Origin of the sequence: Chryseobacterium sp. MYb7 (assembly GCF_002979455.1) — a bacterium.
Lineage (GTDB): Bacteria > Bacteroidota > Bacteroidia > Flavobacteriales > Weeksellaceae > Chryseobacterium.
Map to the genome: position 1 here is coordinate 57,672 of NZ_PCOU01000014.1, position 57,671 is coordinate 115,342.

Here is a 57,671-nt window from a genome sequence, read left to right on the forward strand (position 1 = left end):
GAGAATTCAAACTTTCATATAGAAGTTAGGAATTTGAAGTATTCAGTTTTGAGTTGTTAACAATATTTGTCAATGGTCAATTCGCTTCGCTAGTGAATTGTGAATGATTAGCCATCAATTAAAAAATTTCTTTATAATGATTATTCATAATCTCAAATCTCGCAACCCGAATTCCATAACAAATTGACAAGTGAAACGAATTCACCATTCATCATTCATATTTTAATCTCTAATTTTTTTCTTTAAATAATATATTTCCAAAAACTTTGTAACATTTAATTCACTTTTCATACTAATTATCAAACAATTTAAAATTTTATGAAAAAACGATTTATTTCTGCTGTTGCTATAGCTTTTTTCGGGCTAATCCTGAATGCACAGCAAATCAAATTCGAAGAGTATGACCTTCCCAACGGTCTTCACGTAATTCTTCATCAGGATAACTCAGCTCCTATTGTGACGACAGGCGTAATGTATCATGTTGGTGGTAAAGATTATGAAAAAGGAAGAAGTGGTTTTGCCCATTTCTTTGAACATCTTTTATTCGAAGGAACTCCTAATATCAAAAGAGGAGACTGGTTCAAAATCGTTTCTTCAAATGGAGGAGAGAACAATGCTAATACCACCCTTGACAGAACTTATTATTATGAAACCTTCCCTTCCAACAATGAACAACTTGGACTTTGGATGGAGGCTGAAAGAATGCGTCACCCTGTTATCAATCAGATCGGTATTGATACACAAAGAGAGGTTGTAAAAGAAGAGAAAAGATTGAGATATGATAATAAGCCTTATGGCAATTTTATACACAAAATTCAAGAAAATCTATTTATTAAACACCCTTATCATAATCCTAATATTGGACTAATGGAAGATCTGAGTTCTGCTAAATTAGAAGAATTCCAGGCCTTCTATAAAAAGTATTATGTTCCGAATAATGCAACTTTGGTAGTGGCAGGAGATATCAAACCTGAACAGACTAAAAAATGGATCGAAACGTATTATGGGGGAATTCCAAAAGGAACCCTTTATCCAAAAGATTTCCCGAAAGAAACTCCTATCACTCAGGAAAAAGAAGTGACTGCTATTGATTCGAACATTCAGACTCCCGCTTATATTTTCTCATACAGGACACCTTCTAATAAAGAAAAAGATGCTTATGTCCTGGATATGCTTTCTTCTTATTTAAGCAACGGTAAATCTTCAGTTTTATATAAAAAATTAGTTGACCAGGATAAAAAAGCCCTTCAAGTGGGAGCTTTCAATCAGGGTTTTGAAGACTATAGTATTTTCGCATTCTATGCGATTCCAATGGGACAGACCACAAAACAGACTTTACAGACTGACATTGATGCTGAAATCAAAAAACTTCAAACTACTTTAATCTCTGAAGAAGATTATCAAAAACTTCAGAACCAATACGAAAACCAGTTTGTAAATGCCAATTCAAGTATTGAGGGAATAGCTGGTTCATTGGCAACCAACCACGTATTGATGGGGGACACGAATTTGATCAACAAAGAAATCGACATTTACAGATCTATCACAAGACAGGATCTTCAAAATGCTGCTAAAAAGTATCTTAATTCTAACCAAAGAATAATCATTAATTACGTATCGGAGAAAAAGTAATCATTTTAACTTTTCGGGTTACCTATGGTTATAAAAAATTAAATTTTTACAAATGAAAAAGCAATTAACATATATAGCTGCAGCATTTTTCTTTACAGGAATGGTTTCGGCACAAAAAATAGATCTTAATGCAATGCCAAAACCAGGACCTACTCCTGCGATTAACATTGCTAAGCCAAAAACCTTCCAGCTAAGCAATGGTCTTACAGTAATGGTGGTTGAAAACAATAAACTGCCAAGAGTAAACGCAAGCCTTTCTATGGACAGACCTCCGTACAATGAAGGAGCAATCACCGGAGTAAGCGGAATAATGGCTGAACAGTTCGAAAATGGAACTACCAATATCAGCAAAGACGATTTCAACAAAAAAGTAGATTATCTGGGAGCTAATCTTAGTTTCTCTTCAGGAGGTGCTTTTGCTAATTCACTTTCAAAATATTTCCCTGAAGTTTTAGGTTTGATGGCTGATGCAATCATTAACCCTAAATTCTCTGCTGAAGAAATTCAAAACTCTAAAGAAAGAGCCATTGAAGGATTAAAATCTCAAGAAAAAAATGCTTCTGCTATCGCACAAAGAGTTTCCAATGCTTTGATATATGGAAAAAATACTTCAAGAGGTGAGTTTGAAACGATTGAATCTATCAATAAAATTCAGCTTGCTGACGTTCAGAATACTTACAAAAAATACTACGCTCCGGATAATGCTTACTTAGTAATTGTAGGAGATGTAAAATTTGATCAGGTAAAACCTTTGATCGAAAAAGCATTCAGTGGCTGGAAAAAGGCAAATACTCCTATCGCATCATTAGAGCCGGCTTCTAATGTTGCTAAAACAGAAATCAACGTAGTGGATGTTCCTTCTGCAGTACAGTCTGTTGTTTCATTAAGCAACCTGAACACGCTGAAAATGAAGGATACCAACTATTTCCCTGCAACCATTGCCAACTACATTCTTGGGGGCGGTGGTGAGGCAAGACTTTTCATGAACCTTCGTGAAAAAAACGGATTTACCTATGGTGCTTACTCAGAAATGGCTGCCAGTAAATATTCACCGGAGTTCTCTGCAAGTGCAAAAGTAAGAAATGAAGTTACTGACAAAGCCGTTAAAGAATTCATGAATGAACTTAACGCAATTTCTACAATAAAACCGGAAGAATTGGAAAATGCTAAAGCTAAATTGAAAGGATCTTTTATTATGTCTTTAGAACAGCCGGCGACAATAGCAATATTTGCATTAAATCAAAAAGTAGAGGATTTACCAGCTGATTTCTATACCAATTACTTAAAATCTATCGATAAAGTAACTGCTGCAGATGTTTCAAGTGCTGTAAAAGCTACCATTTTACCCAACCAAAGCAGAATTTTCATCGCAGGTAAAGCGTCTGATATTTCTGAAGGACTGGAAAAATTAGGCTATCCTGTAAAATATTTCGATAAAGAAGCTAACCCTGTTGCAAAACCAACTGTGCAAAAAGTGGACGCTAATGTAACGGTTGCTTCTGTAGTTGACAAATACATCAATGCTATCGGAGGAAAAGCTAACCTGGCTAAAATTACTTCTTACACTACGAATGCTTCTATGTCTATGCAAGGACAAAACATCGACTTTAAAATCATTAAAGCACAAGAAGGAAAGGAGCTTACCACTGTAACAGCAATGGGACAGGTAGTTCAAAAGCAGTTATTTGACGGAAAAACTGGTTATTCTGAACAAATGGGTCAAAAAGTTGATATCACACCTGAGGAAATTGCTGCAAAGCAAAAAAATACAGAGCTCTTCAAAGAATTAGGTTTTGCAAAATCTGCTGATTATAAATTAGGCGGAATTGAGAAAATCGGAGGTGAAGATTCTTACGCAATTAAAGGTGGAGATACAACGTATTACTACAGTGTTGCAACAGGATTAAAAACCGGAGAAACAAAAAAAATAAAAGCTAAAGGTCAGGAGATGACAATTCCAACAACATTCTCTAACTACAAAGATGTAGAAGGGGTAAAAATGCCTTACACAATCTCTGTAAGTCAAATGGGAATGGACATGACGATGACTGTAAAGTCTTATGAGATCAATAAGGCTACTGATGCTGATTTTAAATAATACATCCTATTTTTATAGAAAAAACGGCAACAATTGTTGCCGTTTTTATTTTTATCAACATTTGGCGACATCTTTTTTTGTCATTCAGTAAAAAAACATTAAATTTGCCCATTCAAAAAGATATCAGAATTAATGGATACTATATTTACACTATTGATGGTTCTTGTTATGGTTGCCAGTGTTTTATTGGTAATTATCGTTATGGCACAAAATCCTAAAGGAGGAGGCCTTTCAAGTACATTCGGAGGTGCATCATCTGCACAATTCGGAGTACAGAGAACCAATGATTTCATGGAAAAAGCAACATGGACTCTAGGCGGAACTATCATCGTTCTTATCCTTTTAAGCGTTGTTATTACAGGTAAGCCGTCTCAGGCACTTCCTGCACAACAGCAGCCTGCGAAGAAAGAAGCTCCTGCAAAACAGTCAGCTCCTGCTTCTAAAACTGCAGCTCCGGCACAAACTCCTGTAGCACCGGCTAAATAAGAAGAATACCATCTTATATAAAACAAAAGCAACTCAAATTGAGTTGCTTTTTTATTTTAGCTTGATCTTTTCAATCTGATGGCGAAGCTTCAATCCTGCCTTTAAAAATGAATATTGCACAGGCTTCGATTCTTTATAGTATTTATCAATGAAGATCTGCATGGCTCCATAAAACCTGTTGAGATAAACTTCGTTCTTTATGGTACTTTCTCCTTTGTGGTGAAGTATTGAAACTTTACCATAATAAAAATTTTTATATCCGTTTCTTAAAAACGTATAGCAGAGATCAATATCTTCTCCATACATGAAGTACGCTTCATCTAACCCTCCTATTTTTTCGTAAACATCTTTTTTGGCTAGTAAAAATGCACCTGTGAGAACTTCCACTTCTGCGACAGCATTTTCTTCTATATCGTTTCTGTAATAAGATTTCGAATTGTTCTTTTTAAAATTGGTAAACAGTTTTTCAAAAGAGTTAAACATATCCGGAACCGAACGTTTACTTTCAGGCAGAAAATGTCCTTCTGCGTCGTGCATTCTCACTCCCAGGCAACCGAAAGAAGGTTGAGCATCCGCAAAATCCAACAGTTCTTTCATATAAAACCCTTCGAATTCCGTATCAGGATTCAAAAGCAGCAGGTATTCACCTTTCGCAGATTGGATGGCCTGGTTATTGGCTTTCGAAAAACCACCATTCACTTCAGAAGATATAAAATGTACGTTTGGAAACTCAGGGATAAGATCACCCCATGAAGTGTCTGTAGAAGCATTATCAATTACAATCACCTCATATTCTACCTCTTGTATAAATTTCTGAAGGGACAGGAGACAGCTTCTAAGTAATTGGGTAACATTATAATTAACGATAATAACGGACAGCTTCATATTAATCCTTTTCGTTGTATGGCAGCCTGTTGATAATAGATCTCCCTAAAGAAATTTCATCAGCATATTCCAATTCATCCCCTACTGAAATTCCTCTTGCAATGCTTGAAAAATTCACATTGAAGCTTTTAAATTTCTTGTAAATATAATAAGCTGTGGTATCTCCTTCCATCGTCGCACTCAAGGCAAAAATAAATTCCTTTACTTTCCCCTCATTCAGCTTCTTTTCAATGCTTGGAATATTTAATTGACCTGGACCCACTCCTTCCATGGGAGAAATTTTACCTCCAAGAATTAAATATTTCCCAGTGTATTTCCCGGTATTTTCAATAGCAATAACATCCCTTACATCTTCCACGATACAGATCAATTCTCCATTTCTCTTTTCATTGCTGCATATTTCACAGATGTCAAAATCTGAAAAATTATGACATTCTTTACAGTATTTTATTTCGTTGACAAGATTAATCAGCGAGTTTCCAAGACTTACGGCTCTGGAATTGGGCTGCTTCAACAAATGTAATGCTAACCTTAAAGCCGTTTTTCTTCCAATCCCAGGCAGTCCTGAAATTTCATCTACTGCCTTTGCCAACACTTTACTTGGGTAATCCATAGGTACAAAAATAAGGATTAAAGTTGATAATTAATAGTGAATCATGAATGGTCAATTCACTTCGTTTGTGAATTTGTATAAAGTGATTATTGACTATTGACTTTACGCAGCAAAAATTGACAATTGACCATGAGATTAATGTCCCATTATGATATTTTACATTTCTCCTCTATCCGAGAACTCTAAAAAAACCTCTATATTTGCGGCTCTAATTAAATATGAAAAAAATTAACTAACATGGTACTTAACAATCTGAATTATCCTCTGGATTTCAAATTCAAAATCACTACTTTAGCAAGCGACTTTAATATTACTGACAGAAATGGAAATTATGTAGCATATGTTCGTCAGAAAATGTTCAAGTTGAAAGAAGATGTTGTCGTTTTCAATGATGAGAGCAAGGCTAAGGAACTTTTCAGAATCAGAGCTAATCAATGGATTGATTTCAATGCTTCTTATTCTTTGAATGATCTTATTGACAATAAAAACTTTGGTAGATTAGCCAGAAAAGGAATGCGTTCTCTCTGGAAAGCAAGTTATGATGTTCTGGATGCAAACGATCAGCCTAAGTTTAAAATTCAGGAAGACAGCGCATGGGTAAGGTTCTGGGACAGCTTTGTGGGAGAACTTCCTATCATCGGAATGTTCACAGGGTATTTCCTTAATCCATCATATACCGTAACAGGGATTGATGGAAAGGCTTATTTTAAACTGAAAAAAATGCCTTCATTCTTCGGAAGAAGATTCCAGCTGGACAGACTGATCGATATTGATGATGAGGAAGAAAGCTTGGTAATCCTTTCTTTATTAATGATGACACTTCTTGAAAGAGCAAGAGGATAAACAAATAATAAAACCACAAACACATGAAATATTTAATCATTGTATTTTCCGCATTTCTACTGATAGCCTGTAAAAAGGAAAAAGAAACGGTTTCAGGTTCCACTACTGCAGATTCTTCGCATGTTGCTAAGGATACGGTTTCAGCAGGTTCTTCTTCAGGAAATATTCTGGTCGGAACCATTCCTTTTCCTAAAGAAATCAAAGAATGTTCATGCTATTTTGCTGTAAGCAAAGCTGATTTTGAAAATGAGAGATACATCTATGCAGATGATGCCGGAAAAACAGCTTATATGATGCTGGATGGCAAAAGACTGGCTCTTAATCTTATTTCATCAAGCGATATGGAGGTAGATGAACTGCTTACTAAGGAAATAGAAAATGATGATTATAAAATTTCTGTAAAAGGTAAAAAAATAAAAGGCGAAGAAGCTTTATTGTTTGAAGGGACTCTGACGATTGAGAAACCGGATGGCACTACATTCACTACTCCGATCTATGGAGAATGCGGATGTTAATACAAGTAAAATCATACAAAAATGCTTCTGTGTCTCACGGAAGCATTTTTTATTTCGTAAATTTGAGAAAAATAAAATTCAATGGAATTATCTAATATAGAACCGCAGATTATCTGGAAAAATTTCTCCAAACTAAATGCTGTTCCAAGACCTTCAAAAAAGGAAGAAAAAGTAATAGCTTTTATCAAAGGATTTGGTGAAAATTTAGGACTGGAAACTACGGTAGATGAAGTAGGAAACGTTATTATTAAGAAACCTGCCACTGCAGGAATGGAAAACCGTAAATCTATCGTGCTTCAATCGCACCTTGATATGGTTTGCCAGAAAAATAATGATGTGAATTTCGATTTTGAAACGGAAGGAATTAAAATGGAAATTGATGGTGACTGGGTAAAGGCAAAAGGAACGACTTTAGGAGCGGATAATGGTTTAGGAGTAGCTACTATCATGTCTATCCTTGAAAGCTCAGATATTCCACACCCTGCATTGGAAGCTCTTTTTACGATTGATGAGGAGACAGGAATGACAGGTGCTTTAGGATTAAAACCAGGACAATTGACAGGACAAATTCTATTGAACCTTGATACTGAAGAGGATGATGAAATTGATATCGGCTGTGCAGGAGGTGTAGATGTAACCATCACGCAAACCTATGCAACAGAAACTTCAAAAGGACAAATTGTAAGACTTGAAGTAAAAGGTCTTCAGGGAGGACACTCTGGAATGGATATCCATAAAGGTTTCGGAAATGCCAATATTATTTTAGGAAGACTTCTTTACAGCGGACTAGAAAACCAGAATATTGAATTAATTTCTATCGACAGCGGAGGTTTAAGAAATGCTATTCCAAGAGAAGGTGCTGCTGTTATTTCTGTGAGAAACGCTCAGGAATTTATAGAAAAAGCAACAGTTCTTAAAAAAGATATCTTAGAAGAATTCGCGACTGTAGAACCGGGACTTCAGATCAATATTGAGAACTCTACATCTTCAGATAAAGTGATTTCAGAAGGTGATTCCAAAAAAGTGATCCTTACTTTAAAAGCGCTTCATAACGGCGTATACAGAATGAGTCCTGATGTGGCTGATCTTGTAGAAGCGTCCAACAATGTAGCAAGAGTAGAATTAAAAGGCGGAGAACTTAAAATCTTAAACCTTACAAGATCTTCTGTAGACTCTTCCAAATATTCAGTAGCAGAACAATTGAAATCTGTAGCAGAACTGGCTGGAATGAATGTTGAATTCAGCGGTTCATACCCGGGATGGAAACCAAAACCAGGTTCAGAAATTGTACAGCTGATGGAGAAGCTTTATACTGAGAAGTTCAGTGAAAAACCTCATGTAGTAGCTTGTCATGCAGGTCTTGAATGTGGAATCATCGGTGCCAACTATCCTGAAATGGAAATGGTAAGCTTTGGACCAACCATCAGAGGAGCACATTCACCTGATGAAAGAGCTAATATCCCTTCAGCACAGAAATTCTGGAGCTTCCTGAAAGATATTTTAGCGAATATTCCTCAGAAATAGAACATTAAAATTACTATATTAAATATCCAAAGTCTTGTGATTTTGGATATTTTTAGTTTTAATCTGAATATATTTAATTAATTGAAATCAAAATGCTTCGACAGGCTCAGCATGACACAGCTAAAAATTTATCTCTAAAAGAGCATTAATTAGAGATGCCATGCTGAGCCTGTCTAAGCATCCAAACCATAAAAAACCTTATACAATGAAAAGTATAACCGTATTCTGCGGCTCAAGTTTCGGCACAGATAAAATTTATGAAGAACAGGCATTTCTGCTTGGGCAAACCCTAGCAAAAAAAGACATACAATTGGTGTATGGCGGTTCAGAAACCGGCTTAATGGGGACAATAGCTAATGGAGCCTTAAGTGAAAAAGGTAAGGTAATCGGAGTGCTGCCTCAGTTTTTACAAACCAAAGAAATTGCTCATAAAAATCTGACAGAGCTCATCATTGTGGAAACGATGCATGAAAGAAAGACCAAAATGAACGAACTCTGTGACGGAGTTATTGTTCTGCCAGGCGGTTATGGAACACTGGAAGAACTTTTCGAGATGATCACATGGGCACAGCTCGGGCTTCACAAAAAACCGATCGGAATCTTGAATATTGACGGATTTTATGATGATCTGATTAAACTGGTTCAAAACATGGTGGACAAAGGATTTCTAAAGCAGATAAATAGTGATATGCTGCTGATGAGTGATACCATAGAAAATCTATTGGAAAAAATGAGAAATTATCAGGCTCCTACAGTTTGGAAAGTGATTTCTAAGGAGGAGATATAAAAAAAGAGAATCACAAAAATATTACAAAATGAATGACTACATTTATCACTATACTTCAATTGAAACCCTTGCTTTAATTTTAAAAAATAAAAAAATAAGATTTAATAGCTTAAAAAATGTTGATGATATAAATGAAACACAATTTTCTGATGAAAATGATGTAAATCTTTCTTCACATACTTTAATTTCTTGCTGGACAAATAATGAAGAAGAAAATCTTGCATTTTGGAATATGTATACACCTAATATGAAAGGGGTTAGAATTAAAATTTCTAAAAACTTGTTTCAAGAATATAGCTTTAATACAGAATATGTTATTGACATTCAAAATAGCTTAATCACAAATTCTTTGGTTCCAAAAACTGAATGCTTTAATTCTAATTACTGGATTATTCCATTTAGTGAAAACTTCTTAGAGGTAATTTATACTGATCAAGATGATTTATTAAAGCCACAAATAGTTAAAATAGAAAATGAAAATTTTACAATAAAAACTGGAGAAATTGGGAGATACAAATCTAAAATTTGGGAATTTCAAAAAGAAGTCAGATTTAAATTATTCATTTTACCAACAAAAGATTTATATGGCAATCAAATTCATCCATTAAATAATTTTCAAACAATAATTGATGATAAGATACCTTGTCCAATTGATAATTACTTTATTGATATAAGAGACGACGCATTTAAAAATATGGAAGTTACCTTAGGTCCTAAATGTACCTTCTCAGAAGAAATAATTGTTGAAGCCTTATTAGAAAAATATAACCCTAATGCAAAAATCTCTAAAAATAAATTTCAAGGATTAATAAGATAAGAATAATTAAAAAAAACAAACCCGTCCGAAAAATTCGAACGGGTTTTTTATTAAGATTAAAAAATATTTTCTAAGGATAAGGAGCAATTTCCACTTCGAGCCCTTCCATGGCATCGGCAATATGTAACTGGCATCCCAATCTGCTGTTGTCTTTCACGTGGAAGGCTTCAGCAAGCATAGCATCTTCTTCGTCTCCCATCGGTTCCAAACCGGGATCATTAATTACATATACCTGGCATGAAGCGCACATCGCCATACCTCCGCATACCCCAATAGTACCTTCTTCAGCCAATTCATAGGAACGGATAATTTCCATTAGATTCATGGACATATCCGTAGGAGCTACGACATCGTGGATTACCCCTTCTCTGTCGGTAATTTTAATATTAACATCTGACATAATTCTGCAAAATTAGTCAATTTTTTTCACAACTGCCTTCTCTGCTTCTTTACGGCTTCCGTCGAATCCGTCAACACCACTTACGGTTGTATATTTTAATACGAATTTTTTACCAGGATTGAGTCTGTTATAAACACTCTGACACATTAAAGTAGCCTCGTGGAAACCACAAAGGATCAGCTTCAGTTTTCCAGGATATGTATTGATATCGCCGATCGCATAAATACCATCAATGTTGGTCTGATAATCAAGTGCATTGTTTACAACAATAGCATTTTTCTCGATGTTCAATCCCCAGTTTCCGATCTCACCCAATTTTGGAGTCAATCCGAATAATGGAATAAAGTAATCTGTTTCAATATCGTAAGCTTCCTGCCCTTCAACCTGTACTGTGATAGCTTCAACTTTTCCGTCACCTTTAACACCAGTAACTTCCGCAGGAGTAATTAATTTAATTTTCCCCTGGTTTTTCAGATCCTGAACTTTCTCTACAGAATCCAAAGCTCCTCTGAACTCATTTCTTCTGTGAATCAAAGTCACTTCACTGGCAACATTAGAAAGGAAAACACTCCAGTCCAAAGCAGAATCTCCTCCTCCGGCGATCACTACTTTTTTGTTTCTGAAATGCTCAGGTTCTTTCACAAAATATTCAAGACCTTTTTCTTCATAATCAGCAAGATTGTCGAAAGTAGGTTTTCTAGGCTCAAATGTTCCTAATCCACCTGCAATAGCAATCGCTTTACATCTGTGAACAGTTCCTTTGTTCGTGATCACTTCAAACCACTCATCATCTACTTTTGTATAGGAAACGGCTGTTTCTCCCAAAGTAAATCCAGGTTGAAACTGCTTAATCTGCTCCATCAAATTATCCACCAATTCTCCAGCATTCACTGAAGGATAACCAGGGATATCGAAAATAGGTTTTTTAGGATAAAGTTCCGCCAATTGCCCTCCCGGCTGTGGAAGTGCGTCAATAATATGGCACTTCATTTTTAATAAACCAGCTTCAAAAACTGCAAAAAGTCCTGTAGGTCCCGCACCTATGATCAATATATCAGTGGTTATCATAATATTTAAGATAATTTAATTATACATGTAACTGCAAATTTACTAATTTTAATGCGAAGCATATTTAATTGATTCTAAATAAAAACCTGAGATTTGTCAAATATCTATTAATTAAGATTTTAAATTTGGCAATATTTTTGTAAATGTCTTATTATGAAGAAAATTTCAATCCTTTTTGCATTATTAATATTCTTTTTTGGCTCAGCCCAGATTGATAATATCGCGGACGGCGAATCCATCACTCTCAGAATCCACTACGGCTTCCTTAATGCAGGAACAGCAAACCTTACTACCAAACAAACCAATTACAAAGGGGTGCCTCACCTCTATGTAAAAGGTACAGGACAGACTACTGGTGCCGTAAAAGCATTCTTCAAAGTGGAGGATTTATATGAAAGCTTCATCAATACACAGACAGGATTACCAAGTTTCTATGTACGAAATGTGCGTGAAGGAAGCTATCGCCAACATTTTGAAACGGTTTTTAATCATGATAATAATACTTTAATTTTAACAGATAAAAAAACTCCGGCCAATGGTTCTAAGGTTTTAAAATCGATAAAAGGAGTTCAGGATATGCTTTCCTGTTTTTATTATTTAAGAAGTAAAAGCCCGGATGAACTGAAAGTAGGAACAGTTATTAATATGAATGTATGGATTGATGATGAAATGTTTCCTTTTCAGCTGAAAGTAGTCGGAACAGAGAATTTAAAAACAAAATTCGGTACTATTAACTGTTTAAAAATTATTCCTTCTGTAAAAAGCGGAAGAGTATTTAAAGAAAAAGAAGGCGTTACCATGTGGGTTTCCAATGATGCTAACCATGTTCCAATGCTATTGAAAGCAGAGCTTGCAGTAGGCTCACTGAAAGCCAGCATTGATGATTACAAGAATGTAAAATATCCTTTAAAGTTCAGTAAATAACAACATAAGTTTTTAAAGATAAAGCCTGTAAATTTTACAGGCTTTTTTTATGTTTAAATGTAATAGAATGTTAACATTGATTGTCTTTATAATAGAGGCAGGCAAAGAGCTGCAGCATGTCAATACTTCAATTCAACAGCGTTTGATCCAAGTATGGGCATAAGAAACAGACACGTGTAAATTTTTCAATAAGATCAGTTTTTAATTACGTTTTGTTTCTTAGGTCAGTAATTAAAAACAAAAAACCTCCGGAGCTCCGGAGGTTTGATTTTTTATAGTGTTTTGAACTGTTCCAGTGTTCTGATATCGTTTTCGAAGAACATTCTGATGTCACTCATCTGGTAAAGAAGCATCGTGATTCTTTCAATTCCCATTCCGAATGCATATCCTGAATATTTTTCAGAATCAATATTCACATTTTTCAGTACGGCAGGGTCTACCATTCCGCAACCCATGATTTCCAGCCATCCTGTTCCTTTCGTAATTCTATAATCTGTTTCAGAGTTTAATCCCCAATACACATCAATTTCAGCACTTGGCTCTGTGAACGGGAAGAAAGAAGGTCTCATTCTGATTTTAGATTTTCCGAAAAGTTCAGTGGTAAAAAACTGAATTGTCTGCTTCAAATCTGCAAAGCTTACATTCTCATCAATATATAATCCTTCAATCTGATGGAAGATACAGTGAGAACGTGAAGAAATTGCTTCATTTCTGAAAACTCTTCCCGGAGATAAAATTCTGATTGGCGGCTGGTTTTCCTCCATATAACGGGTCTGTACAGAAGAGGTATGCGTTCTTAAAAGAATATCAGGATTCTGCTCAATAAAGAAGGTGTCCTGCATATCTCTTGCCGGGTGATATTCCGGAAGATTAAGCGCCGTAAAGTTATGCCAGTCATCTTCAATCTCAGGACCGTCTGCTACTGCAAAGCCAATAGATTTGAAAATTTCAATAATTCTGTTTTTTACCAGATTGATAGGATGTCTGGAACCCAATTCCAATGGAAAAGCGGGTCTTGTAAGATCTTCTTTTTCAACCACAACAGAAGATTCTGAAGCATTTTTCAAATCCTCCAGTTTTACAGCAACTGCCTGTTTTAATGTGTTGATCTTTTGTCCGAATTCTTTCTTTTGGTCATTAGGAACTTCTTTAAATTTTTCAAAAAAATCATTCAGAACCCCTTTTTTACCGTTGTACTTGATTCGGAAGCTTTCGATATCTTCCTTAGAGGTAGCATTGAAGCCATTTACTTCGACCAGTAGTTCTTCTATCTTTTCTATCATTATTTTACCCTTTCAAAATGTTTTGCAAAAATACGATTTTAAGTTGAATAATAAGTCTGTCAAAAAAAAATCTGCCTCTTTTTCGGGAGGCAGACTTCAATCACTTATTTCACTTAAATAAAAAAATTATTTCTTTTCTAAAGCTTTAACGCTGATCTGAAGAGTCACCTCGTCTTTAATCACACCGTTTTCAGCAGGAGCCTGGAACTTTACTCCAAACTCTTCTCTTTTAATATCTTTCGGCTCAGTAGCTACACTCACCTCTCCTTCTTTCACAGAAACATTAGCTTTAAACTGAACGGGTTTTGTAATTCCTTTAATGGTTAAATTACCATCCAAAAGAGTATTGTAATCACCTTCCGTAGCCGGAGTAACTTTCGTAATTTCATAAGAAGCTGTTGGGAATTTTTCAACTTCAAAGAAATCACCGCTCTTCAGGTGGCCATTTAATTTTCCTAAATCTTCCGGGCTGTCTTTCAAGTCTACAGAAGTTAAAGAGTTCATATCAGCAACGAATTTTCCGCTTTCCAGTTTTCCGTCTTTCACCGTCACATCTCCACTTTCAAACTTGATTGTTCCAAAATGGCTCGTATTTTCAGATTTAAATACTTTATATCCCTTCCATTCAACCTTACTGTTTAGCGTATCCAAAGTGAACTGGCTACCTTCTTTGGTAGTCGCCACCTCATTACTCTCACTGGTAAGCGGTTTGTCTTTTTTACAAGAAACCATTACAGCAGCAATGAATAAAGCAGGAATAGCTAATGAAAACAGTTTTTTTCTCATTTTTGATTTATTTTTATTAGTTCCGCTAATATAATAAAAAAAATTATGTTTTCATAAAAACCTTACATTTGTAATATGCTATTAGAAATAAACAATTTATTTTTCTCTCACAACAAAGAAAATCCCCTGTTTCAGAACCTTAACCTAAGGTTTGAAGAAAACAGAATCATAGCTCTTGCCGGTGAAAGCGGATGCGGAAAATCCACTCTTCTGGGCCTGATTTATGGTCTTTTGGATTGGGAAAACGGGGAAATTATTTTTAACGGAACAAAGCTTTTGGGACCGAAAGGAAATCTTGTTCCCGGAGAACCAGAAATGAAATTTGTAGCACAGAATTTCGATCTTATGCCTTACGCTACGGTTGCCGAAAACGTAGGGAAATTTATTTCAAATATCAATTTAAAGCAAAAAAAAGAAACTGTAACGGAGCTTCTTGAGGTAGTAGGGCTTCAGGAATTTGCGAATGTACTTCCTAAATATTTAAGTGGCGGACAGCAGCAAAGAGTTGCTATTGCGAGAGCATTATCTGTACTTCCAAAACTTTTGATTTTAGATGAGCCATTCAGTAATCTGGATTTTCCGAGAAAAATCGAGCTTAGAGAAAGACTTTTCAGATACGTAAAACAACATGGAATCTCTTTAATTATTTCCACTCATGAACTTCAGGATATCATGCCATGGCTGGATCAGATTGTCATTTTACAGAATGGAAGGCTGATTCAAAATGACAGTCCGGAAGAAACGTACAGAAAACCTTACAACTCTTACGTAGCCAAATTATTCGGGGAAGTGAATATTTTCAGTGAAACTGAAGCGGATGATTTCAAGCTTCCGAAATTTTCTTTTTATCCGAAAGAAATTAAAATCACAGAAACCGGTCTTGAAGCCGAAGTTCTTGAAAGTAGATTTGCAGGAAATTACTATTGGAATAAACTAAAAGCAAACGGGAAAGAGCTGGTTGTATATACTGATGAAAAAATATCAGGAACTACATTTATTTCCTTTGTTTAGAGGCTCAATTGCACAAGAGTAAAATTGCAAAGCAAATTCACAGTTTTACTTTTTAGTTATTTCACGCATAACTTATACATCCACTTACACTTATCAATAAAAAAAATACAAACATAAGAATCAGTTGTCAAACTTTTTCTTACATTTGTATCTCCAAAGCTTAAGGAAATTTTTGGTTATTTCTCTTTCTGCCTTCCAGACGGACATTAGCAATCTTGCAATTAAGTCTTATGAAAGATTACACTGTCCAATTTTTTCCTTTTCTTATTTTTAAGCCTTAAGAAAAACAATGTTTTCTTACGCTTTCTTTACAAATTCTGACTTAAGAGCCATTGCCCCAAAACCATCAATTTTGCAGTCGATATTATGATCACTTCCTGGTCTTAAACGGATATTCTTCACTTTTGTTCCAGCTTTTACCGGTTTTGGAGCTCCTTTTACAGGAAGATCTTTTACTACCACTACAGAATCTCCATCCTGAAGTTCATTTCCGTTTGAATCCAATATTTTCCCTTCATTTGCGGCTTCAGAAGCTGCTTCTGCCGGATCCCATTCGTAGAAACACTGGGAACATACCATCATATTATCGCTTGGGTAGGTAAACTCAGAGCTGCATTTTGGACAAAGTACTGTATCACTCATATTTTTATTTTTTGCAAAGGTAGAGCTTTTTGGAGGTTGAAGTCAAGAGATAAAGTTCAGTATAGTAGATAATAAGCATACGTTAATTTTACACAATATTGTGAATTAATACAAATTAAATAAACTTGCTGCAAAGAAAATAAAGTATAGTAATGAACAGTGTATCTTTTGTTAGTAAATATTTTTCATTAAGCAAAAACACAGGTTTATTCGTTTTAAAGTGAAAGACTATTACAACAAATAAAAAATATAAATATTCGGAAAATCTTTACAAATTCAGCATTAAAATTTATTTCTACCATTTAAAAAATCAGTAAACAGATTGACCCTGCTTCAATAATATAAGCTCACATTACTCGCTTACTCTAAACTCCTCCAATTCCCAAACTCTCCAACTCAATCTTCAACTCTCAATTAAAAGTCGTATTTTTGCAGATTCAAACAGCGAAGCAAACTTATGGAACTTATTCACAGAAACTTGGCGATCGGAATTCACGATGCCCTACAGGAGACATTTTTTGAGAAAAACAAATATGCAGATAAAGTTATTGAAAGACTTTTGAAAGCAAACAGAAAATGGGGAAGCCAGGACAGAGCCGTTGTTTCTGAAATTTTTTACAATATTATCCGTTGGAAAAAACGCCTTGAATACTATATGGGTGAAGGTGTAAAACCCAACAATATCTATAAACTGATCATTGCGTATTTACTTTGGAGTAAAACCAATTATAAAAAATTCGAAGAATTTGACGGAATCAAAATTGCCGATATTCTTACCAAACTTAAAAAGAATACAGTTCCTACAAAGGCAATAGAACACTCTATTCCCGACTGGCTGGCTGAAACTCTTGAAAAGGAGATAGGTGCCAACTGGGAAAGAGAAATGGCAGCTTTGAATGAGCAGGCTCCTACGGTTTTAAGAGCAAACTCTTTAAGAACAACCCCCAAAGAGCTGATCTCTGACCTTGCTGATGAAGGAGTTGTTTCCTACCCTATTAAAAACTATCCTGATGCTGTTCAGCTGGAAGAAAAGAAAAATGTTTTCCTTACTACCGCTTTCAAAGAAGGATTATTTGAAGTTCAGGATGCTTCTTCCCAGAAGATCGGATATTTCCTTGATGTACAAGAAGGCCAGAGAGTAGTGGATGCATGTGCTGGTGCCGGAGGAAAAACCCTTCACTTGGCAGCCATCATGAAAAACAAAGGTCAGATCATCGCATTAGACATCTTTGAGTGGAAACTAGCCGAATTGAAGCGTCGTGCCAAAAGAGCAGGTGCCCACAATATTGAAACGCGTATGATTTCTGACAATAAAGTGATCAAACGTCTTCACGAAAAAGTAGACAGGCTTCTGATAGATGCACCATGTTCAGGTCTTGGAGTTTTAAAAAGAAACCCGGACAGTAAATGGAAAATTGACCAGGACTTTATTGACAGAATTAAAAAAGAACAGCAGCAAATCCTTCAGGACTATTCTAAAATGCTTAAAAAAGGAGGAAAAATGGTATATGCTACCTGTTCTATTCTTCCCTCAGAGAACAATCTGCAGGTAGATGAGTTCATCAAAAACAATCCTGGATTCAAGATGATTAAAGATGAAAAAGTAATGCCTAGCCAAGGCTATGACGGATTCTATATGGCTTTGATTGAGAGAGTTTCTTAATCTAAATCCAATAAAAAACACATTAAACTACTCTACTTTCTGGAGTAGTTTTTTTTTATTTAAAAACCTTTCTAAAAAAACTGTAACAAATTTTGTAACATTTCAACTCTATTGTCTACTAACTGTATAGATTAAAACTGGTTTGATGCTGTGGAAAGTTTAGAATAACTTTGCAGCAAACTCATTTATTTATGCATACAAGAATTGTTTTCAATTTTCTGGCTGTTTTCTTATACTGTCTGTTTTCTGCACAGACGTACGAAATTCAGTTCGTAAGTTCTTATAACGGAAAACCAGCAACAGATCAACCCTCTACTATCATTTGGGTCAATGAGAAAGAAAATTTCATTCTCAACAGCACGATCAAAGAGCAGAAAAGCAGCTATCCTTATGAGATTACTAAAGTAGAAAAGCCCTCCAACACTATTGTTTCTTATGCTTTTTTAAAACCGGAATCCATTATTTCAGCATCAGATGCAGAGTCTGTGGGAAAACAGGATTTTGAACTCACCAATGAAACTAAAAAAATCTTAGGATATAATTGTAAAAAGGCCGTTACAAAGGTCAATTCAAACACCATTGAAGTTTGGTATACGAATGATCTTAAATTTAAAGGCGGACCTTCTGTTTTGGGACAGAATTTAGGACTGGTTCTGGAAGTAGAAAGAAATAAAAATTCTTTAATTACGGCCAGTTCAATCAAAAAAATTAAGAATACAGGCATTGAAAACGTACTAAAAGGAAACATTCAGACAACAGATCAGCTGGGATACAAAGATTTACTTTGGAAAAGCAGATTTACTACTTTGAATGTTTTCGACAATGAAACCATCAATTTTTCTGATGCCTCAAAATCTGACGACCAGGTTAAGAGATATGCCAACGGAACCATCATTCTTAAAAAGGTGAAATTCCCAACGATTACAGAAGGTGAGAATATTTTTGCAGAATTGAAACAACAGTCCAATGGAGATGCTTATGACAGAACCGGAACCGTATTTTTCATTCCACAGGATAAAGAAAAGTCTTTTTTTGATGGATTAGAGAAAGGCGCAAAAACACTTCCTGTCTACGAAAACGGGAACGGGAAACAGTATTACGGAGTAACCGCTACCGACAGTTACAATCCCGCTATGGAAATGATGAGATTCTTTACTGCTTTTGGTATTCAGAAATTCAATCATATTCAGCTTAAAGGAAAAAGCTGGCAGACGATCAGTCCTTACCGACAGGATATTACAGAATTAAAACCTGCTCTATCAGGAAAGGAACTTTGGATAGGGACATTTATTGGCAACTATGATAAAGGAGGTCATAAAGTGAGCCTTGATATTACCATTCATAAAAGCGATCAAAATATTTATAAAAATAATATCGCTATTCCTTTGTTTAATACTTTAAATATTATGGAAATGGCAGGACAGGACTACTCTACTATGTTCAATCAGGACAAAGGACTTCTTGTCAATTTCACTTTAAACAAAGCTGTGAAAAACGCACAGCTAAGATATACCACAACAGGACATGGCGGATGGGAAAACGGAGACGAATTCGTTCCGAAGGCCAATTCTATTTCGGTTGACGGAAATCCTGTATTTTCCTTTATACCATGGAGAACAGATTGTGGCTCTTACCGTTTATACAATCCGGCTTCAGGAAATTTTCAGGACGGACTTTCATCATCAGACCTCAGCAGATCAAACTGGTGTCCGGGAACGGTTACCAATCCGAACTTTATTCCTTTGGGAGATTTGAAAGCAGGAAAACATACGATTCAGGTAAAAATTCCGCAAGGTCCTACAGAAGGAACCAGTTTCAGTTCTTGGAATGTCTCAGGAACATTACTGGGAGTACAATAAAAACAAAACCTTCTTGCATGAGAATTGCAAGAAGGTAAAAACACAAATGATGAAAAAAAATTATTTCGAGCCACAAAGTAAGGGGTAAAATTTATATAATTAATTACCATAGATTAATAAATATGTCATTTTTATTTCGTATAGAAGTTTTTCTATTTTCAGCTCAACGAAAAAAATTAATCAAACACCTGCTAATTTCAACAAATAGTTAAAACTTTTAACTTTAAAATATTAATTGATTAAAATTTTTCGCATTTAAATATTTTTTATTGTCATTTATAAACATCACCCATACATTTGTTCCATAAATAATAAGAAATCATGTGTGGAATTGTATGTTTATTTGACGCCAAACAAAAAACTGAAGTATTAAGACCTCAGGTATTGGAAATGTCAAAAAAAATCCGTCATAGAGGACCGGACTGGAGTGGAGTTTTTCAGGACGAGAAAGTAATTTTTTCTCATGAAAGACTTGCCATTGTAGATCCTACCTCCGGAAAACAACCTTTATTTACAAAAGACGGAAAAGTAGTATTAGCTGTAAACGGTGAAATCTATAACCATAGAGAACTCAAAGAAGAATTTCCGGATTATGAGTTTCAGACTCAGTCGGACTGTGAAGTGATCCTTGCACTTTACAGAAAATACGGAAAAGATTTCGTAGAGAAATTAAACGGAATTTTCGCATTCGCATTATATGATACTGAAAATGACATTTACCTTATCGCCCGTGATCACATGGGAATCTGTCCACTTTATCAGGGCTGGGATAAAAACGGAAACTACTATGTTGCTTCAGAATTAAAAGCTCTTGAAGGCATCTGTAAAAAAATAGATACCTTCTTGCCAGGACATCTGATGTACAGCCCGGACGGAACTGAACTTCAGCAATGGTATACAAGAGACTGGGATAGCTTTGATCATGTAAAAGAAAATACAACAGACATCTCAAAACTCAGAAAAGGTCTTGAAGACGCTGTTCACAGACAGCTGATGAGTGATGTTCCTTATGGAGTACTTCTTTCCGGAGGTTTAGACTCATCTGTTATTTCAGCAATTACTGCAAAATTTGCCCGCCAGAGAGTTGAAAGTGGTGATACACAGGAAGCATGGTATCCAAGGCTTCACAGCTTTGCAGTAGGATTGGTTGGTTCTCCCGATCTGGCCGCCGCTCAAAAAGCTGCAGAACACATCGGATCTGTTCACCATGAAGTTAATTTTACCGTTCAGGAAGGACTGGATGCAATACGTGATGTCATTTATCACCTTGAAACTTATGATGTAACGACTATCAGAGCATCTACCCCAATGTATCTTTTAGCAAGAGTCATCAAATCTATGGGGATTAAAATGGTTCTTTCAGGAGAAGGTTCTGATGAATTGTTCGGAGGATATTTATATTTCCACAAAGCTCCTAACGCAAAAGAATTCCATGATGAAACCGTAAGAAAACTGGGTAAACTTCACTTGTATGACTGCTTAAGAGCCAACAAAGCACTGATGAGCTGGGGTATTGAAGGCAGAGTACCTTTCCTTGACAAAGAATTTATGGATATCGCGATGACTATTAATCCTCAAGATAAAATGATCAATACTGCTGAAGGAAAAATTGAAAAATGGGTATTGAGAAAAGCTTTTGAAGATATGCTTCCAGACTCTATTGTCTGGAGACAGAAAGAACAGTTTTCAGATGGTGTAGGTTATTCATGGATTGACACTTTAAAAGCAGTTGCTGAAAAAGAAGTCACAGATGAAATGATGACAAACGCAAGATTCAGATTCCCACTAAACACCCCTCAAAACAAAGAGGAATATCGTTATAGAACTATTTTCGAAGAGCACTTCCCAAGTGAAACCGCAGCTGCTACTGTTCCTTCGGTTCCATCTGTAGCTTGCTCCACTCCTATCGCTTTAGAATGGGATGAAGCGTTCAAAAAAATGAATGATCCAAGTGGAAGAGCTGTGAAGGTGCATGAAACTTCGTATTAGAGAGGTATTTTGATGAATAGTCAATCGTCAATCCGCTATGCTCGTGAAATTGTTACGTAATTCGGGTTCTCGAGATTATGAGTTTAATATTTACTTGCAAAGCAAAATTCGTTATTGAAATGTATATTTTTCTCATTCAAACATTTAACTCCCTCAGTTATAATTTATCAATCCTGTAGCAATACAGGATTTTTTTTTGAATTAACATCAACAATATGGCATAATTTAACTGACAATCCAAAATAATATCTAATAAATAATTATATTTGGAAAACGAAAATATCAATTATAAAAAAATGAGAAGAAACCTTACTGTTTTATTTGTCTTATTATCCATAAGTTTTGCTTTTGGACAGGGGAAATACGGCAAATATCTGAATTCAAAAAAGCTTGCTTTAGCTTATAAGAGTGTGAAAGATGCAGATAAAGATGACTACTATCAACAATTCTATTGGCTTGTAAAAGCAGAGCAGCTGAAAACGTATCCTCACCTTAAGGATATAAAACCAATCGTTTTATATGAATTTGTAAAATATGTAAATCCTCAGAATCCAACGAAAAAACTGGATGCAAGAGGTAAAGAATTGAGAGCAACTGCAGAATTATCTTTGAATCAATATTTTAAAAATAAGAATTTTGAAAACAATTCTGTTTTGATGTATAATCTTGAAACGTATGTAGACCCTTCTAAAGGACAATTCTACACGAAGGTGGATCCTGAAAAGATTAAAGAGCTGGTTCCGAAAGAACTGTTTGCTTTTAACTCATTCAACAGAAATATAGGAGAAGAGAAGACTTATTATCTTTGGGTAGATAAGAAAAAAGATGATCTGAACATTGTGGATATCATTCCTAGCGAAAAAGAAGATAAAGCTTTCTATACAAGACTGAAACAATATCTTCCAAGCTACAAGTTCTCAAAATATGTTCCTTCTGTAAAAAAAGGAAACAAATCTGACAAAACGGATATCGAGTACTATTACATCATGCCGTTTGAACAGAATACCGATAACATCGAATACAAAACAAAGGATTTCAAGACTTTCACTTTAAGCCAGTACAGAAAAGCCGGTGACGAATGGAAAGGAGTAGAAAAACCTAGAAAATAAATCAAAAAGTCCTGTGAAATCTCGCAGGACTTTTTTAATTTTATATGGATTTCTTTATCTAAAGATCAACCTGCTTAAAGCAAGCAGGCTCTTCATATAAAAATAAGCCTGGAAGTCTTTGTACTCTATCCAGCCTATACCAAATGACAGACGCAAACACACAACAAACCCCAATAAAGAAAATACTTCCTCTTATTCTGGCTACCGCTATTTTTATGCAGATGCTGGATTCCACCATTTTGAATACTTCCCTGCCTTCCATCGCAAAAGACCTGAAAGAGTCTCCGCTTAACATGCAGAATGCCATTATCAGTTATGTTCTGACATTAGCAGTCTTCATGCCCGCCAGTGGATTTCTGGCAGACCGATTCGGGACAAAAAAGGTGTTCATTTTTTCATTGGTACTGTTCAGTTTAGGCTCGTTGTTTTGCTCCATGTCTCAAAATCTCACCCATTTGGTTATTTCAAGAGTGATCCAGGGAGTTGGAGGAAGTCTGATGACTCCTGTCGGAAAGCTGGCACTCATTAAAACATTTGACAAAAATGAACTGCTCAAAGCCATGAACTTTGCTATTATCCCTGCCCTTATCGGTCCTGTATTGGGTCCATTAGTGGGAGGTTATATGGTAGACTATCTTTCGTGGCACTGGATCTTTCTTATCAACATTCCTATTGGTATTTTGGGAATTCTTTTAGGATTAAAATTCATGCCCAATTACAAATCCGATAATGTTGATTTTGATTTAAAAGGATTCTTAATTTTCGCAGCAGCATCTCTCCTACTATCTGTTTCTTTGGAACTTTTTGGAGATATGCAGAATATTACTCCGGTTCTTGTCGTGTTTATTCTTGGTTTCTTATTTCTTTATTATTACTACAAGCATGCTAAAAAGGGAGGACATCCTATTTTTCCTTTAAACTTGTTTCAGGTAAGAACTTTCAGGGTAGGTATTGTAGGAAATCTAGCGACCAGATTAGGGATCAGCTCTGTTCCGTTATTACTTCCATTGATGATTCAGATTGCGTATAAACAATCTGCAGTAACATCAGGCTGGATTATTGCTCCAATGGCTTTAACCGCTATCTTCGGTAAATCTTCTGTTATTAAAATTTTAGATAAATATGGTTATCGTCAGACATTGATGCTGAATACATTCATTATCGGAACACTCATCTGTCTTCTTGCCATCCCTGATATACATACTTCTTTATATTGGTTTGTTCCCATTATTGCAGTATTAGGTTTTTTCAACTCTATACAGTTCACCTCTATGAACACTATTTCTATCGCTGACTTGAGAAATTTCCAGACCAGCAGCGGTAACTCTTTAATTTCGGTGAATCAACAGCTCGCCATCGGTTTCGGAATTGCATTCGGATTGATTGTTTTAAAATTATTTGAAAACACAGATCTTATTGATGGAGAAATTCACAACGCATTCCGATACACTTTTCTCACCGTAGGAATATTAACGATTCTATCAGGATTTGTTTTCAGGAGACTGCATATCTCAGATGGGAAGAATATGAAATCAAAAGAGGATTAAACAAATCAAATTACAATTTTATCTTCTCATTTTCTCTGTATTGAATTGTTGCTACGAACTTAACACAGATCAATGCTTTTCGCATATAACAATGGTAATTTTGTTTACATAAATCAACAATGTGATGGCAACTAAAAAAATAGAAATCGTAGTATCTCCAAAACCTGCGCACTTTGTAGGTGATGGATTCAGGGTTCATAATTTTATTCCGGGAGTACCTGGATTGGATATGAAAAGAATGGATCCGTTCATTATGCTGGATTACAATTCGAAATTTCATTTCAATGGATCAGATACACCAAGAGGTGTAGGAGTGCATCCGCACAGAGGTTTTGAAACCGTAACCATAGCGTATAGCGGAAAAGTAGAGCATCACGACAGTGCCGGTGGTGGCGGCGTGATCGGAGAAGGTGATGTACAGTGGATGACTGCTGCCAAAGGTGTTCTTCACAAAGAATATCATGAAACAGAATGGGCAAAAGAAGGAGGTATTTTTCAGATGGTTCAACTTTGGGTGAATCTTCCTGCCAAAGATAAAATGAGCTGCCCGAAATACCAGGCTATAGAAAACTCTAAAATGGAAAGAGTGGATCTTGGCGAAAATGGTTCTGTAGAAGTAATTGCCGGAAAATATAATGGTCATAAAGGACCTGCGAGTACTTTTACTCCGGTTCATATGATGAATGCAAAGCTGAAAACAGGAGGAAAAGCGGAATTTAATTTTCCTGCCCATTTCAATACTGCAGCTTTGGTGATTGAAGGAAATGTGATTATTAATGGAGAAGAAACTGTTAAAGCAGATCATTTTGCATTGTTCAAAAATGAAGGCGAAACATTCACCATCGAAGCAAAAGAAGACGCTGTTGTTTTGATCATCAGCGGTGAGCCTATTAACGAACCTATTTATCCTCACGGACCTTTTGTGATGAATTCCAGAGAAGAAATTATGCAGGCTTTCGAGGATTTCAATACAGGAAAATTCGGATATCTGGAAGATTAAAAGAATTAAATTTATCTTAATCTTTGATTATTCCTTTTTTTATTAACTTTATATAATGGCAAACCTTCCAGGTTTTGACAATCTGGAAGGTTTGCCTTTTAATTCTGTTTATTGAAGAAAACAGACACCTTAACGTAAAATAGTATGAAACCAGAATTTGAAAATATACCTCTCCTAAAAGCAGAAAAAAGATTTGAAATAGAATTCAACGGATATTATGCATTCATAGATTACCGTGAGACAACACATCAGATTGCTTTAATACACACCGAAGCAGATCCTGAACTGGCGGGAACAGGCGCGGCGGCTGCCGTAGTAGAAAAAACCTTGAATTATATTGAAGAAAGTGGAAAAAAACTTCTTCCCTTCTGTCCTTATGTTTTCGCTTTTATTAAGAAGCACCCTGAATGGAAGCGTATTGTGGATGAGAAATTTGAAGGATATGACAAACTTTAAGCCTTCATCAGAACTCATCAATTTATTTAAATAACATTTTAAAAAGTATCACATCATCATGTCAAATATTGGACTTATCATAGAAGAAAAAGCAGCGGATATCGGAAATTTCCTGGTAGGAAGACTTCTTCCTTTCCGTGAGAAAAGAGCCGTTGGTCCTTTCGTTTTTATTGACCACATGGGGCCTTCAGAATTAAAAGATTATCAGAATCTTGATGTTCCTCCCCATCCGCATATTGGCTTATCTACGTTAACATATCTGTTGGAAGGTTCTATTTTCCACAGAGACAGCATTGGAAGCGCTATAGAAATAAAACCGGGCGCTGTGAACTGGATGACTGCCGGAAAAGGAGTTGTACACTCAGAAAGAACGCCGGAATATTTAAGACATACTGATAAAAGACTTCACGGATTCCAGATCTGGGTAGGTCTTCCAAAGCATCTTGAACAGTCTGAGCCTACTTTTCACCATATTGAAGCAGATGAGATTCCGGTTTGGGAAGAAGATGGTATTCAGTATAAACTAATTGCTGGTGAAGCATTCGGAAGAACATCTGCAGTTCCGGTACACAGCAAGTTATTTTTCATTGAGATCAAAACAAAAGAAGCTAAGAAAATAAGCATCGGGAAAGATCTTTATGGAGAAGCAGCCATGTATGTTCTGGATGGAACTGTTACCACAGAAGGAAATTCTTATGGTTCAAAACAGTTGATGATTGCTAAAGACACTAAGCTTTGCGAATTCGAGATGAGTGAAAATGGAACGGTTTATCTTTTCGGTGGCGAGCCATTCGATGAGGAACGTTTTATATTCTGGAATTTCGTTAATTCTGATAAAGAATTGATTGATCAGGCAAAAGTAAACTGGAATGACCAGAATCACGAAGCATTTCCTTTGGTTCCGGGCGATGAAAACGAATATGTTCCGCTTCCTAAGGCTATTTTAAACAGAAAGTAATTTCAGTTCAGCATATCAAACATGAAAATATTAGCATTTGCCGGAAGTACATCTTCCACTTCTATTAACAGAGAACTGGTAAAATTTGTTCTGAAAGATTTTCAGGATGAGGAAATCAATCTGATTGACCTCAACGATTTCACGATGCCTGTTTTTTCTGTTGACCTTGAAAAGAAAGGGTTTCCGAATGAAGCCCATCAGTTTTTAAAAGCGATTGAGGAATGTGATGTCATCATCTGCTCGCTTGCAGAGCACAACCGTTCTTACAGTTCGGCATTTAAAAATGTTTTTGACTGGTCTTCAAGGATCAATGTAAAAGTATTTCAAAATAAGCCAATGCTTCTGATGAGTACCTCTCCCGGAGGTTATGGCGGCGGAAATGTGATGAATACCGCAAAAACGTTTTTCCCACAGTTTGCAGCAGATATCAAGGATACTTTTTCACTGCCGAAGTTTTACGAGAATTTTGATTTGGAAAGCGGAGTGATTAATCCTGATATGCTAAATGAGCTGAAAGGTAAAATACAGAACTTTAAAAATCAAGTACAGTAAATGAATAAAGGAAGACTGGAGGCGTTCAGTGATGGTGTCCTTGCTATTATCATCACCATCATGGTACTTGAACTGAAAGTACCGGAAGGAAATAGCTGGGCCAGCCTCAAACCTCTCCTTCCTAAGTTTCTGGCCTATATTTTTAGTTTTATTTATGTAGGAATCTACTGGAACAATCATCATCATCTGTTTCAGACCGTAAAGAAAGTCAATGGCAGCATTCTTTGGGCTAATCTTCACCTTCTGTTCTGGCTTTCCCTAATGCCTGTTGCTACGGAATGGATCGGAACTACGAATTTCGCCAAAAATCCTGTTGCAGTGTATGGTATCGGGCTTATCATGTCCGCCATTGCTTACACGATTCTGGAGCATGTGATCATCCGGTGTGAGGGAGAAGATTCTAAGCTAAAAGAGGCTATCCATTCGAAATATAAAGAATATATCTCTATTGTATTTTATGTCCTGGGAATCACTACTTCATTTTTTTATCCTTATATTGCCATAGGTTTTTATTATCTAGTAGCTCTTATATGGCTGATTCCCGACAGAAGAATCGAAAAAACATTAAAAGAAAATTGATATGGAAACACACGAATATCCTAACGGTAACATCACCGTCATTTGGCAGCCTAAGAAATGTATCCATTCTGCCATATGTGTAAAAACACTTCCAAAAGTCTACAATCCTAAAGAGAGACCTTGGATAAAAGCAGAAAACGCAAGTCCTGAAGAACTTAAAAATCAAATAGATCTATGCCCGTCAGGGGCATTAAGTTATCAATTCAATACAGCAAAATAATGGCGGTAACAGTAAAAGCAAGTTTAGGAAAAACAAAATATTATACAGAAGTAACTGCTGGAGAAAATACAATCATTACGGATGAACCGATTGATAAAGGCGGACAGAATAAAGGTCTTAATCCCATGGAAATTCTGGCTACGTCACTGGCAAGCTGTACAGCAGCTACATTGAGAATGTATATTGAAAGAAAGGAATGGGATGTGGAAAACATCAATGTAGAAGTAGAGCTGGAAAATTTTCCATTAACAAAAAGAGCAGTTTTCAAAAGAGACATCAGCTTTGATGGTATTCTGGATGACGAGCAGCGTAAAAGACTGCACACCATTGCGGATGCATGTCCAGTTCATAAAATATTAACCAACGATATAGAAATACTAACTAAATTCTCATAACATGATCGAAGTAAAACAAAACAACGACGAAAAACACGGAAGTTTTGAAGCTTTCATAGATGGAAGACGCGCAGGAATGATGACCTATACCTGGGCAGGAGAAGAAAGATTTATTATAGACCACACCGAGGTGGAAGAAGCTTACAACGGGAAAGGTGTAGGCAAGGAAATGCTTCTGGCAGCTGTAGATTTTGCCAGAAAAAATGATAAGAAGATTATTCCCCTCTGCCCTTTTGCTAAGGCAAGTTTCCAGAAAAGTGAGGAACTTCAGGATGTTTTAGTGAATTAGTCACTGTATTCTATCCTTACCATACAACCCTTTCAGAGAGCTATCTGAAAGGGTTTTTATTTTTAATATACCTACTGATTGAGAAGAAATTAATCCATGTAATTTGTTTTGAAACGAACAGGATTTTAAATTCATGATTCACGACTGATCTTTTTTATATATTTGCTAAAATTTAAAAATCAAGCATGAATCCAGGAACTATCCTTTTGCTATTTGTTTTCATTTATTTTATTGGTCTTTTGGTGATTTCTTATTTCACCAGCCGGAATTCCGATAACCAGTCATTTTTTATCGGTAACAAAAAAAGTAAATGGTGGCTCGTTGCATTCGGGATGATAGGAACCAGCTTAAGCGGGGTTACTTTTATTTCCGTTCCGGGAACGGTAGGAAAGATGACCGGCTCCGAATATATTTACGGAGGTTTTGAGTACTATATGATGGTGATCGGATTCTTCATCGGATACTTTATCGTTGCTGCAATATTACTTCCACTCTATTATAAGATGAATCTGACTTCTATTTATACCTATCTGGGAAAAAGATTCAATGTAGAAGCGCATAAAATAGGTTCTATCTTTTTTATTATTTCAAGAGCAATTGGTGCCACGGCAAGACTATATCTGGTCGTTAACGTTTTACAGATATTCTTACTTGAAGGATTGGGAGTTCCGTTTTGGGTAACTTCTCTTGTCCTTTTATTAATGGTACTTCTGTATACTTTTGAAGGCGGGGTAAAGACCATTGTTATTACAGATACGCTGCAGACTTCTTTTATGATTATCAGCCTTGTAGCTTGTATTGTTTATATTTTATCCAACCTGAATTTATCATTTGGGGAAGCTTATACGATTCTGGAACAGAAAAATTATACGCACTTCATCAATTTTGATCCGAATTCCAAAACCTTTTTCCTGAAAACAATTCTGGGCGGAATTTTCATCACAATTGCTATGACAGGTCTGGATCAGGAAATGATGCAGAAAAATATCTCCGTAGATAACCTTAAAAATTCAAAGAAAAACATGCTGACTTTTGCAGGAACACTTCTTATCGTGAACCTTGCCTTCTTATTTCTGGGAGGATTATTATATCTTTTTGCATTGCAGCACGGCGCAGAATATGGAACTCTAAACGCTGAAACGGTAACGAATATTTTTGGATTTAAAGATTCTGTGGGAAATATTAAAAATATCATGGGAGACGACCTTTTCCCTGCTTTATCGCTTCAAGGATACTTCCCAATGGCTATTTCCGTTATTTTTATCATCGGACTGATCTCTGCATTATTCCCTTCTGCGGATGGTGCTTTAACGGCTGTAACAAGTTCGTATTGTGTAGATTTATTAAACCTTAATGAAGATAAAACCAAAACTGAAAAAGAGAAAAAACACCTTCGTATGAAAGTGCATTTGACTTTCACTGTGGTTTTCTTCATCCTGATCATGGTTTTCAAAGCATTGAACGACAAATCTATCGTTTATCTGATCATGGAAATTGCAGGATATACTTACGGGCCACTTCTTGGACTGTTTGCTTTTGGAATCTTCACGAAGTTTCAGATTTCAAGAAAATACTCAATCCTTACTGTCACTCTTTTAGCACCGGTATTGACCTATTTAATCAATACAGCGGTTACCACTTATACGGATTATAAAATCGGAGTTGAACTGATTGTTCTAAATGGATTGCTAACCTTCATAGGTTTGTGGCTGGTAAAAAACAAACAACATTTAAGAGTAGTTTAATCTTTACAAAATAAATAAAAAGGCTGTCCTTCATTGAAGACAGCCTTTTTTATTGGGATCAATAAAATGGATTGATTATTCTTTAATCCACTTTACAGTTTTCTCTAAATTCTTAGATTTAACCTTAATCAGATAGTCCCCTTTAACCAATTGAGATAAGTCAAAAGTACCTGTTTTGTCATGGTTCAGTTTATTATCAGCCTGAGTGAATACTAATTTTCCACTTACATCATAAACTGTAATGTCATACATTTCATTGGTATTAGCAAATTTAATATTCAGAAGCCCTTTACTTGGATTAGGATATACTACGAATACATCTTTATTTGTTGCTGCTTCACCTACCCCTAATGTTTGGGTAATAGTGAAATTAATAGGGTTAATGTTGTAGAAAACATTCGTTTCGGCAGCCACCATAATTCTTGCCTGTGTAGTATTTACGTTAGGAATGGTAATGGTTTGAGAACCATCGTTCGGAGTAGAACCCAGAATCAGCGTAGGATATGTAAGTCCTCCATCTGTTGAAAGGTAAATATTGACCGTAGCAGCATTCACCGGAAATGCAGTGGTATTGGCTACATTCCATGTGATGGTCTGAGTAGAATTACCCGCCCAGCTTACCGCCGTAGTAGGGGCTGTTACCGTGAACGGCCCTGAGTTTCCATCAACGGTAATGATTGCATCATCATTTGAAACTCCTGCACAACCTGCGTTATTATCTCTTACTGTCAGTCTGAACTCCATCGTTCTTGCATAAGATGGTAAAATTTCTCCTTTAGATACAGTGTTATTGATAACATCTGTAATTTTCGGGAAGTATCTGTAAGGAACTGTTACAGGCATAAATGATCTGAATATAGCCGCATTTCCTGTAGGAACATTCCAGTCTCCTTCCGGACCTGCATCATTCTGCTCCCAGCAATAAGTAAGTGGATTGTTATCAACATCTGTTGCAGAGCCTGTTAACTTAAAAGGTGTTCCCTTTGGGATTGTATAGTCATTTCCTGCATTTACAGTAGGTTTCGTATTAGCTACCGCTGTAGTTACTTGACATGTGAGAGATTGAACTTCTGTAGTAATTGATTGAAACGAGTTTGTATGAAAAATAGGAATACTGTTAGAGGCTAAGTTATTGACACTACCACAAATTCCGGCATAAGCCATAATTGTAATACCACTACCAGGCTCTACGGCATTGGAAGCCTCACGATTTCCTCCTCCACAATATTCTGTAGTTGCATTAAAAGTATGCGGAGCCCCAAACTGGTGCCCCATTTCATGGGCTACATAATCAATATCATAAGGATCTCCAACAGGATTAGAAGAGCCGGTAATTCCATTTGCTTTGTATGAAGAATCACATATACCTGAGCCAGCTAATCCACCTCCTCCTGTGCTAAAAGTATGTCCAATATCATAATTTGCTGTTCCTATTACGGAGTCAATGACCGTTTGACTTTCATTAATTAATATATCTGCATCATCATTTCCTGTAAAAGGATCATTAGTACTACTTACAAAAATAATATTATTTTCAGTAGGAATAAGTATCAGTCTTACAGCAACCTCTTGTTCATATACTCCATTTACTCTATTTATAGATGTTACAATTGCAGATAAAGTTTGGGCTACTGTAGGAGTGGCTGTACCTGTTGCTGCTGATGCATATTGATGCGTACAAGCTACAGCTAGTCGAAAAATTCTAATTTGACTTCCTACCCCTGGAACTACGGTTTTTTGAGCGTTTTTTTTTCCTAATTTAAAATCCTCACCTTTTGATCCACAACCTCTTTGCTTTTTATCAATTAAATCACCTTTTTTGTAAATTATATAATTTCCAACATCATTTTTTGCATAAGGATCAATATAAGCGTCTCCTGATGTTATTGATTTTATTTGTGCATGAAAACCCAATTCTGTAAAATCCAGTTTTAGGGTAGCATAAGGATCATCAATCCCCTGGCCTGTAAAGGTAACAATCTGAGGAAACTTACTTGCTAATCCCGGAGCCATTACTGAAGATTTCCAGATTCTAAATTTAGCTTTTGTTCCGTCAGACATGGGTAAGACAATAATTGGAGCATTATCTTTATGTTCATTATCTCTCAATTCCGGAACTGAAGCAAAATAGCTTTTCATTCCAGCTACATCCAATTTGTAGGTAAGAAATTTTTCGGGTTGTACCGTTCTGTCTTTAGATTCCGCTTTAATTGTTCGTTCATTGATTTCAGTAAAGAAATCCTGGGCTTTCCCCAGAGAAATTGATAAAATCAATATCCCCAAATAAAATAGTTTTTCAATTTTCATATTATGATAATTTAAGTGTTTTAAAGATAAAAAATAAAAAGACTAACACTGTGAATAACAACAGATTACAAACAAAAAACCATAATTAACATAAAAACAAAAGTAAATACTATTATTGATAGAATAATAACCTTAAAATTCACGATAACAATTAAAATTGTTTGTAATTTTATTTTTCTATGGAGCCCAATATAAGCCAGATAATTTAGGCTGCTCCAAGTAATATTGAGTTTTTCACATTATTATTCCAATAAAAAAGGCTATCCTCCATTGAGGACAACCTTTTTTATTGTGACGAATTGATTTGATTGAATTGATTATTCTTTAATCCATTTTACAGTTTTCTCTAAGTTTTTAGATTTAACCTTAATCAGATAGTCCCCTTTAATCAATTGAGATAAGTCAAAAGTACCTGTTTTGTCATGGTTCAGTTTATTATCAGCCTGAGTGAATACTAATTTTCCACTTACATCATAAACTGTAATGTCATACATTTCATTGGTATTAGCAAATTTAATATTCAGAAGCCCTTTACTTGGATTAGGATATACTACGAATACATCTTTATTTGTTGCTGCTTCACCTACCCCTAATGTTTGGGTAATGGTGAAATTGATAGGGTTAATGTTGTAGAAAACATTCGTTTCTGCAGCCACCATAATTCTTGCCTGTGTAGTATTTACGTTAGGAATGGTAATTGTTTCAGAACCATCGTTCGGAGTAGAACCCAAAATCAGCGTAGGATATGTAAGTCCTCCATCTGTTGAAAGGTAAATATTGACCGTAGCAGCATTCACCGGAAATGCAGTGGTATTGGCTACATTCCATGTGATGGTCTGAGTAGAATTACCCGCCCAGCTTACCGCCGTAGTAGGTGCTGTTACAGTGAACGGCCCTGAGTTTCCATCAACGGTAATGATTGCATCATCATTTGAAACTCCTGCACAACCTGCGTTATTATCTCTTACCGTCAGTCTGAACTCCATCGTTCTTGCATAAGATGGTAAAATTTCTCCTTTAGATACAGTGTTATTGATAACATCTGTAATTTTCGGGAAGTATCTGTAAGGAACTGTTACAGGCATAAACGATCTGAATATAGCCGCATTTCCTGTAGGAACATTCCAGTCACTTGCCGGGCCTGCATCATTCTGTTCCCAGCAGTAAGTAAGTGGATTGTTATCTATATCTGAGGCAGATCCTTCTAATCTGAAAGGTGTACTCTTAGGAATTGTATAATCACCTCCCGCATTTACAGTAGGCGCAAAATTGTTGGAAGGAATAGTCACCTGACATGTTGTTGATTGAACTTTCGTCGTAATAGACTGATATGATTTGGTATGGAAGATAGCAATACTGTTGGCGGCAAGGTTATTGACACTACCACAAATTCCGGCATAAGCCATAATTGTAATACCACTTCCCGGTTCTACAGCATTGGCTGCACTACGGTTCCCATTACAACTTCCTGTAGTTGCGTTAAAAGTATGCGGACCTCCAAACTGATGTCCTACTTCATGAGCTACATAATCAATATCGTAAGGATCCCCTACAGGATTACCTGAACCTGTTATTCCTCTTCCTTTATTTGAATTATTACAAATTACTCCTAATCCTGCTAATCCACCACCTCCGGTACTGAAGGTATGTCCGATGTCATAATTGGCATTTCCTATCAATAAGTCAATCTGAGTCTGGCTTTCATTAATCAGTGTATTGGCGTTATTATTTCCAAGAAACGGATCTGAAGTAGCATTGGTAAATACTACATTTACTTCGTTATCCACTAATACTAATCTTGACGCTACTTCCTGCTCATACACTCCGTTTACTCTGTTTACAGAAGTTACAATAGCTGAAAGTGTCTGTGCAACAGTAGGAGTAGCTGTACCCGTTGCTGCTACTGCATATTCTCCTGTACACGCAACAGCAAGCCTGAAAACTCTAATTTGAGTTCCTACGCTTGGAGCTGTGGTTTTTTGAGCGTTTTTTTTTCCAAGTGGAGTGTCGTCCTCATCTTTTACTCCACAAGACCTAGGGTTTTTATCAATTAAATCGCTTTTCTTGTAAATAATATAATTATTAACATCCAGTTTTGCATAAGGATCAATATAGGTATCACCTGCTACAACAGATTTAATCTGAGCATGGAATCCCAGCTCTGTAAAATCAAGCTTTATGGTAGCGTATTTATCATCAATACCTTGTCCTGTAAAGGTAACGATCTGAGGAAACTGACTGGCTAATCCCGGAGCCATCACAGAAGATTTCCAGATTCTGAATTTTGCTTTCGTACCATCAGGCATTGGCAAAACAATAATCGGAGCGTTATCTTTACGATCACTGTCTTTCAATTCCGGAACGGAATTAAAATAACTCTTCATTCCAGCCACATCCAATGTATAAGTCATTGACTTTTCCGGTTGTACTGTCCTGTTTTTAGGATCTGCTTTAATGGACCTCTCACTGATTACCGTAAAAAAGTCCTGGGCTTTCCCGGAGGAAATGGATATTACAAATATCCCCAAGTAAAATAATTGTTTAATTTTCATATATAATGGTATGTAATTTTTATTAATTCAAACAATAAGACCATAAACTAAAGAATAATTAGTTAAAGGTTAATAATTCAAATATAATAGAATTATAAAATTAGTTAAATTAATTCAATTATCACATATCAGAATTAAAAAAAAAGTCCACATTTATTTACAAAAAATCAACGATCCGGCTTAGACAAAGCATTCCACTCAACAAATATTTTTCTTATTCTTATTTTCCGTAAAATAACTGATTTTATAGACTTTTCGTTTTGATTATCTTTGGCATGAAAAATATCAACATCATTCCAAAATTTATCAAAACAAAAAACAGAAACTTAAAAACTATGAAAAAACTAATCTCAATTCTCCTGTTTTCATTAACATTTGGATTCATGAGTGCTCAGGAAAATTTTGAAGTCTCAACATTACGAATCGGACCGTTTAAAGTTTTCATGCCCAAAGTTGAGGCTGAAAAGATAGCCGGAACAAAACTGATAAACTCTGGCGGAGAAAAGAAGAATCTGGTAAAATATAATGGAGAAACCATTCAGATTGATCTTTTTGATAATTATATTAATGAAGCCAATCCAAGCGTTCCTTCCATTACCTATATGACCACTTCGAGTAAAAAATTTAAGACCAAAAGCGGAATCGGGGTGGGAAGTACAAGAGATGATCTGATCAATGCCTATAGAAATTATGCTAACTTCAGTGTACGTCCGGACTGGGATTCTAATGGCAAACCAATTAAAGATACCGGTTATTTTAATCTTGAAGACAGCCAGGCAGGAACGTTGTTAAGTTTTAAATTTGTTAATAATATTGTGACAGAAATTTCCGTTTACCTGAATGAAGGCTGTTAAAAGCGGGAAAATATTCAAATTAATCAAAATCCGGGTTTTTACATCCGGATTTTTGCATTTCCATAAGCCGGTAAAAAATTGTAAATTCGCATGCAAATAAATCAGATATAATGAGTAAAAGTATTGAAGAGTTAAAAACTCTTACTACGCAGATCAGAAGAGACATTTTAAGAATGGTTCATGCTGTAAATTCAGGACACCCGGGTGGCAGCTTAGGTTGTACAGAGTTCTTCACAGCCCTTTACGGAAAGGTAATGAACTATAAACTTCCTTTTACAATGGAAGGCAAAAATGAGGATCATTTTTATCTATCAAACGGACACATTTCTCCGGTATTCTACTCTACTTTAGCAAGATTCGGTTTCTTCCCGGTAGAAGAACTGAGTACTTTCAGAAAATTAGATTCAAGATTACAGGGGCACCCAACTACTCATGAAGGTCTTCCGGGGATCAGAATTGCTTCAGGTTCTCTAGGACAGGGGCTTTCTGTAGCACTTGGAGTGGCTCAAGGTAAAAAATTAGATGGTGATCAGTCTCTTGTTTACTCTCTTCACGGAGATGGTGAGCTTCAGGAAGGTCAGATCTGGGAAGCATTGATGTATGCTTCTGCTAAAAAGGTAGATAATATCATTTCTACTATTGATTATAACGGACGTCAGATTGACGGAGATACAGATGATGTATTAAGTTTAGGAAATCTTCACGCCAAATTAGAGGCATTCGGATGGATTGTTTTGGAAGAAAAGAACGGTAATGATCTTGAAGCTGTTATTGCAATCCTTGAGAAAGCAAAAACAGAAACAGGAAAAGGGAAACCGGTAGCAATTCTTCTTCACACCGAAATGGGTTACGGGGTAGATTATATGATGGGATCTCATGCTTGGCATGGTAAAGCTCCTAATGATGAGCAGTTGGAAACAGCATTCAAGCAATTATACCTAGAAGCTCCGGCTGATTACTAATATCTTAACATCTCGATTAATACAATAAAAATGAAATATACATATACAGAAAAAAAGGACACTCGTTCAGGATTCGGAGCAGGATTAGCAGAACTGGCGGACAAAAACCCTAATGTAGTAGCACTTTGTGCAGACCTTATCGGTTCTTTGAAAATGGAGAAATTCATTGAAAAAGCACCGGAAAGATTTTTTCAGATAGGTATTGCAGAAGCGAACATGATGGGAATTGCTGCTGGTCTTAGCATTACAGGAAAAATTCCTTTCACAGGAACTTTCGCTAACTTCTCTACTTCAAGAGTATATGATCAGATTCGTCAGTCTATCGCTTATTCTAACAAAAATGTGAAAATCTGTGCATCTCACGCAGGTCTTACGTTAGGAGAAGATGGGGCAACTCACCAGGTTCTTGAAGATATCGGTATGATGAAAATGCTTCCTGGAATGACAGTGATCAATACTTGTGACTACAACCAGACCAAAGCTGCTACATTAGCCATTGCAGATTTTGAAGGTCCTGTATATTTAAGATTCGGAAGACCGGTAGTTCCTGTATTCATTCCGGAAGATATGCCTTTCGAAATCGGAAAAGGAATTTTACTTCAGGAAGGTACTGATGTAACGATTGTGGCAACAGGACACCTTGTATGGGAATCTCTTGTAGCTGCTGATGAGCTTGAGAAAGAAGGTATTTCTTGTGAGGTTATCAACATCCACACGATCAAGCCTCTTGATGAAGAAATCATTTTAAAATCTGTTGAAAAAACAGGTAAGATTGTAACTGCTGAGGAGCATAACTACCTTGGAGGTTTAGGAGAATCTGTTGCAGGTATGCTTGCTAGAAAAAGACCTACAAAACAGGAATTTGTAGCAGTAAATGATACTTTCGGAGAGTCTGCAACACCAGCAGAGCTTATGAAAAAGTACAAAATTGATTCTGCTGCAGTAAAAGAAGCTGTAAAAAGAATTTTAGCTTAATATAAGCTATTTTACATAGATAAAACTCGGCGGTTTCTTCGAAACCGCCGAGTTTTTTTTATTGAGTAGTAAAAGTTGATTATTTGCTGCGTATAAACCACCCTGTCAAAAATTCTTTGAATTTCTGCCACCCTCCAGAAGAGGGAAATGGTTATACCTCAATTCTTCATCGTATTAGTTTTTACCCTTTATTATTTATTATTCTTCCTTATTCAAGGGAATTCCTACGGCTATCAGAACAGGAAACAGTATTTTTTCTACATATTCATCTTCTCTTTTGCTGGAAGCTTTTGACCCTGAAAAATAATTACTAATTCTGTAGTTTTTCACAAACTGATTTCTCTTTTTCCCAATTGAATAATAATATCCTCCTCTTTCGTCATTCACGAAATAGGTCATTTCATCAAAATTCATCAGCTTTTTGGAGAGTAAAAGTTTCCTGTAAATACACTTTTCTGATTTATCAAAAATAAATTTCACCGGAATTCTGAACAACAGATCAAAAAGAAGGTAGATCATATAAACAGACCAAAATCCTATTGCGATTTTAAACTGATCTTCGGACATTTTATCCATAAAATAGTAGATAATCACAGGAAGCGCAATGATTCCCAATGCCAGCCACCATACCAAAGTCCGCAGGAAACTGTAATTGGGCATAAAGCTTATTTCGCTTCCGTTTTCTTCAAACTTATACCGGTCTCTGGTGTCCATTTTCAGGAGTATTGACGTTCAAAATATCCTCTGTTTCGTTGACCATCTTCTGAATTCCTTTCTGAGTAAGCGCCTGGCCTATCGTAAGTTGTTTTTCTTTACCATCCACTTCAAAATACATAGACAGCATTACATTCGTGGTGATAAATCCCATGTATTTGGTTGCTATCACATGGAAATTTCTGAAATTTTCAATAGGATATGTTCTTGTCGGAACAAAAATGGAGTGCTTTCCGGTAATGGTTTTACGATCCGTATCAATGATGAATTTCTTGGTGAAAAAATTGAGGACAATCAATGCGACTACAGCAAAAATAACATAGCTCCCGATTCTTACACTGTTAAAAATTAATCCTGCAACGATCAGAAAAATGATACAGAGCAAAGTGATAAATACCGGCTGGTTTTTAAAAATATATTGGTTTCCTTCCTGTTTGTAAAAGTTATAGTTATTCATAATTAAAGTGATTATTCTTGATATTTTGGTGTGAGATATATTATTAGTCAATTGATGAAATTTGTATTTGATAAAAGGCTTCTGAGACAATTATTTTATCTGGCTTCATATGTATATTTAAAGTGTTTTTTTAGTTCCCCATTCTTTTAATTGCCCCAGGTAGCCATCCAGTCCAGATATTCACTTTTATATTCATTATCATTAAGTCTGATAATGAGATCCTGCAGATCTTTTTTCTCAAACTCATCATCTGAAACTGTAAAAATCAGGAACACCTCCTTTCCTGTAATATTGGTAAAAAAGTTTTCATTTTTAAGTTTTTCCAAAACTTCAATACAGATGGAATATAACTTCTTCTGAAAACCTTCAAACCAATGATCATCGTCATCATGCTTATAAAGTTCTGTTCTCAGCTGGGTACATATGTCATTGAAATCTTCATCGGCACCCTCCATTTCATACGTCCATTCTGCCGGTTCATATTTATAATAAAGAGCATCCTCTTCATCTGTATTTTCCATTGCTTTCATTGTATTGGCTGCAGGACATACCGTCATTGCGCCTTCGTCGCTGTACAATGCAAAACTGTAGACCCCTTCTGCTCCATGCTTTTCATACACTTCTAAAAAAGCTTTCTTGGCAGCGTCTTCTATCTGCTGTTTCAAAATTTCAAAATCCATGCTTCTTTCTTTTTTAAAATGGGCGGTAAAAATACCTTTATCCGGTCAAATCAGCACCTTATATTCTTAGAAAGGCTGTTCAATTTCACGATTATGGCTATCTGTTTTTATTATACAAGATCAATCCAGGGATTAAAATAGCTGCTCCAAGCAGTATAGGAGGTAATTCTCCATATTTGAATAACCAGGAAGCTTCTCTGGATGGTCCAATTTTAATCACCACTACCAGGCAGAAGCCTATTAATATCAGAATAATTCCAATAATCTTTTTCATAGTATTAAGTTTAATTATGAGTAAATTAGTCTACAAAAGTGTTATAACGATCAAGAACATAGCCTGCTTCTTTTTCCAGATCATCAAGATTACTGTTCAGTTCCTGACTATTTTCATTCATGCTTCGCTGAACAATCCGCATTTTGCCCAGAAAATCATTCACAGAATTATTGAATGCCTGATAACTGCTTTCTTTTTGTTTTTCCGAAGACGGAATCTTTTCGTTGATATTCCTGTTGTATAATTTTTCCATCTGCTGATATTGCTGGGAAAATTTGTTTTTGTAGGCATTCATATCCGTTACCTTATAAGAATCATCAATGATCTTTTGAGCCAGTTCCATTGTTTCTCTGGATTGGAGAATCTGTGTTTTAAGCGGATAATCCTTGAGGGTTTCTATTTCTGCTTTATCTGCCTTGGGTGAAAGTTTTGCAAACAGCTCACTTGCTGCAGTTCGGTTTTTCTGGATAAGTTTTTTTGCTTTTTCAGTGATCTCGGTTACTTTTTTTCCTTTATCATCTTTCCAGTCCTCGGCTTCTTTATAGGTTTCTAATTCTTTCTTCAGAGTTTCAAGTTGAGCCGTTGTATCTTTCATTGTATCAACTAAACCCTGAAATTCTTTCCCTAGTACATCCGGAGCCTTCAGTTCCTGATGGGAATACATCATGATGGTAGGAGTAAAAGTAGGTGAAATTCTGGAAAACTGCGGATTGGCAGTGGCATTCTTCACAAATTCATCCATCTGGATTAATGAATTCTGAAGATTTTTGATAAACTCTGACTGGGCATCATCCATTTTTACCACTTTATTATTAAAGGAAATAATATCCCTGTTGGTATCTCCGGAATTAACACTGAAAGGATTTATCTGTTTGCTCTCATTCTGCGAGAGTTTTTCTTTCATCTTTTCCAGTTTGTCACATGAGATGACAGAAAAATTCAGGAAAAGCATTCCGGCTATAATTATTGATCTTTTCATAGTTCTGTATTCAATTGTAATAGGTGTTTTTATCTGATTTTCACATTCACATCTTCAAGTTCATTGGTGATTTCCTGCATCATTCTTTTGCTAAAAGACTGCGATATTAAAGGACGTTTAAAATTTGATACATTTTTAAAATTAGCATACAGATAACATCCTATGGGAATAAATCCCACCCGGAATGCATGCACCTCAAAGCCTTCAAAATCTTCCATTTTGTAAATGAATTTCTTCCGGACCAAACCGCTATTCATTACTGTAAGAAGCTGATTTTGTGTATCAAAATTAACTTTCGGTGGAATAAAAGAAACAATGGTGAGCAATAATGAAAAGATGAGCAAAACAATTCCTGTTTTCAGATAATTGGTATTGATGATCAGAAATACAGAAATACAAACCCAGGCTACTACTATAACATGCTGAAATGATATATACTGCTTCACCTGATATCCTGAACCTTCTTGTTTTAAATGTTTAAAATCCTTCATATTCAGAAATTTCAAAAATTATCCAATGAAAGAGAACTTGCCTTCAAACATTTTCCCGATCAATGGTAAAGGTTTTTCAACATTATTGGCTGCATTAATGATTCCGATGATCATCAATACCAAGGGAATAAACCCAAATATCCCAAGAATTCCGATTTTGGTGACCATCATCAGGATATTGAGAATAATGGAGAGTACAATCGAAAAAATAATCAATCCTAAAGACTGCTTCAGGTGATATTTTAAAAGACTGTTCGATTTTTCTTTTCCGATAACAAAAGAAATCAACCACCCGAAAAGGGTAATGTAAGAAACAATAGATAATGCTTTGTTGTCCATAGCTGTAAAATTTTAATTAATATTCTTTGATTTTCTCTGGTTCAAAATTGCATCAGAAAAATATTCCAGACTTCATTTCTGCAACTACAAAACACCTTCAACTCAAAATACCAATGACTACAAAACGTCTACAAAAACAAACAACAAACTAATTAACAACAACTTACACACACTCCATCTATACACTTTTTTAGATAGAAAATTGACGAATGTCTACAATTTTTGTACTTTCACCCTATGAAATTAAAGTACTTACTTATCTATTGTATACTTTTTATCTGCACCTTATATCCCGCACAGAATACATTGATTGATGGTCTTAAAAACCAATTGAGCGGAAATGATATTTCAACTGCAGAAAAATTCAGAATTTACAATGAGCTTACCGAATATTACAGAGTAAGTGATCAGTATCCTACAGCTGAAAAATATGTTCAGCAGCAGCTGGAACTTGCTCAAAAGCAAAATAACTATGCTGAACAGGTAAAAGCTCTGACCCAAAAAGGAATCATTAAGCTAAATCAATCTAAGTACGATAAAGTGCCTTCCCTCATAGATGAATCCAATGCTATTGCTCAAAAGAGTAATGATAAAATAGCTTCATTGTACGCTAGCTATCTGAATATTTATTATAACAACGCGTTAGGCAAGCCTGAAAACACCATTAAACTCATTCAAAAAACACTTCCACTTGTTGAAAAACAGTCTTCGGAAATAATATTGAATGCCAAGCTAAATTATATCCTTTACGGAATTTACACGGAATGGAACGATGCTGAAAATGCTACCAAATATGCTAAAAAAGCCATCGATCTTGCTGAAAAATCTGATAACAAAAATTTATTAAGCTCTGCCTATTCTGCCCTTGCTGTATGTTATTCTTTTCAATATGAAAAAACAGGTGACCTGAAAGATCTGAAACCCGTAATAGAAATGTGCAAAAAGGCAGGAGCCCTGTATCACCAGTTTCCGGGACATGTTTCAGCACATGTGCAGGCCATGGCATTGTTGAATCTTATTAATTATTATCTGAATTATCCTGTAATGACTCCGGAAATCCGTTCTGAAATTCAGAATAATGCTAACGAGATCCTGACTCTTACCCAACATACGACTCTCAATCAGGGTATGCAGGCAGGGGCACTTGGTATTTTGAGCAATCTTGCTACACGAGATCATAATAATACTTTAGCTGAACAATATCTTCTGAAAGCTGAACAGATTCTTCTCACTCAGCAGCCGGTTTATTACCATGTGATGATCAACGTAGTGAGAGATCTTGCCAAGCTCTATGCTGAACAAAAAAATTATCAGAAAGCTTTTGAATATGAATCAAAAGTAACGGAATACAGTAATCTTCTCTTTGATGAAGGACAGGCTGAAACCGCCAAAAGACTTGAAGCCCAATATCAGTCCCAGAGAAAAGAATCGGAACTTAAAGCTCTCACCGAGAAAACTGCCAGCCTGAAAAAAGAAAAACTACTGTATATCAGTTTGGGAATTATCGGATTAATTGGTGCATTTTTTATGTTCCGTTCTTATCATTTTAAGCTGCGTTATTCTATTGAAAGGGAAAATAAGCTTGATACGGAAAAGCATGAAGCCGAAATGCAGATCAAACTTCAGGAAGAAGAACAAGCCAGATTAAAAGCTGAACAGGAACTTCTTACGCTTCAACAGCAAAAACTTCAAAGTGAGGTATTGGCAAGCCAGCTTCATATTCAGCATAAAAATGAGGTTCTGCAACAGCTTCAGACCCAGCTTTCTGATACGGACATCAATATTCATCAGGTTGTAAGGGGAGAAAACCGTGTAGATAATGATTTTGAAAAGATCAGATTTACGATTCAGGAACTGCATCCGGACTTCTTTAAAAACATCAATGAAAAGGCAAAACAAAAACTGACCACTTTAGACCTGAAATACTGTGCCTACCTCTATCTTGGTATGGATACAAAACAGATTGCCAATCTTCTTAGTGTAGAACCCAAAAGTGTAAGGATGACCAAATACCGTCTGAAGAAGAAGTTTGGACTGGATGAAAATACGGCGTTAGAATCTTTTTTTCAGGGTGTGTTTTCTGAGTAAACAATAACAAGGCATTTTATTAGGCTTCTGAACTTATTTTTAAGAGCTTTTTTAATCTATTTGGTATAACTTATCTAATTCAAAAACCGCTTTTAAATAGGATTTAAAAGCGGTTTTTTATGTGAGTACATATTGATTATGTTCTTATTTAAAAAACTTCCATTTCGGGATAATGGCAAGCATACCGAATCCCGTGAAAAGGAAAAGATTGGTAACATCCGTATACAAAAATGTAGACAGATAGTAATTATGCATAAAGAAGTGCAGTACCAGTAAAGCAGGAAACATAAAGATCCCTATTTTTCGGTAAAAAAACATCAGTACCAATCCGATCATCATCAGCACGTCAATTGAAAAAATAACATAGAAATACCATCTTGGAATCTGCAGATATTCATGCTGCAGATATTCATCCACATCAATTCCCAATCCCATTATGGTAAACAACATTAAAGCTGCAAATGCCAGTACAAATCCCCATCCCTTCTTCGGATCTTCGTCAAAATAGCTGTATTCTTCCATACCTACTAAAATAAAGAACTTATGAGAGATTTCATAAGTTCTTTTATAATTATTCGTTTAAAATTTGACTTACACAGAGATAGCGTTGATCAGTCTGTTTTTGTCACTTAAGAATTCTTCCATAGAAATCATACTCTCAGTTCTCATTACATCCTGAATGTCATCTATTTGGTAAATAATTCTTTTAGCATCATCAGTATTCTTAGCTCTTACTTTACAGAAAATATTATATTTTCCGGAAATAACGCTAGCCTCGATTACGTTAGGTAAAGTTGACAATTCTTTCAATACTTCCTGAGTACGGTTTGATTTTGTCAAAAGGATACCTATGAAAGCTGTGAAATGATAATCAAGCTTACCATAATCGATATTAAGAGATGATCCCAAAATAATACCTGCATCTTCCATCTTTTTCACTCTTACGTGAATTGTTCCAGCAGAAACATCCATCTGCTTTGCAATTTCTGTAAAAGGCATTCTTGTGTTTTCTACTAAGAAATCAAGAATCTTCTTGTCTATTTCGTCCAGTTGATAGTTCATATTAGTTAAATTACAATTTCTTTAAAAAACCTATGTATTTTTTGCAAATTTACGAAAAATAATTTAACTAAGAAATACATATCAAATATTAACAATAATTAACACAGATGATAAAAATCATTAAAATATTCTAATTATTTAGCATTTGATTTTATAGAATCTGTTTTTATTTCACCTTTTGCATCTGTAGTTTTTTTGTCTTTTTTCTTCTTTTTAAACAAAGAATTGAAGCTTTTACTCCACACTACCCCTCCTCCATAGGCTTGATTTGCAGAACCGTTTGTACTCACCATTCCGATGTTCGTAGGTTTGGAATAAGCACGTATTACCAGCGTACCATCATTCTTCTTCGATAAGTCGTACTCTACAGAGCCTTCTGTAGACAAATAGTTGTTCTGTGCGCCATCTGTTTTGGATAGTGGAATACCCAAACCGGTTTTTATATTGACTCTTGGGGAAAGGGCTACGCTTACTCCGGCATTGGCTCTGTCTCCAAAGTTGGAATTCTGATCTCCTTTTACATAATTAAGGTCAATCTGGAATTCATTACTCATTGTATTAAGTACCGAACCTAATTGCTTCAAGAGCATATTGTACCCTGAAGATTCTGCTACGTTTCCTACATTTACATCCACTCCACCTGTATTTGATACGTTGAAAGTACTCAATAGTAATACAGATCCAAACTGAAGAACCTTCTCTCCTTCCTGGCTCATTTTTGCAGCAAGGGTTTCTCTTACCTGGCTGGAAACATCCATAGCCGTCACATTAAGATCAATCTGAGGGTCTACCAACGACTGGGTAATGTGAGCCTGCAACAGAATACTGATAGGCTGTAATTTACCCATACTCAGATATTCTCCGGCATTGGAAACCATTCTTATATAGTTAGCATTAATATCCAACGTCGGCTTCATCGCATCACCATCCCATCTGATGCTGCTGTTTCTTTCAATCTGGAACGTTTTATTAAGAATCGCCTTAGAGACAAATGTTCCGTTATCTACTTTATAGGTACCACTCATGGCAATATTCCCTTGTCTGTTCATATGGAACCTCAGCGGATCGGCAGATCCTTTTACGGTAATATTTCCAACATCATCTCCTACCAGTACATTTACGGTAGTTCCTTTATCTACAGCCAGATTGAAATCAATATTCATATTGGCTCCGGTTTTCTTTTTTTCTTCCAGGGTAATTAAACCGTCTTTTCCTTCTTTCAGGAACCTCAGCATTTTAAATTCTTCAACATTGGAAGTGGAACTGGAGTTGAAGGTAAAGGTACTTCCGTTAAGCGCTTTCATATTGGGAGTTGTGATACTCAATCCTGAAACAGGTCCATCCACGTACAAATCTCCCTGTCCGTAAACTCTACCCCAGAACAGGTCAAAATCTTTCTGGGTAGTATTTAACATCAAAAGGTTGTCTGCTCTCATTACGAGAGATACCCCCATTGAAGAAAGGGTTTCAAACTGAATCGCCCCAGAGACATTCCCTTTGGAATTGGTTCTTCCATCGTGTACCTCAATATTGTTAAGGATAGCAAGCCCTTTGGTCAGCTGTATCACTGTATCATCAAAAGAATAATCTACTCCTGTAAATAAAAGCTTTAATCCAAAATCTTTTAACGCGATATCACCATTATAATCCAGGTTATTCAGTTTTCCGTTAATTTTAAGATCTCCGGTAGCTTTTCCGCGAAGGTTCCCGAAAATAGTCTGTACGAACTGCTGTGTAAATGACAGGTCAAAATCACGCATTTCTGCGGTAAGATCAATGATTGGAGAAGAAGTGTTATTATTAACCGTTCCCGTTAAATTAAGGCTGTTATTGCCTAAAACTCCTGCAGAGTGCACTTTTACATCAATATCATAAACATTCAGTGAGAAACCATTGGTAGCAGAAATAGAGATATCTCCCATATCATTACCATTCATCTTAATAGCATCAATATTAAGATCTACCAATGGCTGCAGGGTACTTTTATCCATTTTGATCTTGACGCTTCCGTTAGCAAGACCTTTTATATCCATTGTATTTCCTCCGGACTGCATCTCCAGAAGTTTTTCTATAGCAAAATCATTGATGTCGGCATCTACATAAAAGTCTTTTGCTGATTTAAACTGTGCTTCTTTAATAAATAAGGCACTTTTATCAGAATATACTCTCAGATTTCTGATATCAAAGTCTCCGGTGTTCCTTCTATAGGTAATAGAATGGTTCAGTTCCGGGCTTGTATCTATTGCCCAGGTTACCTCATTGAATTTTACTTCCGTAGGTTCAAATCTGAACACATAGTCGCCAGCCGCATCAGTAGACTGATCTACATTAATGGCATATTCTTTAAGCTTCTCATTCAACTCATCATCAGGACTTCCATGCTTAAATGTAGTTGCTAAATGAAGTGTATTTCCATTCTCATTATTCCCTTTCAGCTCAAAGTCTTTGATCACATTTTTATTATAGAGAACCCTGTTGATCCTTGCATACAACTGCTGGTTAAGATCTGCTGTGTTAATTCTAACCTTAACACTATCCACCATTGCACTGTCTCTGTTGATATTCTTTCGGTCATTAATTTTATAATCAGGATTGGAAGATGCCAGTGCCTTATCAGCCTCTGTAATTTCTTCCTCTTTCGTCATCATATATTTCAGAGAGGCTGCATCCAGATTCAGAATCAGATTGTTTGAATCTCCATTATATTCTCCTTCCACAACAGCTCCCTGAGGCAATTTTAGTTCAGGTAAAAAATAATTGACCAATCCTTGCTGAACATCAAATTTCAGGGCAAAATTCTGTCCGCGGTATAGCTTTCTCGGCGGTGGTCCTACCAGGATTCTTCCTACTCCGTTTTCTACCATTCCGGCAAGGTCTGCAAGACTATATCTTCCTGATATTTTACCGGTAGCAGCTCCCGGAGCATCTACATCAATCACACGGCCTCCCGCTTCTACAAAAGTTTTTAATTTGGCATTCGGGATATTATATTTTTGAGTTGCCGTAGCAAAATTCAGATTATTGGCATTCACATCTAAAGTAAGATCGTTGATAGAAGACATGGCCATTTTCCCTTCAACCTGACCGCTTACCACCTGGCTGCCGGGTTTATTGGTAAAATAGTTCATGTTCAGGTAAGTGACATCTGCATTCACATCCATGGAAACCCTTGAAGTACTGAAATCTATTAATCCTTTGATGGTAGCTTTTGCCTGCTCATCATTAACGGTAATCAATCCGTTGTATTTCTTATGATCCAATAATCCGTCAAGGTATAGATTATTGATCGTTTTATCCATTATTTCAACACTTGCAATCTGAGATTTAGTGGTCAGACGCATCGTATTGACATCAAAGCTTTGCCCGTTAAGATCAAATTTACCTGAAATCAAGCCCACTGTTTTATTTTTTGTAATAACAGAGGTGTTAAGATCCTTTACATCAAGGTAACCAGAATATTTTGGCATTGCAGTGCTGTAGCCTGTTAAGGTAAGCTTGGATATTTTAGCCTGCCCTATTCCGGTTATTAAGTTTCCGTTATCCACATAGATCTGATCAGGATTTACTTTGGCTGTTCCGTTATATTTTAGTTTCCCAAAGTCGTCCGCAAAGTTCTTCATCTTTTTGGAGATAAAAGAAGGCATCATTGCTTTTAAATCTTTGTAGGTAAAATCTGTGGAAAGATCTTTTGTTTCTATGGAAAAATGTCCTTTCAACAGATTATCAACCTTCATTGTTTTGGTTGCAATATTAACGTCAGGATTTCTGATCAGGAAATTTTCCAGATGGAATTTATTCAAAGGTCCTGTCATTTTCCCTGCAAGATTGAATGGCTTGATATTATCCCAGTTCGTTACAAAATAACTGATATCATAACCGCTTAGCTGGCTTCCTTGCTGGATATTCATATCCCAACGCACCCTATCTGCAAAATCTGCCCAGGATCCGTCATGAAGATTAAATTTAATATCTCCCTGAAGTAAGCTATGATCTGTATTCAGTGTAAGGTCTTTTAACGACAAAAACTGCTTCGTGAGAGACAGTTCTGTTGAAAAAGTATCCACAAAATGGGATTTTCCCCATCTTGAGGTTACGAATGACATATTATTGATCAACGCCGAAACATTCGGGCCATTGACTTTTACGTTCGGTGCTTTTAAGTTGAACTTAGTTGCTGTCAGCCATTTTCCCTGTTCTCCGGGAGAATTTTCATTGACGATGGAAACTTTAGAATCAATAATCTGAATTCTGGAATTCAGCTGAAAAGGAGGTTTTTTCGGGTCTCTTTTCTTCCCGTTGTCAAACAGGTCTACAAATCTGACAAAGTTTGAGATACTGTCTCCTTTATAGGTAATTACTTTCACATCAGCATTGACAAGAGCAAGAGAGTTAAAGCTTAAAGAATTACTATTTCCTGAGATGGCATTTACTGCCAGAGATATCCAGTCTGAATCTGCCCGAAACTCGCGGGCTGTAATGAAATTAAATCCTTTATAATCTTTTACTTTTAAACCTTTTATCGTTACATCACCGAAGTAATTAACGTCTACACTTTCTGTGGTAAATCCAGATTTAAAATCATTATTAACAAGCTTTAGAGCCTGATCTGCTGCCCATTGTTTCGTTACCGGAAGATTGATGGCAATAAGAACTCCGCCCACAAGAAAAATACCCAGCCAGAAGAGAATCAGGAGAAGTTTTGCCCACCAGGTATAGCTGGTAACATCCTTCACAGCCTGTTTACCAAACTCTTCAGCTGTTTCCACAGGATGATGTATGGCATCTGAGGCCAGCTCAGATGCTTCTTTTACTGTTTCCCTTACTTTCCCCTCTACATTTTCAACAGTTTTCTGTACCTGATCCCCTAGGTTTTCAGCTACAGATTTTTTATTCTCATTCTCGTTATTATTCTCTAACTTTGCCATTATTATGAGCGACTCTATAATTTTAGGTATTGAATCGTCCTGTGACGACACCTCAGCAGCTATCATCAAGGGAAATTCTATTCTTTCAAACATTGCCGCGAACCAGGCCATCCACAAAGAATATGGCGGCGTTGTCCCTGAATTGGCTTCACGAGCCCATCAGCAAAATATTATCCCCGTTGTTGAAAAATCTTTTTCTAAAGCAAATATACAACAAAATGCTATCTCTGCTATAGGATTTACTCGCGGACCGGGACTTTTAGGATCTCTTCTTGTAGGAACATCATTTGCTAAGTCTTTGGCTATGAGCCTGAATGTACCTTTGATTGAAGTAAATCACCTTCAAGCCCACATTCTGGCCCATTTCATCGAAGATGCAAATCCTGTGCCGCCTACCTTTCCTTTCTTGTGCCTTACCGTAAGTGGAGGACATACGATGATTGTACTGGTAAAAGACTATTTCGATATGGAAATCATCGGGAAAACTATTGATGATGCAGCAGGAGAAGCTTTTGATAAAATCGGAAAGATTTTTGACCTTGACTACCCTGCCGGACCAATCATTGACAGGCTTGCGAAGGAAGGAAATCCTGATGCTTTTAAATTCAACAAACCTAAGCTGGAAAATTATGATTATTCTTTCAGTGGTATTAAAACTTCCGTGTTGTATTTCATTCAGAAAGAAGTAAGAAAAAATCCGGATTTCATCAAAGAAAACCTTAATGACCTTTGCGCTTCTGTACAAAAATCCATTATTGAAATTCTGATGAATAAGCTTGAAAAGGCGGCCAAAGATCTCAATGTAAATCAGGTAGCCATTGCAGGTGGTGTTTCTGCCAATTCTGCACTTAGAAAAGCCATGGAAGATAATAAAGAAAGACTGGGTTGGGATATTTACATTCCAAAATTTGAATATACAACAGATAATGCAGCCATGATTGCCATGGTAGCGAAGCTGAAATTTGAGCGGGGAGAATTTACAGATTTGAGAACTTCCGCAACAGCAAAATATGATTTATGAAAATACTCTTAGAAGAAAAAATACTGGGAACCCATTCTAAAAAGAATTCTAAATATTATTGGGTATTAGAAACGATCACAGGAAGACACGAGGGATCAGAAACTTTTTCAGAGTTTAACGGCGGAAGTTCTGAGACAGGATATATTCAGGATATCAAAGATGAAGTTTTACAATTAATTAATTCTGAGCATGTTTTTAGTTTTCCTTACACTCCAAAAGAAGGAGATTTTTTATCGATCAAAAATAATTTAAGAAAACAGGAATATTTAAATCTGATTTTCATTAACAATAACTGGATAGAAGAAATATACATGTGTTCTTACAGAGAGTGTGATACAGACATCTATACAACCATCAAAACAGGAGTTGCATTTATAAGTCAGGATATATGAAATTATTTTACGGAGAAATAGCAGATCAAAAAGTGATCATCAACGATGAAGAGCAGCAACATATTGTAAAGGTTCTTCGTATGAAAGATGGTGAAGATATTCATGTAACAGATGGAAAAGGAAATCTGGCTTCCGGAAAACTGATTATAGAAGGTAAGAAAGCTGGTATTGAAGTTTCTGAGATCAAAGAAAACCTACCGGAATTCAATCCGAAACTTCATATTGCAATTGCTCCTACCAAAAATATAGACAGAATCGAATTCTTTGTAGAAAAGGCTGTGGAAATGGGTGTTTCTGAGATCAGTATTATTGTAACGGAGAAAACTGAGCGTAAAAATATCAATATTGATAAAATCAGAAAACAGGCTGTTGCCGCGTCTAAGCAAAGTCTTAGATTTCATTTCCCGGTCATTAACGATGCTGTAAAACTAACGGATTTCCTGAAAAACGTTGATCCGGAAAATACTTTTGTAGCGCACTGTCATGAAAATCTGGAAAGAATTGACCTTAAAAATATTCCTCAATTGGAACAGCTAACTTTTTTAATTGGTCCTGAAGGTGATTTCTCTGAAAAGGAAATTGCATTTCTGGCAGACAATAAAGTAAAAGCTGTTTCACTCGGAAATCAAAGACTCAGAACAGAAACTGCAGGCGTTTTTGTAGCCGCATGGAATTATTACAACATGATATAAAAAAACAAAAAGAGAAGACGTTGAATCTTCTCTTTTTTATTTCTCATTCATTATTTCCAATCAATATTATTTTCTCGCAGATATTTTTCAAAAATCTGCTGTCCGCTCCTGATTGAATTAACTGTCCAAAGGATTTTCATTCTTAAAAGCTTTTCTTCATTCAGTTTATAATCAATATCAGATTTTATCAGTTTTTGTTTCAGCTCATACATACAGATGGAAGCCGCTACAGAAACATTGAAGCTTCTCGTAAAACCATACATAGGAATCGCCAGTGTCTCATCGGCAAAATCTAAAATTTCCTGTGAAACACCCTCCATTTCAGTTCCAAAAACCAAAGCAATAGGTTCTGTAATTTCATATTCAGGCAGCATTTTAGCATTGTTCTCCAGTGAAACAACTACTATTTTGTATCCTCTGTCTTTAATGCTTTGAAAAGACTCCATATTTCTGGGAAGTTTCTCCACCTCAACCCATGTATCAGCTCCTTTTGTTACCCGAAGATTGGGTTCAAAACTATATTCTTCCTGCAAAGCCACTACTTTATGAAAACCGCAGGCTTCCACAGAACGTACAATTGCTGCTGCATTTCGAAACTGATAAACATCCTCTACAACAGGAAGTACAAAATCTGAACTTTCCTGGGAAAAATGTTCAATTTTCGTGAGTCTTTCTTCGGTTAAAAACTGTTTTAAATATTCGTAAGTTTGCGCTAAGTTTTTCATCCGCATTCAGTTATTTTTTCAATAGCCCTATGAAACGTCTGCAATTTCCATTTTATTTTCATAAAATTTCATGATAAGCGTTTCATTCATTTTCAAATCTTTGCAAATTAACGTAATTTTGACCTATGAACCCTAATCGGGCTCCAATTCTTAATTAAAAATTGTACATGAAGCGAAAAGTCCTGCTCATCTATACCGGTGGAACCATCGGAATGGAAAAAGATTATGAAACCGGAAGTCTCCGTGCCTTTGATTTTGGTAATATTTTTGAAAAAATGCCTGAAATGAAGCTCATGGAATGTGAGGTTTTTGTTCATCCTTTTGCCAAACCATTGGATTCTTCAGATATGGGTCCTGAAGAATGGAGAGTAATCGCCAATTATATTCAAAAAAATTATGATGATTATGATGGTTTTTTGATCCTTCACGGAACAGACACCATGTCTTATACGGCATCAGCATTAAGTTTTATGCTAAAAGGATTAAGAAAACCAGTGATCATGACAGGCTCTCAACTTCCTATTGGTGATCTGAGAACGGATGCGAAGGAAAATCTTCTGACCAGCCTTTATTATGCCAGTCTTTATGAAAATGATGAAGCAGTTATTCAGGAAGTCGCCGTTTATTTTGAGTACAAATTATTAAGAGGAAACAGAACATTGAAATATTCTGCGGAGTATTTTGACGCTTATTCAAGTCCGAACTACCCTATTTTAGGGCAATCCGGAGTTCATTTGAATATTATTAAAGACAACCTGTTCCGCTGCAATCCTGAAATAGAGTTTCATGTGGATGAACATATTTCCGAAGATATTTTATTCTGGAGAATTTTCCCGGGTATGCATCTGAGCCATTTCAAAGAAATCCCTAAAATGAAGGTTCTTATTCTTCAGGTTTTTGGTTCCGGAACCATTTTCAGCAGTGCAAAAACACAGGAAACGCTTCAGGAAATCAGAAATAACGGAACTGAAATTGTGGTGGTAAGCCAGTGTATTTCAGGAGGTATCTCATTCGGAAAGTATGAAAACAGTAATATTTTCTCCAGAATCGGCGCGATCAGTGGAAGAGACATGACTGCGGAAACTGCAATTACCAAAGCAATGCACCTTATTGATAATCCAAGCTACACCGGAAGCTTCGCTGATAATTTCACCAGAAGCCTTTGTGGAGAAATTACGGATTAAATTGTAAGAATAATTTGGATATTAAAGAAAATACACTATTTTTGCAATCTCAAAAAGAGAGGTGTCCGAGTGGTTGAAGGAGCTACCCTGGAAAGGTAGTATACGGGTAACTGTATCGAGGGTTCGAATCCCTTCCTCTCTGCAAGAAAACAGAAATCCTGTGCTGGTTTAGCACAGGATTTTTTTGTTTTCATAATACATTAAATAGGATATAACAATTATGATATAGCAAAGCTAGCATAGATTATTTTTAATTTTAAAATAATCTATTCAAAATCATAACTAATATTTAATGAGTCCAACATTTTTTTTGACTCCATAACTTTATTCTCATCAGCTATAATTTCTACAAAATCATTTTTTCTATATAATTCTAACTTTTCAGCAACATCTTCTAATGAAGATAAACACTGATTAGAATATAAGACCTTTAATGCCAACAAAATATCTTGACTATTTTCTTTAATTATTATTTTTTTCATTTTTACTTAGTCAACAGTAATATTAACATTGATTTTAGAATTAATTCATTAAATCCACTTCCTACAATATTTCAGAAGTGAATTCGATTTAAAGGTTTGTTCTTCTATTTTTTTCAAAGGATTGTGGATCTTCTATCATAATTATTTATTTTAAAATATCTTAACTAAAAGATATTCAGATAAAAACAAATAAATATAGAATCCACCTCATATTGAAATAAGAGGTGGATTCTATTAATTATTTCATTATAAAAATTTTATTTTTATAATTAGAAATGTCGGTAGAATTAATATTTACGATCAATGGATAAAAACTACTTACAGGAGGATTAACATGTCCTACAGAATGAACTGTAAATTCTAGATTATTGTCTGAATTTACAAATTTTTGTTCTTTAATGAGTTTCTCACCTTCGATAATTTCTACATCAAAAATAATTTTTGAAGGATTGTTTAATCTAAAAACATTTACAACTTTAATTTTCATATCCCAATATTTTAAGTTCTTCGTTAAAAAATTCTAGTCTTTCTTTTACCAACTTTACTTCTTCATCAGGTAATTTCCATTGAACTGCCTTTTCAATTAATTCCTCAGCAGCTTCTTTTTCCATAAGATTTTTTGCAATTTCATTACCAAACTTCTCAGCCCAGTTATCATATTTCCCTGTTCTATATTGTGTAGCATGAATTAACTCCTCATATACAGCCGAAGTTGTTGCACTTTTATTAAGGAGTATTAATTCTTCATTAAATGTTATAGCTTCTATAGCTACACCTTCAACTTTTTCTCTGGAGGCAATATATTCAAAAGATTCATCATTATGAAGTAAAGCTCCCCCTAACTCTTCAAACTCTTTTTGAAGTTTTTTGAGAAGCTTTAAATCAATCGGTTTACCCGTAATTGTTGAAAAAAGTTCTACTCTTTTTTTCTTTCTAACCTCTTTAAATTCTTTTTGTGTTATTTCAAACGCTTCATCAATCACTCTCTTGATCTCATTCCATCCCTTTTTAAAAAAATTCAGCAATTCCTGAAAACCTTTGATAACATCCTCTATAGATTTAACTATAAAGCTAGCAAAAGTTCTTACAGCTTTTGCTGCACCTTTAGCAATTCCCCAGCCTAATCTGAAAATTCCGAAAATAGCCTCTTCCAGTTTTTCTATAATTAACGGTACTGTTACTGTACCCCCTGTTAAAATAACTGTTAGAACGATTTCAATAATCAATGAAATAATAAAACCATAAGCATATCCTGTAAAATATGCACAGGCAACAGGATCAAATGTAAGATTTATTTCTTTGAGTTTAGTGTATATATATTTAGCTGTTTCGGAAAAACTAATATTCTTTATAGCCTCTATAGTTTCGTCATATTGTTCCAAAAGAGTTGGCAGATACTTTTCTATATTTTGTACAAAGTCTTTTCCTAATGTAATACCATCATAAAACATTTTTACGAGAGCAAATAAACCGGAAACGGCATCTATCAAACCGTTCCATATACCACAAAGTAATGCATTATAGGCTTGAGCACCATGCTTAAGAAATTCTATTTCAGAAATATCTTCAAGACCATTAATGACACCTAATGCTATATCATAGGAATCCAGATACTTTGCATATAAAAATTCTAAAATGCCTGTAGCTTTTGTATTGCTGGTAAAATCTTTTCTTACTAAGAGAACGTTTCTCAGAACAAAATTCTGCGCTTCCAACATGTCTTTTAGAATTTTTACAATCTGAGTAATATTTACCGTACCGTTTTCATCTTTTCCGGAGGATATAAGAGGTTCATAACGGTAGTTTTCATCCAGTTCTCCGTTTTCTTTTTTAGGAGGTTTAGGCTGCCATCTGTTTTCTTCCAATCGGTTTTTTTCTATCAATTGTATAGCTTTACCCAAGATAACACTCATTGCTGTTCTTGCTACATCATTGGTAAGCCATGACACACCGGGAATAAAAGACATTCCACTGGAGAATGCAGAAGCAAGCTGAAAAAAATCTTTTATAAGACCTATTCTTTTATCTTCAATATATCCTTTATGAAAAAGACTAGTAAGTTGCTCTTCTGTAATTCCGGGAACAGATTTTATTAAATATTCATATACATTTTTATTATCCTGAAGATCATACGATAAAAAATTATAGTTTTTATATTGTTTGTCTTTGTTTGTGAAAAATTGTAAAAGTTCTTCAGAAAAGCGTATTGCTCCATATGTTCCACTAGTGTCTCCTTTGTTGTCTTCTACAAACATTAAAACTTCCCTCCCTTTTGGTTTACAAACTTCAAAACATTCTTTAAGTTTAGTAGCCTCTGTAGAGGAAAAAAGGATCACTTTAAATGCAAAATGATCTACATCCTGCTTCTCATAATAATAAAAATCTTTTACATCTTTAATATATTGGGTAAGATCACTCCGAATATCCGAAACATAAGTAAATGTTCCTTTCTCCGGTGGATCGGCATCTACAAAATATTTCGATGCAATTTCATTTAAATTTTGATTATAGAATTTATAAGTTGCTAACGGACTCACATTACTCATTCCTCTTATAGTTTCTCCCATTGGATTAGGTAATGGCATACTACTTTGAGTATTGAGAAAATCCTGCAAGTTTCTGTTAGTTTGCTGCATCATGGAAGGGATATCCAAAAATGCTCCGTCTTTCCATTCTGCTAAAAGCTGCTTTTGCGAAGCATCATCAAAATCCTGTATTTCGTTTAAATAATTCTGAAGATCCATTTGTATTTCATTTTATATTATGTGATTTTTCTTGACACAAATATCTATCATGAGAGCGACAAAACTCGACGTATTAAATTAATAGTCATATTTCTAG

55 protein-coding genes and 1 tRNA gene are annotated in these 57,671 nt (G+C 35.7%); 33 read left to right on the forward strand and 23 right to left on the reverse strand.

Features of this window, described 5'->3' with window-relative positions:
• The first annotated feature begins 318 nt into the window (after nt 1-318).
• From CQ046_RS12645 to secG, 3 genes are all read left to right on the forward strand, one after another.
• Nucleotides 319-1,632, forward strand: a complete 1,314-nt coding sequence (locus CQ046_RS12645; protein ID WP_105702588.1) for a M16 family metallopeptidase — start codon at nt 319-321, stop codon at nt 1,630-1,632.
• A gap of 52 nt (nt 1,633-1,684) precedes the next feature.
• Nucleotides 1,685-3,730, forward strand: coding sequence for a M16 family metallopeptidase (locus CQ046_RS12650; protein WP_105702589.1), 2,046 nt, complete (start codon nt 1,685-1,687; stop codon nt 3,728-3,730).
• Nucleotides 3,731-3,862: 132 nt separating this feature from the next.
• Nucleotides 3,863-4,216, forward strand: a complete 354-nt coding sequence (gene secG, locus CQ046_RS12655; protein ID WP_105702590.1) for a preprotein translocase subunit SecG — start codon at nt 3,863-3,865, stop codon at nt 4,214-4,216.
• 51 nt (nt 4,217-4,267) lie between these two features.
• On the opposite strand, the gene CQ046_RS12660 is transcribed toward secG, so the two are convergent.
• The gene (locus tag CQ046_RS12660) at nt 4,268-5,107 is read right to left on the reverse strand and encodes a glycosyltransferase family 2 protein (RefSeq protein ID WP_105702591.1); all 840 of its coding nucleotides are present in this window, start codon (nt 5,105-5,107) and stop codon (nt 4,268-4,270) included.
• Complete coding sequence (recR, locus tag CQ046_RS12665; protein ID WP_105702592.1) at nt 5,103-5,714, reverse strand: recombination mediator RecR; 612 nt, start codon at nt 5,712-5,714, stop codon at nt 5,103-5,105. The genes CQ046_RS12660 and recR overlap by 5 nt, the downstream gene beginning before the upstream one ends.
• 237 nt (nt 5,715-5,951) lie before the next feature.
• On the opposite strand from recR, the gene CQ046_RS12670 reads away from it, so the two are divergent.
• The 5 genes from CQ046_RS12670 to CQ046_RS12690 all read left to right on the forward strand — a co-directional run bounded on the left by CQ046_RS12670 (nt 5,952) and on the right by CQ046_RS12690 (nt 10,200).
• Nucleotides 5,952-6,557, forward strand: a complete 606-nt coding sequence (locus CQ046_RS12670; RefSeq protein ID WP_105702593.1) for a hypothetical protein — start codon at nt 5,952-5,954, stop codon at nt 6,555-6,557.
• 23 nt (nt 6,558-6,580) lie between these two features.
• Nucleotides 6,581-7,072, forward strand: a complete 492-nt coding sequence (locus tag CQ046_RS12675) for a hypothetical protein (protein ID WP_105702594.1) — start codon at nt 6,581-6,583, stop codon at nt 7,070-7,072.
• Between the two features lie 81 nt (nt 7,073-7,153).
• Nucleotides 7,154-8,596 (forward strand): aminoacyl-histidine dipeptidase, encoded by a 1,443-nt coding sequence (locus CQ046_RS12680; protein ID WP_105702595.1) that lies wholly within the window; start codon nt 7,154-7,156, stop codon nt 8,594-8,596.
• 205 nt (nt 8,597-8,801) lie between these two features.
• The gene (locus CQ046_RS12685) at nt 8,802-9,383 is read left to right on the forward strand and encodes a TIGR00730 family Rossman fold protein (protein WP_105702653.1); all 582 of its coding nucleotides are present in this window, start codon (nt 8,802-8,804) and stop codon (nt 9,381-9,383) included.
• 28 nt (nt 9,384-9,411) lie between these two features.
• Nucleotides 9,412-10,200, forward strand: a complete 789-nt coding sequence (locus CQ046_RS12690) for a DUF2971 domain-containing protein (RefSeq protein WP_105702596.1) — start codon at nt 9,412-9,414, stop codon at nt 10,198-10,200.
• A gap of 70 nt (nt 10,201-10,270) precedes the next feature.
• Here the strand turns inward: CQ046_RS12690 and CQ046_RS12695 are convergent, their stop codons facing one another.
• The gene (locus CQ046_RS12695) at nt 10,271-10,600 is read right to left on the reverse strand and encodes a 2Fe-2S iron-sulfur cluster-binding protein (protein ID WP_076356547.1); all 330 of its coding nucleotides are present in this window, start codon (nt 10,598-10,600) and stop codon (nt 10,271-10,273) included.
• Between the two features lie 12 nt (nt 10,601-10,612).
• Nucleotides 10,613-11,668 carry an NAD(P)/FAD-dependent oxidoreductase gene (locus tag CQ046_RS12700; protein ID WP_105702597.1) on the reverse strand — a complete coding sequence of 352 codons (1,056 nt, stop codon included), beginning with the start codon at nt 11,666-11,668 and terminating at the stop codon, nt 10,613-10,615.
• A 153-nt stretch (nt 11,669-11,821) separates the two neighbouring features.
• Between CQ046_RS12700 and CQ046_RS12705 the strand changes: the two genes are divergently transcribed.
• Entirely contained in the window at nt 11,822-12,592 is a 771-nt protein-coding gene (locus tag CQ046_RS12705; protein ID WP_105702598.1) for a DUF3108 domain-containing protein, read from the forward strand.
• A gap of 272 nt (nt 12,593-12,864) precedes the next feature.
• Here the strand turns inward: CQ046_RS12705 and CQ046_RS12710 are convergent, their stop codons facing one another.
• The gene (locus CQ046_RS12710; protein ID WP_105702599.1) at nt 12,865-13,875 is read right to left on the reverse strand and encodes a phenylalanine--tRNA ligase subunit alpha; all 1,011 of its coding nucleotides are present in this window, start codon (nt 13,873-13,875) and stop codon (nt 12,865-12,867) included.
• 126 nt (nt 13,876-14,001) lie between these two features.
• The gene (locus CQ046_RS12715) at nt 14,002-14,661 is read right to left on the reverse strand and encodes a YceI family protein (protein ID WP_105702600.1); all 660 of its coding nucleotides are present in this window, start codon (nt 14,659-14,661) and stop codon (nt 14,002-14,004) included.
• A gap of 75 nt (nt 14,662-14,736) precedes the next feature.
• Here CQ046_RS12715 and CQ046_RS12720 point away from each other — a divergent pair, with 75 nt between their 5' ends.
• Nucleotides 14,737-15,672: a sulfate/molybdate ABC transporter ATP-binding protein gene (locus CQ046_RS12720; RefSeq protein WP_105702601.1), complete on the forward strand. Its 936-nt coding sequence runs from the start codon at nt 14,737-14,739 to the stop codon at nt 15,670-15,672.
• A 297-nt stretch (nt 15,673-15,969) separates the two neighbouring features.
• Here the strand turns inward: CQ046_RS12720 and CQ046_RS12725 are convergent, their stop codons facing one another.
• Entirely contained in the window at nt 15,970-16,314 is a 345-nt protein-coding gene (locus tag CQ046_RS12725) for a zinc ribbon domain-containing protein YjdM (protein ID WP_047373671.1), read from the reverse strand.
• A 457-nt stretch (nt 16,315-16,771) separates the two neighbouring features.
• On the opposite strand from CQ046_RS12725, the gene CQ046_RS12730 reads away from it, so the two are divergent.
• From CQ046_RS12730 to CQ046_RS12795, 14 genes are all read left to right on the forward strand, one after another.
• Nucleotides 16,772-17,977 carry an RsmB/NOP family class I SAM-dependent RNA methyltransferase gene (locus CQ046_RS12730; protein ID WP_105702602.1) on the forward strand — a complete coding sequence of 402 codons (1,206 nt, stop codon included), beginning with the start codon at nt 16,772-16,774 and terminating at the stop codon, nt 17,975-17,977.
• Between the two features lie 191 nt (nt 17,978-18,168).
• The gene (locus CQ046_RS12735; RefSeq protein WP_105702603.1) at nt 18,169-19,836 is read left to right on the forward strand and encodes a GLPGLI family protein; all 1,668 of its coding nucleotides are present in this window, start codon (nt 18,169-18,171) and stop codon (nt 19,834-19,836) included.
• 321 nt (nt 19,837-20,157) lie between these two features.
• On the forward strand, nt 20,158-21,825 hold the full coding sequence (asnB, locus tag CQ046_RS12740) for an asparagine synthase B (RefSeq protein ID WP_105702604.1): 1,668 nt from the start codon (nt 20,158-20,160) through the stop codon (nt 21,823-21,825).
• A 266-nt stretch (nt 21,826-22,091) separates the two neighbouring features.
• The gene (locus tag CQ046_RS12745) at nt 22,092-22,934 is read left to right on the forward strand and encodes a hypothetical protein (protein WP_228406945.1); all 843 of its coding nucleotides are present in this window, start codon (nt 22,092-22,094) and stop codon (nt 22,932-22,934) included.
• Between the two features lie 143 nt (nt 22,935-23,077).
• A complete protein-coding gene (locus tag CQ046_RS12750) occupies nt 23,078-24,481 on the forward strand; it encodes an MFS transporter (protein ID WP_105702606.1) in 1,404 nt (467 codons plus the stop codon).
• Nucleotides 24,482-24,605: 124 nt separating this feature from the next.
• On the forward strand, nt 24,606-25,481 hold the full coding sequence (locus CQ046_RS12755; RefSeq protein WP_105702607.1) for a pirin family protein: 876 nt from the start codon (nt 24,606-24,608) through the stop codon (nt 25,479-25,481).
• Nucleotides 25,482-25,625: 144 nt separating this feature from the next.
• Nucleotides 25,626-25,937 carry a GNAT family N-acetyltransferase gene (locus CQ046_RS12760; RefSeq protein ID WP_105702608.1) on the forward strand — a complete coding sequence of 104 codons (312 nt, stop codon included), beginning with the start codon at nt 25,626-25,628 and terminating at the stop codon, nt 25,935-25,937.
• A 58-nt stretch (nt 25,938-25,995) separates the two neighbouring features.
• Nucleotides 25,996-26,895 (forward strand): pirin family protein, encoded by a 900-nt coding sequence (locus tag CQ046_RS12765; protein WP_105702609.1) that lies wholly within the window; start codon nt 25,996-25,998, stop codon nt 26,893-26,895.
• A gap of 21 nt (nt 26,896-26,916) precedes the next feature.
• Nucleotides 26,917-27,447: an NADPH-dependent FMN reductase gene (locus tag CQ046_RS12770; protein ID WP_105702610.1), complete on the forward strand. Its 531-nt coding sequence runs from the start codon at nt 26,917-26,919 to the stop codon at nt 27,445-27,447.
• A complete protein-coding gene (locus CQ046_RS12775; protein WP_105702611.1) occupies nt 27,448-28,026 on the forward strand; it encodes a TMEM175 family protein in 579 nt (192 codons plus the stop codon). It abuts the gene before it with no gap.
• A 1-nt stretch (nt 28,027) separates the two neighbouring features.
• On the forward strand, nt 28,028-28,246 hold the full coding sequence (locus tag CQ046_RS12780) for a (4Fe-4S)-binding protein (protein WP_105702612.1): 219 nt from the start codon (nt 28,028-28,030) through the stop codon (nt 28,244-28,246).
• Nucleotides 28,246-28,641 (forward strand): OsmC family protein, encoded by a 396-nt coding sequence (locus CQ046_RS12785; protein ID WP_105702613.1) that lies wholly within the window; start codon nt 28,246-28,248, stop codon nt 28,639-28,641. The genes CQ046_RS12780 and CQ046_RS12785 overlap by 1 nt, the downstream gene beginning before the upstream one ends.
• A gap of 1 nt (nt 28,642) precedes the next feature.
• A complete protein-coding gene (locus CQ046_RS12790) occupies nt 28,643-28,930 on the forward strand; it encodes a GNAT family N-acetyltransferase (RefSeq protein WP_171006298.1) in 288 nt (95 codons plus the stop codon).
• A 185-nt stretch (nt 28,931-29,115) separates the two neighbouring features.
• Nucleotides 29,116-30,675 (forward strand): sodium:solute symporter, encoded by a 1,560-nt coding sequence (locus CQ046_RS12795; RefSeq protein WP_105702614.1) that lies wholly within the window; start codon nt 29,116-29,118, stop codon nt 30,673-30,675.
• A gap of 75 nt (nt 30,676-30,750) precedes the next feature.
• Here CQ046_RS12795 and CQ046_RS12800 read toward each other — a convergent pair whose 3' ends face one another.
• Together CQ046_RS12800 and CQ046_RS12805 are read right to left on the reverse strand one after the other, a co-directional pair.
• Nucleotides 30,751-32,982: a reprolysin-like metallopeptidase gene (locus CQ046_RS12800; RefSeq protein ID WP_105702615.1), complete on the reverse strand. Its 2,232-nt coding sequence runs from the start codon at nt 32,980-32,982 to the stop codon at nt 30,751-30,753.
• Nucleotides 32,983-33,299: 317 nt separating this feature from the next.
• Complete coding sequence (locus CQ046_RS12805; RefSeq protein WP_105702616.1) at nt 33,300-35,534, reverse strand: reprolysin-like metallopeptidase; 2,235 nt, start codon at nt 35,532-35,534, stop codon at nt 33,300-33,302.
• A 335-nt stretch (nt 35,535-35,869) separates the two neighbouring features.
• On the opposite strand from CQ046_RS12805, the gene CQ046_RS12810 reads away from it, so the two are divergent.
• The 3 genes from CQ046_RS12810 to CQ046_RS12820 all read left to right on the forward strand — a co-directional run bounded on the left by CQ046_RS12810 (nt 35,870) and on the right by CQ046_RS12820 (nt 38,325).
• Nucleotides 35,870-36,388 (forward strand): hypothetical protein, encoded by a 519-nt coding sequence (locus CQ046_RS12810; RefSeq protein ID WP_105702654.1) that lies wholly within the window; start codon nt 35,870-35,872, stop codon nt 36,386-36,388.
• Nucleotides 36,389-36,465: 77 nt separating this feature from the next.
• Nucleotides 36,466-37,350 (forward strand): transketolase, encoded by an 885-nt coding sequence (locus CQ046_RS12815; protein ID WP_228406948.1) that lies wholly within the window; start codon nt 36,466-36,468, stop codon nt 37,348-37,350.
• A gap of 30 nt (nt 37,351-37,380) precedes the next feature.
• Complete coding sequence (locus tag CQ046_RS12820; protein WP_105702618.1) at nt 37,381-38,325, forward strand: transketolase family protein; 945 nt, start codon at nt 37,381-37,383, stop codon at nt 38,323-38,325.
• 198 nt (nt 38,326-38,523) lie between these two features.
• Here CQ046_RS12820 and CQ046_RS12825 read toward each other — a convergent pair whose 3' ends face one another.
• The 7 genes from CQ046_RS12825 to CQ046_RS12850 form a co-directional block, all read right to left on the reverse strand.
• Nucleotides 38,524-39,039, reverse strand: a complete 516-nt coding sequence (locus tag CQ046_RS12825) for a hypothetical protein (RefSeq protein ID WP_228406946.1) — start codon at nt 39,037-39,039, stop codon at nt 38,524-38,526.
• Nucleotides 39,017-39,496, reverse strand: coding sequence for a hypothetical protein (locus CQ046_RS12830; RefSeq protein ID WP_105702619.1), 480 nt, complete (start codon nt 39,494-39,496; stop codon nt 39,017-39,019). Before CQ046_RS12830 ends, CQ046_RS12825 begins: the two co-directional genes overlap by 23 nt.
• 146 nt (nt 39,497-39,642) lie before the next feature.
• Entirely contained in the window at nt 39,643-40,176 is a 534-nt protein-coding gene (locus CQ046_RS12835) for a DUF4303 domain-containing protein (RefSeq protein WP_105702620.1), read from the reverse strand.
• Between the two features lie 97 nt (nt 40,177-40,273).
• Entirely contained in the window at nt 40,274-40,450 is a 177-nt protein-coding gene (locus CQ046_RS23575) for a hypothetical protein (protein WP_165790513.1), read from the reverse strand.
• A gap of 25 nt (nt 40,451-40,475) precedes the next feature.
• Nucleotides 40,476-41,429 (reverse strand): DUF3829 domain-containing protein, encoded by a 954-nt coding sequence (locus tag CQ046_RS12840; protein WP_105702621.1) that lies wholly within the window; start codon nt 41,427-41,429, stop codon nt 40,476-40,478.
• A gap of 29 nt (nt 41,430-41,458) precedes the next feature.
• Nucleotides 41,459-41,920: a hypothetical protein gene (locus CQ046_RS12845; RefSeq protein WP_105702622.1), complete on the reverse strand. Its 462-nt coding sequence runs from the start codon at nt 41,918-41,920 to the stop codon at nt 41,459-41,461.
• Between the two features lie 18 nt (nt 41,921-41,938).
• Nucleotides 41,939-42,259: an import component protein gene (locus CQ046_RS12850; RefSeq protein ID WP_105702623.1), complete on the reverse strand. Its 321-nt coding sequence runs from the start codon at nt 42,257-42,259 to the stop codon at nt 41,939-41,941.
• A gap of 237 nt (nt 42,260-42,496) precedes the next feature.
• Between CQ046_RS12850 and CQ046_RS12855 the strand changes: the two genes are divergently transcribed.
• Nucleotides 42,497-44,347, forward strand: a complete 1,851-nt coding sequence (locus tag CQ046_RS12855; protein ID WP_105702624.1) for a helix-turn-helix transcriptional regulator — start codon at nt 42,497-42,499, stop codon at nt 44,345-44,347.
• Nucleotides 44,348-44,491: 144 nt separating this feature from the next.
• Here CQ046_RS12855 and CQ046_RS12860 read toward each other — a convergent pair whose 3' ends face one another.
• From CQ046_RS12860 to CQ046_RS12870, 3 genes are all read right to left on the reverse strand, one after another.
• Nucleotides 44,492-44,869 carry a hypothetical protein gene (locus CQ046_RS12860; protein WP_105702625.1) on the reverse strand — a complete coding sequence of 126 codons (378 nt, stop codon included), beginning with the start codon at nt 44,867-44,869 and terminating at the stop codon, nt 44,492-44,494.
• Between the two features lie 69 nt (nt 44,870-44,938).
• A complete protein-coding gene (locus CQ046_RS12865) occupies nt 44,939-45,409 on the reverse strand; it encodes an Lrp/AsnC family transcriptional regulator (protein ID WP_034696982.1) in 471 nt (156 codons plus the stop codon).
• 134 nt (nt 45,410-45,543) lie between these two features.
• Entirely contained in the window at nt 45,544-50,334 is a 4,791-nt protein-coding gene (locus tag CQ046_RS12870) for a translocation/assembly module TamB (RefSeq protein ID WP_105702626.1), read from the reverse strand.
• Between the two features lie 4 nt (nt 50,335-50,338).
• Here CQ046_RS12870 and tsaD point away from each other — a divergent pair, with 4 nt between their 5' ends.
• From tsaD to CQ046_RS12885, 3 genes are read left to right on the forward strand one after another with little or no spacing between them, the layout of a single operon-like run.
• Entirely contained in the window at nt 50,339-51,355 is a 1,017-nt protein-coding gene (gene tsaD / locus CQ046_RS12875; RefSeq protein ID WP_105702627.1) for a tRNA (adenosine(37)-N6)-threonylcarbamoyltransferase complex transferase subunit TsaD, read from the forward strand.
• Complete coding sequence (locus CQ046_RS12880) at nt 51,352-51,747, forward strand: hypothetical protein (protein WP_105702628.1); 396 nt, start codon at nt 51,352-51,354, stop codon at nt 51,745-51,747. The genes tsaD and CQ046_RS12880 overlap by 4 nt, the downstream gene beginning before the upstream one ends.
• A complete protein-coding gene (locus CQ046_RS12885) occupies nt 51,744-52,439 on the forward strand; it encodes an RsmE family RNA methyltransferase (RefSeq protein WP_105702629.1) in 696 nt (231 codons plus the stop codon). Before CQ046_RS12880 ends, CQ046_RS12885 begins: the two co-directional genes overlap by 4 nt.
• Before the next feature lie 50 nt (nt 52,440-52,489).
• On the opposite strand, the gene CQ046_RS12890 is transcribed toward CQ046_RS12885, so the two are convergent.
• A complete protein-coding gene (locus CQ046_RS12890) occupies nt 52,490-53,170 on the reverse strand; it encodes a TrmH family RNA methyltransferase (protein ID WP_105702630.1) in 681 nt (226 codons plus the stop codon).
• A 161-nt stretch (nt 53,171-53,331) separates the two neighbouring features.
• On the opposite strand from CQ046_RS12890, the gene CQ046_RS12895 reads away from it, so the two are divergent.
• Both CQ046_RS12895 and CQ046_RS12900 read left to right on the forward strand, forming a co-directional pair.
• Entirely contained in the window at nt 53,332-54,348 is a 1,017-nt protein-coding gene (locus tag CQ046_RS12895) for an asparaginase (RefSeq protein WP_105702631.1), read from the forward strand.
• 55 nt (nt 54,349-54,403) lie between these two features.
• Nucleotides 54,404-54,490, forward strand: a tRNA-Ser gene (locus CQ046_RS12900).
• Between the two features lie 124 nt (nt 54,491-54,614).
• On the opposite strand, the gene CQ046_RS12905 is transcribed toward CQ046_RS12900, so the two are convergent.
• The 3 genes from CQ046_RS12905 to CQ046_RS12915 form a co-directional block, all read right to left on the reverse strand.
• Nucleotides 54,615-54,830, reverse strand: a complete 216-nt coding sequence (locus CQ046_RS12905; protein WP_105702632.1) for a hypothetical protein — start codon at nt 54,828-54,830, stop codon at nt 54,615-54,617.
• A gap of 238 nt (nt 54,831-55,068) precedes the next feature.
• Nucleotides 55,069-55,317, reverse strand: a complete 249-nt coding sequence (locus CQ046_RS12910) for a hypothetical protein (RefSeq protein ID WP_105702633.1) — start codon at nt 55,315-55,317, stop codon at nt 55,069-55,071.
• The gene (locus CQ046_RS12915) at nt 55,307-57,574 is read right to left on the reverse strand and encodes a hypothetical protein (RefSeq protein WP_105702634.1); all 2,268 of its coding nucleotides are present in this window, start codon (nt 57,572-57,574) and stop codon (nt 55,307-55,309) included. The genes CQ046_RS12910 and CQ046_RS12915 overlap by 11 nt, the downstream gene beginning before the upstream one ends.
• Between the last annotated feature and the right edge of the window lie 97 nt (nt 57,575-57,671).

Bases quoted from the DNA above. Each gene is read 5' to 3' on its own strand.
- CQ046_RS12645 (WP_105702588.1), top strand. From the start codon at position 319: ATGAAAAAACGATTTATTTCTGCTGTTGCTATAGCTTTTTTCGGGCTA.
- CQ046_RS12650 (WP_105702589.1), top strand. From the start codon at position 1,685: ATGAAAAAGCAATTAACATATATAGCTGCAGCATTTTTCTTTACAGGA.
- secG (WP_105702590.1), top strand. From the start codon at position 3,863: ATGGATACTATATTTACACTATTGATGGTTCTTGTTATGGTTGCCAGT.
- recR (WP_105702592.1), bottom strand. From the start codon at position 5,714: ATGGATTACCCAAGTAAAGTGTTGGCAAAGGCAGTAGATGAAATTTCA.
- CQ046_RS12670 (WP_105702593.1), top strand. From the start codon at position 5,952: ATGGTACTTAACAATCTGAATTATCCTCTGGATTTCAAATTCAAAATC.
- CQ046_RS12675 (WP_105702594.1), top strand. From the start codon at position 6,581: ATGAAATATTTAATCATTGTATTTTCCGCATTTCTACTGATAGCCTGT.
- CQ046_RS12680 (WP_105702595.1), top strand. From the start codon at position 7,154: ATGGAATTATCTAATATAGAACCGCAGATTATCTGGAAAAATTTCTCC.
- CQ046_RS12685 (WP_105702653.1), top strand. From the start codon at position 8,802: ATGAAAAGTATAACCGTATTCTGCGGCTCAAGTTTCGGCACAGATAAA.
- CQ046_RS12690 (WP_105702596.1), top strand. From the start codon at position 9,412: ATGAATGACTACATTTATCACTATACTTCAATTGAAACCCTTGCTTTA.
- CQ046_RS12695 (WP_076356547.1), bottom strand. From the start codon at position 10,600: ATGTCAGATGTTAATATTAAAATTACCGACAGAGAAGGGGTAATCCAC.
- CQ046_RS12700 (WP_105702597.1), bottom strand. From the start codon at position 11,668: ATGATAACCACTGATATATTGATCATAGGTGCGGGACCTACAGGACTT.
- CQ046_RS12705 (WP_105702598.1), top strand. From the start codon at position 11,822: ATGAAGAAAATTTCAATCCTTTTTGCATTATTAATATTCTTTTTTGGC.
- CQ046_RS12710 (WP_105702599.1), bottom strand. From the start codon at position 13,875: ATGATAGAAAAGATAGAAGAACTACTGGTCGAAGTAAATGGCTTCAAT.
- CQ046_RS12715 (WP_105702600.1), bottom strand. From the start codon at position 14,661: ATGAGAAAAAAACTGTTTTCATTAGCTATTCCTGCTTTATTCATTGCT.
- CQ046_RS12720 (WP_105702601.1), top strand. From the start codon at position 14,737: ATGCTATTAGAAATAAACAATTTATTTTTCTCTCACAACAAAGAAAAT.
- CQ046_RS12725 (WP_047373671.1), bottom strand. From the start codon at position 16,314: ATGAGTGATACAGTACTTTGTCCAAAATGCAGCTCTGAGTTTACCTAC.
- CQ046_RS12730 (WP_105702602.1), top strand. From the start codon at position 16,772: ATGGAACTTATTCACAGAAACTTGGCGATCGGAATTCACGATGCCCTA.
- CQ046_RS12735 (WP_105702603.1), top strand. From the start codon at position 18,169: ATGCATACAAGAATTGTTTTCAATTTTCTGGCTGTTTTCTTATACTGT.
- asnB (WP_105702604.1), top strand. From the start codon at position 20,158: ATGTGTGGAATTGTATGTTTATTTGACGCCAAACAAAAAACTGAAGTA.
- CQ046_RS12750 (WP_105702606.1), top strand. From the start codon at position 23,078: ATGACAGACGCAAACACACAACAAACCCCAATAAAGAAAATACTTCCT.
- CQ046_RS12755 (WP_105702607.1), top strand. From the start codon at position 24,606: ATGGCAACTAAAAAAATAGAAATCGTAGTATCTCCAAAACCTGCGCAC.
- CQ046_RS12760 (WP_105702608.1), top strand. From the start codon at position 25,626: ATGAAACCAGAATTTGAAAATATACCTCTCCTAAAAGCAGAAAAAAGA.
- CQ046_RS12765 (WP_105702609.1), top strand. From the start codon at position 25,996: ATGTCAAATATTGGACTTATCATAGAAGAAAAAGCAGCGGATATCGGA.
- CQ046_RS12770 (WP_105702610.1), top strand. From the start codon at position 26,917: ATGAAAATATTAGCATTTGCCGGAAGTACATCTTCCACTTCTATTAAC.
- CQ046_RS12775 (WP_105702611.1), top strand. From the start codon at position 27,448: ATGAATAAAGGAAGACTGGAGGCGTTCAGTGATGGTGTCCTTGCTATT.
- CQ046_RS12780 (WP_105702612.1), top strand. From the start codon at position 28,028: ATGGAAACACACGAATATCCTAACGGTAACATCACCGTCATTTGGCAG.
- CQ046_RS12785 (WP_105702613.1), top strand. From the start codon at position 28,246: ATGGCGGTAACAGTAAAAGCAAGTTTAGGAAAAACAAAATATTATACA.
- CQ046_RS12790 (WP_171006298.1), top strand. From the start codon at position 28,643: ATGATCGAAGTAAAACAAAACAACGACGAAAAACACGGAAGTTTTGAA.
- CQ046_RS12795 (WP_105702614.1), top strand. From the start codon at position 29,116: ATGAATCCAGGAACTATCCTTTTGCTATTTGTTTTCATTTATTTTATT.
- CQ046_RS12800 (WP_105702615.1), bottom strand. From the start codon at position 32,982: ATGAAAATTGAAAAACTATTTTATTTGGGGATATTGATTTTATCAATT.
- CQ046_RS12805 (WP_105702616.1), bottom strand. From the start codon at position 35,534: ATGAAAATTAAACAATTATTTTACTTGGGGATATTTGTAATATCCATT.
- CQ046_RS12810 (WP_105702654.1), top strand. From the start codon at position 35,870: ATGAAAAAACTAATCTCAATTCTCCTGTTTTCATTAACATTTGGATTC.
- CQ046_RS12820 (WP_105702618.1), top strand. From the start codon at position 37,381: ATGAAATATACATATACAGAAAAAAAGGACACTCGTTCAGGATTCGGA.
- CQ046_RS12825 (WP_228406946.1), bottom strand. From the start codon at position 39,039: ATGGACACCAGAGACCGGTATAAGTTTGAAGAAAACGGAAGCGAAATA.
- CQ046_RS12830 (WP_105702619.1), bottom strand. From the start codon at position 39,496: ATGAATAACTATAACTTTTACAAACAGGAAGGAAACCAATATATTTTT.
- CQ046_RS12835 (WP_105702620.1), bottom strand. From the start codon at position 40,176: ATGGATTTTGAAATTTTGAAACAGCAGATAGAAGACGCTGCCAAGAAA.
- CQ046_RS23575 (WP_165790513.1), bottom strand. From the start codon at position 40,450: ATGAAAAAGATTATTGGAATTATTCTGATATTAATAGGCTTCTGCCTG.
- CQ046_RS12840 (WP_105702621.1), bottom strand. From the start codon at position 41,429: ATGAAAAGATCAATAATTATAGCCGGAATGCTTTTCCTGAATTTTTCT.
- CQ046_RS12845 (WP_105702622.1), bottom strand. From the start codon at position 41,920: ATGAAGGATTTTAAACATTTAAAACAAGAAGGTTCAGGATATCAGGTG.
- CQ046_RS12850 (WP_105702623.1), bottom strand. From the start codon at position 42,259: ATGGACAACAAAGCATTATCTATTGTTTCTTACATTACCCTTTTCGGG.
- CQ046_RS12855 (WP_105702624.1), top strand. From the start codon at position 42,497: ATGAAATTAAAGTACTTACTTATCTATTGTATACTTTTTATCTGCACC.
- CQ046_RS12860 (WP_105702625.1), bottom strand. From the start codon at position 44,869: ATGGAAGAATACAGCTATTTTGACGAAGATCCGAAGAAGGGATGGGGA.
- CQ046_RS12865 (WP_034696982.1), bottom strand. From the start codon at position 45,409: ATGAACTATCAACTGGACGAAATAGACAAGAAGATTCTTGATTTCTTA.
- CQ046_RS12870 (WP_105702626.1), bottom strand. From the start codon at position 50,334: ATGGCAAAGTTAGAGAATAATAACGAGAATGAGAATAAAAAATCTGTA.
- tsaD (WP_105702627.1), top strand. From the start codon at position 50,339: ATGAGCGACTCTATAATTTTAGGTATTGAATCGTCCTGTGACGACACC.
- CQ046_RS12880 (WP_105702628.1), top strand. From the start codon at position 51,352: ATGAAAATACTCTTAGAAGAAAAAATACTGGGAACCCATTCTAAAAAG.
- CQ046_RS12885 (WP_105702629.1), top strand. From the start codon at position 51,744: ATGAAATTATTTTACGGAGAAATAGCAGATCAAAAAGTGATCATCAAC.
- CQ046_RS12890 (WP_105702630.1), bottom strand. From the start codon at position 53,170: ATGCGGATGAAAAACTTAGCGCAAACTTACGAATATTTAAAACAGTTT.
- CQ046_RS12895 (WP_105702631.1), top strand. From the start codon at position 53,332: ATGAAGCGAAAAGTCCTGCTCATCTATACCGGTGGAACCATCGGAATG.
- CQ046_RS12905 (WP_105702632.1), bottom strand. From the start codon at position 54,830: ATGAAAAAAATAATAATTAAAGAAAATAGTCAAGATATTTTGTTGGCA.
- CQ046_RS12910 (WP_105702633.1), bottom strand. From the start codon at position 55,317: ATGAAAATTAAAGTTGTAAATGTTTTTAGATTAAACAATCCTTCAAAA.
- CQ046_RS12915 (WP_105702634.1), bottom strand. From the start codon at position 57,574: ATGGATCTTCAGAATTATTTAAACGAAATACAGGATTTTGATGATGCT.